The organism is Dietzia sp. oral taxon 368 (assembly GCF_002999155.1).
Classification (GTDB): domain Bacteria; phylum Actinomycetota; class Actinomycetes; order Mycobacteriales; family Mycobacteriaceae; genus Dietzia; species Dietzia cinnamea.
Map to the genome: position 1 here is coordinate 2120001 of NZ_CP027238.1, position 57671 is coordinate 2177671.

At 71.0% G+C, this 57671-nt stretch carries 46 protein-coding genes, 1 tRNA gene, 2 rRNA genes and 1 riboswitch (2 of these 50 cut by a window edge); of the genes, 28 read left to right on the top strand and 21 right to left on the bottom strand.

Annotated elements, in window-relative coordinates:
• Both C3V38_RS09935 and rrf read left to right on the top strand, forming a co-directional pair.
• Positions 1 to 2186, top strand: a 23S ribosomal RNA gene (locus tag C3V38_RS09935); it begins 914 nt to the left of the window's first position.
• A gap of 107 nt (positions 2187 to 2293) precedes the next feature.
• Positions 2294 to 2410 (top strand): 5S ribosomal RNA (gene rrf, locus C3V38_RS09940).
• Positions 2411 to 2466: 56 nt separating this feature from the next.
• On the opposite strand, the gene malQ is transcribed toward rrf, so the two are convergent.
• Positions 2467 to 4620: a 4-alpha-glucanotransferase gene (malQ, locus tag C3V38_RS09945; RefSeq protein WP_254425949.1), complete on the bottom strand. Its 2154-nt coding sequence runs from the start codon at positions 4618 to 4620 to the stop codon at positions 2467 to 2469.
• Positions 4621 to 4756: 136 nt separating this feature from the next.
• Here malQ and C3V38_RS09950 point away from each other — a divergent pair, with 136 nt between their 5' ends.
• The 4 genes from C3V38_RS09950 to C3V38_RS18095 all read left to right on the top strand — a co-directional run bounded on the left by C3V38_RS09950 (position 4757) and on the right by C3V38_RS18095 (position 10332).
• Positions 4757 to 5968: an acetyl-CoA C-acetyltransferase gene (locus tag C3V38_RS09950; RefSeq protein ID WP_061916736.1), complete on the top strand. Its 1212-nt coding sequence runs from the start codon at positions 4757 to 4759 to the stop codon at positions 5966 to 5968.
• Positions 5969 to 6015: 47 nt separating this feature from the next.
• Positions 6016 to 8193, top strand: a complete 2178-nt coding sequence (locus C3V38_RS09955; RefSeq protein WP_106385706.1) for a 3-hydroxyacyl-CoA dehydrogenase NAD-binding domain-containing protein — start codon at positions 6016 to 6018, stop codon at positions 8191 to 8193.
• A 236-nt stretch (positions 8194 to 8429) separates the two neighbouring features.
• The gene (locus C3V38_RS18090; RefSeq protein ID WP_254425950.1) at positions 8430 to 9260 is read left to right on the top strand and encodes a metallophosphoesterase N-terminal domain-containing protein; all 831 of its coding nucleotides are present in this window, start codon (positions 8430 to 8432) and stop codon (positions 9258 to 9260) included.
• Positions 9196 to 10332: a calcineurin-like phosphoesterase C-terminal domain-containing protein gene (locus tag C3V38_RS18095; RefSeq protein ID WP_254426155.1), complete on the top strand. Its 1137-nt coding sequence runs from the start codon at positions 9196 to 9198 to the stop codon at positions 10330 to 10332. The genes C3V38_RS18090 and C3V38_RS18095 overlap by 65 nt, the downstream gene beginning before the upstream one ends.
• 87 nt (positions 10333 to 10419) lie before the next feature.
• On the opposite strand, the gene C3V38_RS09965 is transcribed toward C3V38_RS18095, so the two are convergent.
• Both C3V38_RS09965 and C3V38_RS09970 read right to left on the bottom strand, forming a co-directional pair.
• Positions 10420 to 11571, bottom strand: a complete 1152-nt coding sequence (locus C3V38_RS09965) for a MalY/PatB family protein (protein ID WP_061229333.1) — start codon at positions 11569 to 11571, stop codon at positions 10420 to 10422.
• Positions 11572 to 11639: 68 nt separating this feature from the next.
• Entirely contained in the window at positions 11640 to 12227 is a 588-nt protein-coding gene (locus C3V38_RS09970) for a hypothetical protein (RefSeq protein WP_106385707.1), read from the bottom strand.
• 168 nt (positions 12228 to 12395) lie between these two features.
• Here C3V38_RS09970 and C3V38_RS09975 point away from each other — a divergent pair, with 168 nt between their 5' ends.
• The 4 genes from C3V38_RS09975 (at position 12396) to C3V38_RS09990 (ending at position 19034) form a co-directional block, all read left to right on the top strand.
• The gene (locus C3V38_RS09975; protein WP_083961817.1) at positions 12396 to 13862 is read left to right on the top strand and encodes a NarK/NasA family nitrate transporter; all 1467 of its coding nucleotides are present in this window, start codon (positions 12396 to 12398) and stop codon (positions 13860 to 13862) included.
• Between the two features lie 66 nt (positions 13863 to 13928).
• Positions 13929 to 16172, top strand: coding sequence for a molybdopterin oxidoreductase family protein (locus C3V38_RS09980; RefSeq protein WP_371412116.1), 2244 nt, complete (start codon positions 13929 to 13931; stop codon positions 16170 to 16172).
• Positions 16169 to 17776: an FAD-dependent oxidoreductase gene (locus C3V38_RS09985; protein ID WP_254425951.1), complete on the top strand. Its 1608-nt coding sequence runs from the start codon at positions 16169 to 16171 to the stop codon at positions 17774 to 17776. Before C3V38_RS09980 ends, C3V38_RS09985 begins: the two co-directional genes overlap by 4 nt.
• Before the next feature lie 118 nt (positions 17777 to 17894).
• Complete coding sequence (locus C3V38_RS09990; RefSeq protein ID WP_254425952.1) at positions 17895 to 19034, top strand: uroporphyrinogen-III synthase; 1140 nt, start codon at positions 17895 to 17897, stop codon at positions 19032 to 19034.
• 47 nt (positions 19035 to 19081) lie between these two features.
• Here C3V38_RS09990 and nirD read toward each other — a convergent pair whose 3' ends face one another.
• The 5 genes from nirD to C3V38_RS10015 form a co-directional block, all read right to left on the bottom strand.
• Entirely contained in the window at positions 19082 to 19483 is a 402-nt protein-coding gene (nirD, locus tag C3V38_RS09995) for a nitrite reductase small subunit NirD (RefSeq protein ID WP_106385708.1), read from the bottom strand.
• Positions 19484 to 19562: 79 nt separating this feature from the next.
• Positions 19563 to 22100: a nitrite reductase large subunit NirB gene (nirB, locus tag C3V38_RS10000; RefSeq protein WP_106385709.1), complete on the bottom strand. Its 2538-nt coding sequence runs from the start codon at positions 22098 to 22100 to the stop codon at positions 19563 to 19565.
• Positions 22101 to 22294: 194 nt separating this feature from the next.
• On the bottom strand, positions 22295 to 22981 hold the full coding sequence (locus C3V38_RS10005) for a DUF3239 domain-containing protein (protein ID WP_061229320.1): 687 nt from the start codon (positions 22979 to 22981) through the stop codon (positions 22295 to 22297).
• Between the two features lie 57 nt (positions 22982 to 23038).
• Positions 23039 to 24706 carry a DNA repair helicase XPB gene (locus tag C3V38_RS10010; protein ID WP_007628622.1) on the bottom strand — a complete coding sequence of 556 codons (1668 nt, stop codon included), beginning with the start codon at positions 24704 to 24706 and terminating at the stop codon, positions 23039 to 23041.
• Between the two features lie 67 nt (positions 24707 to 24773).
• Positions 24774 to 27173: a helicase-associated domain-containing protein gene (locus tag C3V38_RS10015; RefSeq protein WP_061229322.1), complete on the bottom strand. Its 2400-nt coding sequence runs from the start codon at positions 27171 to 27173 to the stop codon at positions 24774 to 24776.
• Positions 27174 to 27276: 103 nt separating this feature from the next.
• Here C3V38_RS10015 and C3V38_RS10020 point away from each other — a divergent pair, with 103 nt between their 5' ends.
• Positions 27277 to 27477 (top strand): hypothetical protein, encoded by a 201-nt coding sequence (locus tag C3V38_RS10020; protein WP_007626822.1) that lies wholly within the window; start codon positions 27277 to 27279, stop codon positions 27475 to 27477.
• Positions 27478 to 27587: 110 nt separating this feature from the next.
• Here the strand turns inward: C3V38_RS10020 and C3V38_RS10025 are convergent, their stop codons facing one another.
• Both C3V38_RS10025 and C3V38_RS10030 read right to left on the bottom strand, forming a co-directional pair.
• Positions 27588 to 28226, bottom strand: a complete 639-nt coding sequence (locus C3V38_RS10025) for a transglycosylase family protein (protein WP_007626820.1) — start codon at positions 28224 to 28226, stop codon at positions 27588 to 27590.
• Positions 28227 to 28237: 11 nt separating this feature from the next.
• Positions 28238 to 28397, bottom strand: a riboswitch (cyclic di-AMP (ydaO/yuaA leader).
• Between the two features lie 181 nt (positions 28398 to 28578).
• A complete protein-coding gene (locus C3V38_RS10030) occupies positions 28579 to 28866 on the bottom strand; it encodes a hypothetical protein (RefSeq protein ID WP_007626818.1) in 288 nt (95 codons plus the stop codon).
• A 117-nt stretch (positions 28867 to 28983) separates the two neighbouring features.
• Between C3V38_RS10030 and C3V38_RS18235 the strand changes: the two genes are divergently transcribed.
• Positions 28984 to 29385, top strand: coding sequence for a cold-shock protein (locus tag C3V38_RS18235; protein ID WP_061229338.1), 402 nt, complete (start codon positions 28984 to 28986; stop codon positions 29383 to 29385).
• Between the two features lie 54 nt (positions 29386 to 29439).
• Here C3V38_RS18235 and C3V38_RS10040 read toward each other — a convergent pair whose 3' ends face one another.
• Genes C3V38_RS10040 through C3V38_RS10050 form a run of 3 tightly spaced genes read right to left on the bottom strand, consistent with a single transcriptional unit; the run spans position 29440 to position 32223 of the window.
• Positions 29440 to 29949: a DUF2771 family protein gene (locus tag C3V38_RS10040; protein WP_061916720.1), complete on the bottom strand. Its 510-nt coding sequence runs from the start codon at positions 29947 to 29949 to the stop codon at positions 29440 to 29442.
• Entirely contained in the window at positions 29946 to 31337 is a 1392-nt protein-coding gene (locus tag C3V38_RS10045; protein ID WP_239550357.1) for an MFS transporter, read from the bottom strand. Before C3V38_RS10045 ends, C3V38_RS10040 begins: the two co-directional genes overlap by 4 nt.
• Complete coding sequence (locus C3V38_RS10050) at positions 31330 to 32223, bottom strand: glutaminyl-peptide cyclotransferase (protein WP_106386453.1); 894 nt, start codon at positions 32221 to 32223, stop codon at positions 31330 to 31332. Before C3V38_RS10050 ends, C3V38_RS10045 begins: the two co-directional genes overlap by 8 nt.
• 58 nt (positions 32224 to 32281) lie before the next feature.
• On the opposite strand from C3V38_RS10050, the gene C3V38_RS10055 reads away from it, so the two are divergent.
• Positions 32282 to 33247: a DUF3027 domain-containing protein gene (locus C3V38_RS10055; protein ID WP_106385711.1), complete on the top strand. Its 966-nt coding sequence runs from the start codon at positions 32282 to 32284 to the stop codon at positions 33245 to 33247.
• 7 nt (positions 33248 to 33254) lie between these two features.
• On the opposite strand, the gene C3V38_RS10060 is transcribed toward C3V38_RS10055, so the two are convergent.
• Complete coding sequence (locus tag C3V38_RS10060) at positions 33255 to 33524, bottom strand: DUF2530 domain-containing protein (protein WP_106385712.1); 270 nt, start codon at positions 33522 to 33524, stop codon at positions 33255 to 33257.
• A 75-nt stretch (positions 33525 to 33599) separates the two neighbouring features.
• Between C3V38_RS10060 and C3V38_RS10065 the strand changes: the two genes are divergently transcribed.
• Positions 33600 to 35069, top strand: a complete 1470-nt coding sequence (locus C3V38_RS10065) for an NCS2 family permease (protein ID WP_061916707.1) — start codon at positions 33600 to 33602, stop codon at positions 35067 to 35069.
• 27 nt (positions 35070 to 35096) lie between these two features.
• Complete coding sequence (locus tag C3V38_RS10070) at positions 35097 to 35933, top strand: RNA methyltransferase (RefSeq protein ID WP_061229329.1); 837 nt, start codon at positions 35097 to 35099, stop codon at positions 35931 to 35933.
• Positions 35934 to 35965: 32 nt separating this feature from the next.
• Here C3V38_RS10070 and C3V38_RS10075 read toward each other — a convergent pair whose 3' ends face one another.
• From C3V38_RS10075 to serC, 3 genes are all read right to left on the bottom strand, one after another.
• Positions 35966 to 36898, bottom strand: a complete 933-nt coding sequence (locus C3V38_RS10075; protein WP_106385713.1) for a hypothetical protein — start codon at positions 36896 to 36898, stop codon at positions 35966 to 35968.
• Between the two features lie 9 nt (positions 36899 to 36907).
• Positions 36908 to 37846 (bottom strand): septation protein SepH, encoded by a 939-nt coding sequence (sepH, locus tag C3V38_RS10080; protein WP_063935682.1) that lies wholly within the window; start codon positions 37844 to 37846, stop codon positions 36908 to 36910.
• 175 nt (positions 37847 to 38021) lie between these two features.
• Entirely contained in the window at positions 38022 to 39146 is a 1125-nt protein-coding gene (gene serC, locus C3V38_RS10085; RefSeq protein ID WP_106385714.1) for a phosphoserine transaminase, read from the bottom strand.
• A gap of 89 nt (positions 39147 to 39235) precedes the next feature.
• Here serC and pdxH point away from each other — a divergent pair, with 89 nt between their 5' ends.
• From pdxH to C3V38_RS10100, 3 genes are all read left to right on the top strand, one after another.
• The gene (gene pdxH / locus C3V38_RS10090) at positions 39236 to 39901 is read left to right on the top strand and encodes a pyridoxamine 5'-phosphate oxidase (RefSeq protein ID WP_106385715.1); all 666 of its coding nucleotides are present in this window, start codon (positions 39236 to 39238) and stop codon (positions 39899 to 39901) included.
• A gap of 196 nt (positions 39902 to 40097) precedes the next feature.
• Positions 40098 to 41387 (top strand): citrate synthase, encoded by a 1290-nt coding sequence (locus tag C3V38_RS10095; RefSeq protein WP_007628877.1) that lies wholly within the window; start codon positions 40098 to 40100, stop codon positions 41385 to 41387.
• 29 nt (positions 41388 to 41416) lie between these two features.
• Positions 41417 to 41773 carry an FKBP-type peptidyl-prolyl cis-trans isomerase gene (locus C3V38_RS10100; protein WP_061229990.1) on the top strand — a complete coding sequence of 119 codons (357 nt, stop codon included), beginning with the start codon at positions 41417 to 41419 and terminating at the stop codon, positions 41771 to 41773.
• Between the two features lie 462 nt (positions 41774 to 42235).
• Here C3V38_RS10100 and C3V38_RS10105 read toward each other — a convergent pair whose 3' ends face one another.
• Both C3V38_RS10105 and C3V38_RS10110 read right to left on the bottom strand, forming a co-directional pair.
• Positions 42236 to 44152: an AMP-binding protein gene (locus tag C3V38_RS10105; protein ID WP_106385716.1), complete on the bottom strand. Its 1917-nt coding sequence runs from the start codon at positions 44150 to 44152 to the stop codon at positions 42236 to 42238.
• A gap of 63 nt (positions 44153 to 44215) precedes the next feature.
• A complete protein-coding gene (locus C3V38_RS10110; protein WP_070720177.1) occupies positions 44216 to 45742 on the bottom strand; it encodes a carboxyl transferase domain-containing protein in 1527 nt (508 codons plus the stop codon).
• A gap of 94 nt (positions 45743 to 45836) precedes the next feature.
• Here C3V38_RS10110 and C3V38_RS10115 point away from each other — a divergent pair, with 94 nt between their 5' ends.
• The 5 genes from C3V38_RS10115 to C3V38_RS10135 all read left to right on the top strand — a co-directional run bounded on the left by C3V38_RS10115 (position 45837) and on the right by C3V38_RS10135 (position 51234).
• Positions 45837 to 46583, top strand: coding sequence for an enoyl-CoA hydratase (locus C3V38_RS10115; RefSeq protein WP_061229987.1), 747 nt, complete (start codon positions 45837 to 45839; stop codon positions 46581 to 46583).
• Between the two features lie 218 nt (positions 46584 to 46801).
• Positions 46802 to 48385 (top strand): substrate-binding domain-containing protein, encoded by a 1584-nt coding sequence (locus C3V38_RS10120; protein ID WP_106385717.1) that lies wholly within the window; start codon positions 46802 to 46804, stop codon positions 48383 to 48385.
• Between the two features lie 258 nt (positions 48386 to 48643).
• Entirely contained in the window at positions 48644 to 48934 is a 291-nt protein-coding gene (locus C3V38_RS10125; RefSeq protein WP_070720176.1) for a DUF485 domain-containing protein, read from the top strand.
• Positions 48934 to 50553, top strand: coding sequence for a cation acetate symporter (locus C3V38_RS10130; RefSeq protein ID WP_106385718.1), 1620 nt, complete (start codon positions 48934 to 48936; stop codon positions 50551 to 50553). The genes C3V38_RS10125 and C3V38_RS10130 overlap by 1 nt, the downstream gene beginning before the upstream one ends.
• Before the next feature lie 111 nt (positions 50554 to 50664).
• Complete coding sequence (locus tag C3V38_RS10135; RefSeq protein ID WP_061230063.1) at positions 50665 to 51234, top strand: hypothetical protein; 570 nt, start codon at positions 50665 to 50667, stop codon at positions 51232 to 51234.
• 43 nt (positions 51235 to 51277) lie between these two features.
• Here C3V38_RS10135 and C3V38_RS10140 read toward each other — a convergent pair.
• Positions 51278 to 51353 (bottom strand) — tRNA-Arg (locus tag C3V38_RS10140).
• 212 nt (positions 51354 to 51565) lie between these two features.
• On the opposite strand from C3V38_RS10140, the gene rplM reads away from it, so the two are divergent.
• From rplM to glmM, 3 genes are all read left to right on the top strand, one after another.
• Positions 51566 to 52009: a 50S ribosomal protein L13 gene (rplM, locus tag C3V38_RS10145; RefSeq protein WP_007627425.1), complete on the top strand. Its 444-nt coding sequence runs from the start codon at positions 51566 to 51568 to the stop codon at positions 52007 to 52009.
• A gap of 41 nt (positions 52010 to 52050) precedes the next feature.
• Positions 52051 to 52548, top strand: coding sequence for a 30S ribosomal protein S9 (rpsI, locus tag C3V38_RS10150; protein WP_232302988.1), 498 nt, complete (start codon positions 52051 to 52053; stop codon positions 52546 to 52548).
• 153 nt (positions 52549 to 52701) lie between these two features.
• Positions 52702 to 54060, top strand: coding sequence for a phosphoglucosamine mutase (glmM, locus tag C3V38_RS10155; protein ID WP_106385719.1), 1359 nt, complete (start codon positions 52702 to 52704; stop codon positions 54058 to 54060).
• Between the two features lie 54 nt (positions 54061 to 54114).
• Here the strand turns inward: glmM and C3V38_RS10160 are convergent, their stop codons facing one another.
• On the bottom strand, positions 54115 to 54987 hold the full coding sequence (locus C3V38_RS10160) for a dienelactone hydrolase family protein (protein ID WP_254425953.1): 873 nt from the start codon (positions 54985 to 54987) through the stop codon (positions 54115 to 54117).
• Between the two features lie 73 nt (positions 54988 to 55060).
• Between C3V38_RS10160 and glmS the strand changes: the two genes are divergently transcribed.
• The gene (gene glmS, locus C3V38_RS10165; RefSeq protein ID WP_106385721.1) at positions 55061 to 56917 is read left to right on the top strand and encodes a glutamine--fructose-6-phosphate transaminase (isomerizing); all 1857 of its coding nucleotides are present in this window, start codon (positions 55061 to 55063) and stop codon (positions 56915 to 56917) included.
• A gap of 21 nt (positions 56918 to 56938) precedes the next feature.
• Positions 56939 to 57671, top strand: partial view of a bifunctional ADP-dependent NAD(P)H-hydrate dehydratase/NAD(P)H-hydrate epimerase gene (locus C3V38_RS10170; RefSeq protein WP_106385722.1) — the start only. It continues 821 nt past the right edge of the window; only the first 733 of its 1554 coding nucleotides appear in the window; its start codon is at positions 56939 to 56941; its stop codon lies beyond the right edge, outside the window.

Here is a 57671-nt window from a genome sequence, read left to right on the forward strand (position 1 = left end):
GGTGCAGCGTCGCATGTTTCACCTCGGAGGTAGAGCTACTGGATGGCCGATGGGCCCTACAAGGTTACTGACGTCAGCCAAACTCCGAATGCCGAGGTGTGAGAGTGCGGCAGTGAGACTGTGGGGGATAAGCTTCATAGTCGAGAGGGAAACAGCCCAGATCGCCGGCTAAGGCCCCTAAGCGTGTACTAAGTGGAAAAGGATGTGGGATCGCTGAGACAGCCAGGAGGTTGGCTTAGAAGCAGCCACCCTTGAAAGAGTGCGTAATAGCTCACTGGTCAAGTGGTCCTGCGCCGACAATGTAGCGGGGCTCAAGTACACCGCCGAAGCCGCGGCACTCACACGTTGAACCTCCTCCGGGCAGGTGTGTGGGTGGGTAGGGGAGCGTCGTGTGGCCATAGAAGCGCCGGAGTGATCCAGGTGTGGAGGCCACACGAGTGAGAATGCAGGCATGAGTAGCGAATGACGAGTGGGAAACTCGTCCGCCGGATGACCAAGGGTTCCTGGGTCAAGCTAATCTGCCCAGGGTGAGTCGGGACCTAAGGCGAGGCCGACAGGCGTAGTCGATGGACAACGGGTTGATATTCCCGTACCCGTGTATGCGCGCCCATGGTGAATCAGTGATACTAACCGCCCAGAACCACCTAGACGGTCTTCGGACCGCGTGGTGGGGATGCGCGGGACCTGATCTGGTAGTAGCCAAGCGATGGGGTGACGCAGGAAGGTAGCTGGGCCAGTCAGTGGTTGTACTGGTGTAAGAGTGTAGGCCGTGACAACAGGCAAATCCGTGTCACACATAAGGCTGAGACTTGATGCGTACCCGTTGTGGGGAATTCAGTGATCCTATGCTGCCGAGAAAAGCCTCTAGTGAGTTCATACACGGCCCGTACCCCAAACCAACACAGGTGGTCAGGTAGAGAATACCAAGGCGATCGAGAGAACTGTGGTTAAGGAACTCGGCAAAATGCCCCCGTAACTTCGGGAGAAGGGGGACCACGCCCGGTGACCGGACTTGCTCCGTGAGCTGGGGGTGGTCGCAGAGACCAGAGAGAAGCGACTGTTTACTAAAAACACAGGTCCGTGCGAAGACGTAAGTCGATGTATACGGACTGACGCCTGCCCGGTGCTGGAAGGTTAAGAGGACCGGTTAGCCGCAAGGCGAAGCTGAGAATTTAAGCCCCAGTAAACGGCGGTGGTAACTATAACCATCCTAAGGTAGCGAAATTCCTTGTCGGGTAAGTTCCGACCTGCACGAATGGCGTAACGACTTCTCTGCTGTCTCGACCACAGACTCGGCGAAATTGCATTACGAGTAAAGATGCTCGTTACGCGCGGCAGGACGAAAAGACCCCGGGACCTTTACTATAGCTTGGTATTGGCGTTCGATTCGGTTTGTGTAGGATAGGTGGGAGACTGTGAAGCATGCACGCCAGTGTGTGTGGAGTCGTTGTTGAAATACCACTCTGATCGTATTGGACGTCTAACCTCGGCCCATGATCTGGGTTAGGGACAGTGCCTGGTGGGTAGTTTAACTGGGGCGGTTGCCTCCCAAAGAGTAACGGAGGCGCCCAAAGGTTCCCTCAGCCTGGATGGCAATCAGGTGTTGAGTGCAAGTGCACAAGGGAGCTTGACTGTGAGACTGACACGTCGAGCAGGGACGAAAGTCGGGACTAGTGATCCGGCACCGGCAAGTGGAAGCGGTGTCGCTCAACGGATAAAAGGTACCCCGGGGATAACAGGCTGATCTTCCCCAAGAGTCCATATCGACGGGATGGTTTGGCACCTCGATGTCGGCTCGTCGCATCCTGGGGCTGGAGTAGGTCCCAAGGGTTGGGCTGTTCGCCCATTAAAGCGGCACGCGAGCTGGGTTTAGAACGTCGTGAGACAGTTCGGTCTCTATCCGCCGCGCGCGTAAGAAACTTGCGGAAGGCTGTCCCTAGTACGAGAGGACCGGGACGGACGAACCTCTGGTGTGCCAGTTGTTCCACCAGGAGCATCGCTGGTTAGCTACGTTCGGAAGGGATAACCGCTGAAAGCATCTAAGCGGGAAGCCTGTTCCAAGATGAGGTTTCTCACCACCTTCGCGTGGTTAAGGCCCCCCACAGACCATGGGGTTGATAGGCCGGAACTGGAAGCGCAGCAATGCGTGCAGGTGACCGGTACTAATCGGCCGAGGACTTACACACAAACACCTTTTTCAAAGATCGACCCGCGTCCACTGTGCAGTATCTGAAACAACACACCCGTGTCTCGACGACCAGTCACGAGACACGAGGACCTTGTTTCATAGAGTTACGGCGGCCATAGCGGCAGGGAAACGCCCGGTCCCATTCCGAACCCGGAAGCTAAGCCTGCCAGCGCCGATGGTACTGCACTCGCGAGGGTGTGGGAGAGTAGGACACCGCCGAACACAACTTCACAAAGCCGGAACCCCCGACCCCACCAGGGCCGGGGGTTCCCGCCATCTCACCCACCTGACGCCGCGCGCATCACCCGACGCGCCAACGCTGACTCCACGAGCCCCTCGAGGCTGACCAAGCGGCCATCGGCGTCCGTCAACGGCACCCGCCAATTGGGATACTCATCCGACGTACCCGGCATGTTCACCGGCCGACGATCACCCACGAGATCCGCCACAGACACCGCCACGAGCAACGACGGCGCGGCCGCGACGAAGCGGTGCAGACCCACCACCAGATCATCCAGGGAATCACCCGCGAGAAGATCCCGATCGCGGACCTCCTCTCGGAACGCCTCGATCTCGGCCGCGGCGGACCGACGCTCCTCCTTGACGTCACCGGTGAGCTGCCCGAGCTCCTCGCGAACATCCACGTGGACGAGATCGGCATAGCCGGCCGTCGGGGGGAGGTCATGCGTGGTCACCGACGCCATACACAGGCGGCGATACTCCTCCGGCGGAACCGGTGCGTCGTCACGCTTTTCGAACCACATCACCGACGTCCCCAGGACACCGAGTTCGGACAACGTCGCCCGCACCCCCGGTTCCACCGTCCCCAGGTCCTCACCCACGATCACGGCCCCCGCGCGGGACGCCTCCAGAGCGAGGACGCCGAGCATGGCCTCATGGTCGTACCGGACATACGTGCCCCCCGTGGGCGAGGAGCCCCGGGGAATCCACCACAACCGGAAGAGTCCGAGAATGTGGTCGATGCGCACGCCACCGGAATCCTGAAGCGCGGCGCGGACGATGTCCCTAAGCGGCGCGAACCCCTGCTCCGCCAGAGCATCCGGCCGGAGGGGCGGCTGCGACCAGTCCTGGCCCCTCTGGTTGTAGACGTCCGGCGGGGCACCCACCGAGACGCCGCGGGCCAACGCGCGGTTCAGTGACCACGCGTCGGCCCCGGTCGGATGTACGCCGACTGCCAGGTCGTGCAGGACGCCCAGCCGCATCCCGGCGTCTATCGCCTCCTGCTGCGCACGCGCCCGCTGCTGCGAGACATGCCACTGCAACCACTCGTGGAAACGCACCTCATCCGCGTGCTCAGAGGCATATAGGGCGGTGGCCTCCGAATCCGGATCCTGCAGCGCCTCCGGCCAATCAGTCCAGTCCAGCCCGTGCTCGCCGGCCATCGCGCACCAGGTGGCGAACCCCGTCAACCCCGGCTGCCCGGCCACGAACCGCTCGAACGACTCCGAGCGTCGGGCGGAGAGAGGAACGGCGAAGAGCAGACGCAACGCCTCGAGTTTCGCGGACCACGACGCGTCCCTGTCGATGGTGTCCTCGCCGTTGGCCTTCGCGGCGTCCCGTGCGAGCTCGTCCACCCGCTCGCGGTCGGTGTCGGGCAGCTCCGCGTACTCGGGGACGAGTTCCGGACGCAGATACAAGGGAGAGGCGAAGCGGCGGGTCGTCGGTAGATAGGGCGACGGGCCGACCGGCGGGTACGGTTCGCCCGCATGCATCGGATTGACCAACACGAAGTCCGCACCCGTTTCGCGGCCGGCCCAGGCGGACAGGGTCCCGAGGTCGGCGAGATCCCCGACGCCCCACGACGCTGCGGAACGCACCTGGTAGATCTGCGCGGCCAGGCCGACTGCCCGGTGTTCTCCTAGACTATGAGGGATCGGGATCGTCGGCGGGTACACCAGCAGGGTGCACTCGGACGACTCCGGTTCGCGATCCGGTACCTCCACGACGGCGGCGACGCGGTGCCACCCGGCCGGCAGTGCGTCCGGGACCCGGAGCGTCACCCGTTCGACCGTCACGCCGTCGATCTCGCGGGCCGCGCGTGGCTCATCGAGAGGGAGCAGCGTCACCGGGACATCGGTGCCCTCGAGCAGGACTGAGACCCTCACCTTCGCGCCGTGCGGGACATGAACCGGGCACTCCGTGGCGGTGCCCTGACGAGCCACCAGGGACGGGGGCAGAACACGCCGCCAGGGGCGCGCCCGAATGTCCTCGAGGGCCTCGTGATCCGAGACTCCGAGCTCGTCGTCGTCGCCGCCGGGCCTGACCGGAACGCCCATCGCGGCGAGCACCGCCCGCACCGTACGGGCGGAGACCTGTTGATGGACGCCGTGGGCGTCCTGGTAACTCGTGGCGACCCCGCACGCGTCGGCGAGCTCGGCCAGGACAGGGGAGACGATGTCATTCGCAGTCACGCGATCCACTGTGCCACCGGCCGCGCCGACGACGCGCCGGTCGACGGAAACGGACCACACTCCGCGACGTGGGACCGCACCACGTAACCTGACGGGACATGAACCTGTTCGCCCAGAGAAAGAGCGTGGCCCACCCATGACCGAGGCATTCATCTACGACGCCATCCGGACACCGCGAGGTAAGGGCAAGCCCAGTGGTGCCCTACACGGGGTCAAGCCGATCGACCTGGTGGTCGGCCTCATCGAGGAGACGCGGCGTCGGTTCCCCGAGCTCGACGAGAACCGCATCTCGGACATCATCCTCGGCATCGTCAGCCCGCTCGGCGACCAGGGCATGGACCTGCCGCGCATCGCGGCCCTCGCGGCCAAGATGCCCGACACGGTCGCCGGCGTGCAGATCAACCGATTCTGCGCCTCCGGCCTGACCTCCATCAACATGGCCGCGCAGAAGGTCCGCTCCGGGTGGGACGAGGTCGTCCTGGCCGGTGGCGTCGAATCCATGTCGCGCGTGCCGATGGGCAGCGACGGGGGCGCCTGGGCCATGGATCCGGCCACCAACTACGACACGTACTTCTCGCCGCAGGGCATCGGCGCCGACCTCATCGCGACCATCGAGGGCTTCAGCCGAGAGGACGTCGACCGCTACGCCGAGCGTTCGCAGCGCCTGGCCGCGCGGGCCTGGGAAGAGGGCCGGTTCGCCAAGTCGGTCGTCCCCGTCAAGGATATCAACGGCGTCACCATCCTCGACCACGACGAGCACATGCGTCCCGGCACCACCGTCGAGTCACTCGCAGGACTCAAGCCCTCGTTCGCCATGGTCGGCGACATGGGTGGCTTCGACGCGGTCGCGCTGCAGAAGTACCACTGGATCGAAGAGATCGACCACGTCCACCACGGCGGCAACTCGTCCGGCATCGTCGACGGCGCCGCCCTGGTCGTCGTGGGCTCGGAGAAGGCCGGGCAGGAGATGGGCATGACCCCCCGCGCCCGCGTCGTGGCCGCCGCCACCTCCGGCGCCGACACCACCATCATGCTCACCGGCCCCACCCCGGCCGCGAAGAAGGCGCTCGCCACCGCGGGGCTCACCCCCGACGACATCGACCTGTGGGAGCTCAACGAGGCCTTCGCCTCCGTCGTGCTGCGCTTCCAGAAGGACATGGACATCCCCGACGAGAAGCTCAACGTCAACGGCGGGGCGATCGCGATGGGGCACCCCCTCGGTGCGACCGGCGCGATGATCACCGGCACCGTGCTCGACGAGCTCGAGCGCACCGGCGGCAAGCGCGCCCTCATCACGCTCTGTGTGGGCGGCGGCATGGGTGTCGCCACCATCATCGAGCGCGTCTGACCCATCGACACCACAGGCATAGGAGTAGAGATCAAGTGAGCGAGAATATGTTCCGGTGGGAGCAGGACGGCGACGGCATCGTCATCCTCACCATGGACGACCCCGACCACGGCGCCAACACGATGAACGCCCGGTTCATCGAGGACTTCGCCGCCACAGTCGACCGCATCGTGGCCGAGAAGGACTCCATCAAGGGCGTCGTGCTGACGTCCGCCAAGAAGAGCTTCTTCGGCGGCGGCGACCTCAAGTCGATGATCAAAGCCGGCCCCGACCAGGCCGAAGAGCTCTACGAGCGGTCCATGGGGATCAAGGAGCGCATGCGCGCTCTCGAGACCTGCGGCGTGCCGGTCGTGGCCGCCATCAACGGCGCCGCCCTCGGCGGCGGCCTCGAACTCGCGCTCGCCACCCATCACCGCGTCATGGCCGACGCTCGCGGCGCCAAGGTCGGCCTGCCCGAGGTCACCCTCGGACTGCTGCCCGGCGGCGGCGGCATCGTCCGCACCGTCCGAATGTTCGGCCTGGCCCAGGCCGTGCCCAACGTCCTCATGTCCGGCCGCTCGTTCGCGCCCGACAAGGCGCTCAAGGCCGGCCTGGTCGACGAGGTCGTGGCGCCGGAGAAGCTCATCGACGCAGCCACGGCGTGGCTGAAGACCGAACCCGAGGCCACCCAGCCGTGGGACCGCAAGGGCTGGACGCTGCCCGGCGGCACCGTCGACGACCCGGAGCTGTCCGGCGTCCTGCCGTCCTTCCCGGCCAACATGCGCAAGCAGACCAAGGGCGCGCCCTCCCCGGCGCCCCGCGCGATCATGGCCGCCGCCGTCGAGGGCTCCCAGGTCGACTTCGCGACCGCCGAGAAGATCGAGGCCCGCTACTTCGTCTCGCTGGTCACCGGTCCCATCGCGAAGAACATGATCCAGGCGTTCTTCTTCGACATGCAGCACTGCGCCTCCGGCGGAGCCCGCCCGAAGGCGGCCGACGGCTCCGAGATCCCCAGGACCGAGTTCACGAAGGTCGGCGTCCTGGGCGCGGGCATGATGGGCGCGGGCATCGCGTACGTCTGCGCCAAGGCCGGAATGGAGGTCGTGCTCAAGGACGTCGAGCTGGCCGGAGCCGAGAAGGGCAAGGCCTACTCGGAGAAGATCGAAGCCAAGGCGCTCGAGCGCGGACGCACCACCAAGGAGAAGTCCGACGCCCTCCTGGCCCGCATCACGCCGACAGCGGACCCACAGGACCTGGCCGGCTGCGACACGGTGATCGAGGCCGTGTTCGAGTCGCCCGAGCTCAAGAAGAAGGTCTTCCAGGAGATCGAGGGCATCGTGGCCCCCGACGCCCTGCTCGGGTCCAACACCTCGACCCTGCCGATCACCGACCTGGCCACGGGCGTCCAGCGCCCCGAGGACTTCATCGGCATCCACTTCTTCTCGCCCGTCGACAAGATGCAGCTGGTCGAGATCATCAAGGGGGACAAGACCACCCCGGAGACCCTGGCCAAGGCCATCGACCTGACCCTGGCGATCCGCAAGGTACCGATCGTCGTCAACGACTCGCGTGGTTTCTACACCTCGCGCGTCATCGGCACCTTCGTCAACGAGGCGATCGGCATGCTCGACGAGGGCATCGAGCCCGCCACCATCGAGCAGGCCGGCCGGATCGCCGGCTACCCGGCCGCGCCGCTGCAGCTGTCCGACGAGCTGAACCTCAACCTCATGGTCAAGATCCGTCAGGCCACCCGCGAGGCTGAGGAGGCGGCGGGCAAGGAGTACGTGCCCAATTCCTCCGACCGCGTCGTCCTGAAGATGGTCGAGGAGATCAAGCGGTCCGGGCGCGCCGCCGGCGCGGGGTTCTACGAGTACGCCGACGGCAAGCGCGGCGGACTCTGGCCGGGCTTGCGGGAGGCGTTCAACACCTCTCCCGATAACGCCCCGCCGCTGCAGGACCTGATCGACCGCATGATCTTCGCCGAGGTGCTCGAGACGCAGAAGTGCGTTGACGAGGGCGTGATCGTGGACGACGCCGACGCCAACATCGGTTCGATCATCGGCATCGGGTTCCCGGCGTGGACCGGCGGCACCCGCCAGTACGCCAAGAACTACTCGGAGCCGGGCGCCAAGGAGGCCTCGGGCTACAAGGGTTTCGTCGCTCGCGCGGAGGAGCTGGCCGCGAAGTACGGCGAGCGCTTCGCCCCGACCGAGTCGCTCAAGAAGCTGGCGGCCGAGCAGGCCTGACGCCCGCGACCCGCGTCCCGTCCGCCCACGCCCCGGCGGCCCGCGCCCCCATCTGTTGTCCCGGACAACGGATGGGGGCGTTCGGGTATGAGCACAGTGCGCGGGGATTCGTGAAAGGAGAATACTCCGATAAGTTCGTCCGAATAGACCCTGGCCCGTCACGTCGATGTCGACCGGCGACCCTACCGTTCGCCGGGCGTACGAGCAGGTCGTACGCAACCCGACGAGGAGAGACGATGCCGTCAGTGCAGACACCGCATCCGCACCGACACCGACGTCGCGCCACAGGCCTGGCGCTCGTCGCCACGATCATCGTGAGCGCAGCACCCGCACACGCACTGCCCACCGGTTTCCTGGGTAGCGGCTCCGTCGACCAGGGTGGCTCGCTCGGCGCCGACGAGGGTGGGTCGCTCGGCGCCGCGCCCGGTAGCTCCGCGCCCGGAACCGACGAGGGCCTCTACACGGGATCCGTCGAGGTGGTCGAGGGCGCCGCCGCGGACCCGTCCGTCCTGACCGGGCGCGTGTTCGACGACGCCAACCGCAACTCGGTGTACGACGACGGGGAAGTCGGCGTACCCGATGTGCGGGTCTCCAACGGTCGAGACGTCGTCACCACCGACGACGAGGGCCGTTACGAGCTGCCGGCCTCCGACAACTTCACCGCGTTCGTCACCCAGTCCGCCGGCTGGCAGGTGCCGGTCGACGAGCAGAACTTCGCCCAGTTCAGCTACAACCACCTGCCCGAGAGCTCGCAGGAGCTGCGCTTCGGCGGGCTGGAGCCCACCGGCGATCTACCCGCGGCGGTGAACTTCCCGCTCGCGAAGTCGACCGCGACCGCCGATCCGCGGCAGTCCTGCCCCATCGCCTCCGACACCCAGACCTACGACATGGAGGAGGTCGGGTACGCGAGCCGCGGCGTGCCCGCCGACCTCGCTGCCCGTGACGACTACGCGGGCTGCGGCATCCTGCCTCCTGGGCGACAACGTCGGCGACGACCTGAGCCTGAACCAGCCCGTCAAGGACCTCTACGCCGACGCGAACGGTCCCGTGCGTGCCATCCCCGGTAACCACGACATGGACTTCGACGCGGCCGACGCCACCCACTCCGTCGACACCTATCGCCGCGACTTCGGCGCGCCGTACTACTCCTACGAAGTGGGCGACACCCACTTCGTGGGTCTGTTCAACATCGTCTACAACGGTCAGAAGGCCGACGGGTCCAACGGCGGCTACGCCGAGGCCCTCACGCAGGAGCAGCTCGACTGGCTGCGTAACGACCTGCAGCACGTGGAGCGTGAAAAGAACATCGTCGTGGCCGCGCACGCGCCGATCGTGGACTACCGCGGCGTCACGACCGACAACGCGAGTGCGCTGTACGAGATCCTGGCCGATTATCCCAACGCGGTGACGGTGGGCGGTCACACCCACACGCTGGAGCATCTGTTGGCGGGTGACTCCAGGCAGGAGTGGATCGATGCCGGGATCCCCGAGTTGACCCACGACCAGCTCGTGGCCGGCGCGGTCTCCGGCTCGTGGTACTCCGGCGAGCTCAACGAGAACGGCGTGCCCCACGCCTACACCTCTGACGCCGCCGAGCCCGGTGTCTTGACCATCGAGTTCGACGGACACGAGCGCTCCGAGTACTACACCGTGCGTAACGAGTCGACCGACCGTCAGTTCCTGACAGGGATCAACAGCCCCGCGTGGCGGGAGTGGGCCGAGGCCTACCAGCAGTGGAAGGACGACGGGGAGCAGGGTGAGGCTCCGGCTCCCGTGGCGACCGACTCCGTCAGCACCGCGGACGTGAGCACGGGCGCGGCGTGGCTGGCGGCCAGCTTCTTCGGCGGATCCACGGACGCCAGCGTCCGGGTGTCCGTCGACGGGGGCGAGCCCGTCGCCGCCGAGCACACCCAGCCGGCGGCCGGCGAGGCCCTCAACGTGGGCTGGGAGTACACCGAGACCGTCTCGGGGACCCACAACCTCATCGCCGACGCCGCACTGGGCCGGTCGAGCTCGCACCTGTGGCGGATCGCGCTGCCCTCCGATCTCGAGCCGGGCGAGCACACCGCCCGGGTCTCGGCGACGGACCGGTACGGACGTGAGCACAGGACGTCGTTCGCCTTCACGGTGACGGGCTGAACGTTCGGTGGAGTTCTCCTCTGGCGGCGAGGCCACGGCCCCGCCGCCGAGGGGTGCGGATCCGCTGACACCGCGCCTGGGCGGACCTCAGCCGCGCTCGGACGCGATCCGCCCCATCCGTGAGAATGCCTCGGAGAGAAGTTCGTCGGAGCAGGCGAAGTTCACGCGGGCGAAGCCCTTGCCCTGAGGTCCGAACGCCGGGCCCGGGCTCAGCGCGACCCGACCCTCGTCCAGGAACGCGGCGGCAGGGTCGTCGCCGAGGCCCGGGTACCCGCGCAGATCGATCCACGCGACGAACCCCGCGTCAGGCCGCCGCCACCGCGCGCGGGGCAGATGCTCGGCCAGCAACCGCTCCATGAGGTCGAGATTCGACGCGAGGGCGGCCCGCATGTGGTCGAGCCAGTCGAGTGACTCGGTGAGCGCGGCCTCGGCGGCGAGGGCGCCGAAGTGCCCCACCGCGCCGGACAGCGCCGAACGGGGAACCGCGAACTTCTCCGGATTGCCGTTGACCACGAACGCGCACTTCAACCCGGCGAGGTTGAACGCCTTGGACGCCGATGAGATCGCCAGCCCCACCTCGCGCGCGGTCTGCGAGACCGCCAGGAACGAGACGAAGTCCACGCCGGGCATGGCCAGGGGCGCCCAGATCTCGTCCGAGACCACCACCGCGTCGTGCCGGGCGGCGATCCGGGCTAGCTCGGCCAACTCCGCACGCGAGTGGAGGACGCCCGTGGGATTGTGCGGGTGACTGAGCAGAACGGCCCGGGCTCCACCCGCCAACGCCTGCTCGATTCCCGCCAGATCCAGTTGCGGGTCCTCGCCGTCGTGACCGATCAACGGCACCGCGACCGGTGACATCCCCACGCGCCGAATCCACGGCCCGAACGGCATGTACACCGGCGGCGTGTACACGACACCGCTCCCGGCCGGCAGGATGCGCGCCAGCGACTCGCGAACGCCGACCCCCACATCGTTGACCGGGATCACGGCGTCCTCCGGCACGTCGTACCCGAAACGCGAGTAGTACCGGGCGCACACCCCGGCCAGCCGCTCGATCTCCGTGAAGTACCCGGTGTCCCCGTCGGCGACGGCGGCCGCGAGTCGATCCCGGATCGCGGGGGCCAGCAGGACGTCGGTCTCGGCGACGAACAGCGGCAGCACGTCCTCCGGGTACGCCTGCCACTTCTGGCTGCGGCGCCTGCGCAGGACGGACTCGGGGACATCCAGAGGGAACGGCACGTGGGGCATCCTTCTCATCCGGGGGCACGCGGAACCACCAGGCTACTCAGCCGTCGCGGCCGCGATCGTCAGCTCCCGGGAAGGATCCCCGGCGCCACCCATACGTCGGCATCCGGGGACTGCCTGCCGAGCGGCATCATCGTGGAGTAGGCGGTCCCGGATCCGGTGGGGATGACGATGCCGCCGGAGGTGTAGTCCCAGCCCATCTCGTAGGCGACGCGGTAGCCGGCCTGATAGGCGGCCCCGGCCCAGGGGTCCGACGAGCCGTGCCACATGTCGGTGAGGAGGGAGAACCGGCGAAGTTCGGCGACGGATCCATCCGGGGCCACCTGCCAACACCGCACACCCGCCAGGTTCCAGTAACCGTCGCACCAGGTGGGGGAGTCCGCCGGGGCCCGCGAGACCACACGTATGACATTCGGTCCCGGCTCCCAGAACCCCGGCTGGTCCGGGCCGGTCGTGGACTGGGTGTCAACGTACCGCGCGTCGGCCGGGATCGGCGCGGGCGGCGGAAAGGGCGCCCGCCATGTGTCCAGGGGATGGGCCCCGGTCTGCTGCGCCGAGGCTGCGGGCACCAGACCCGTCATGAGGGCGAGCGCGGCGGTCATCACCGCGATGAGGCGGGCGGTGACGCGGAATGTGACGCGGCAGGACATGCGCACAGTCCATCACGGCCGAGGCGCCCTCACAGGTCGAACGCCTGCACGTGAGTACACCGTGACGGGACCGTCACCGCGAATAGCACAGGGGAAACAGCCCGTTCCTACGGTTGCCGTCACGGGGCTCCGAACGAGGGAGCCCACCGGCGGGGAGGGGCCACGCACATGACGCGCTCACGCACGATCGAGAACTGGGATCCGGAGGACCGGCACCAGTGGGAGTCCGGCGGTCGCCGCATCGCCGTGCGCAACCTGTACTGGTCGGTGTTCGCCGAGCACGTGGGGTTCTCGGTGTGGACCCTCTTCGCGGTGATGGTGCTGTTCATGCCGGAGGACGTCTATGGACTCGACGCCCCGGACAAGTTCCTCGTCTCCGCGGTCGTGACCCTCACCGGCGCGTTCCTGCGCATCCCCTACACGCTGGCCACGGCCACGTTCGGCGGTCGCAACTGGACGATGTTCTCCGCGTTCGTCCTGCTCATCCCGGCGGGCGCGATGCTATGGATCATGGCCAACCCGGGCCAGCCGCTGTGGCTGTACCTGGTGGTAGGCGCGCTCGCCGGCCTGGGCGGGGCCAACTTCGCCTCCTCCATGACCAACATCAACGCCTTCTTCCCGCAGCGGATGAAGGGCTGGGCCCTGGGCCTCAACGCGGGCGGCGGCAACCTCGGTGTGGCCACCATTCAGGTGGTGGGCCTGGTCGTGATCGCGCTGGCCGGTAACCGCTCGCCGCACTGGGTGATCGCGGTGTACCTGGTGCTGCTGGTGATCGCCGGCATCGGTGCGGCGCTGAAGATGGACAACCTCGCTCACCAGACCGTCGACGTGGCCAGCATGAAGGATGTGGTCCGCGACAAGGACGGCTGGGTGCTGTCCCTGCTCTACATCGGTACCTTCGGCTCGTTCATCGGCTTCAGCTTCGCCTTTGGCCAGATGCTCACCATGACCTTCACCGGCAACGGACAGTCGCCGGGTGAGGCCGCGCTCCACGCCGCGCAGATCACCTTCCTCGGCCCGCTGCTCGGTTCGCTGACCCGCATGCTCGGTGGCCGCCTGGCCGACCGGTTCGGCGGTGCGCGGGTGACGCTGGTGACGTTCCTCGGCATGGCCCTCACCACGGTGGCGCTTATCGTCACCTCGAGCATGCAGGCCTCGAACGGCGGCAGGCTCTCCGGCGGCGCGCTCGTCCTGTTCTTCGCCGCCTTCCTCACCCTGTTCGCGCTCACGGGGATGGGCAACGCGTCGGTCTACAAGATGATCCCCACCGTCTACGAGGCCCGCAGCAGGGGCCTGGACCTGCCGGAGGCGGCGCGGGCGGCGTGGTCGCGGGCCCACTCGGGGGCGTTGATCGGAGTGGCCGGCGCCGTCGGGGCCTTCGGCGGCTTCCTCATCAACATGACCCTGCGCAGCTCATACCAGTCATCGGGATCGGCGACGGCGGCGTTCGTGGTGTTCACCGTCTTCTACGTGGTGGCGGCCGTGATCACCCGGGCCGTGTACCTGCGCCGCCCGGCCGCCGCGCCCGCGCCGGTGGCCACCGGGACGTCGCCTGTCGGGGCGGCCGGGTCGTCGCGGGTTGGCACGGCCGGCGCCGCGCCGGGTGGGGCTGAGCCGGTGCCCGCCGCGCGCTGATCGCCGCGCCTGTGTCCCCGCCCCCGCCGGGGCGCGGCGAGTGGTCACAAGTGCCGGTCTGCGCGTGTGCCGACCTGGGACGACGTGGTCGGGTTCGACCACTCGCCGGCAGGCCGCGGGGGCGGGGCGACGAGAAACGACGAGGACGACGACGAGGAGAACACCATGACGAGCGTCGACACCGCCCGGGTGACGCCGGACCGGCCCCGGGTGCAGGATGCCGAGGGGCCCGGTCACACGCACTGCCCGTACTGCGCGCTGCAGTGCGCGATGAGCGTCACGCCCACCGCGGGCAGGGCCGCCGAGGTGACGCCCGAGTGGTTCCCCACCAACCGGGGCGGACTGTGCCGCAAAGGCTGGACCGCCGGCGAGCTCCTCGACCACCCGGACCGGCTCACCACGCCGCTCATCCGTCGCGACGGCCGCCTCGAGCCCTGCGACTGGGACACCGCACTGGACCGGGTCGTCGACGGCATCCGACGCGCGCAGGCCGCAGGCGGGCCGGACGGCGTAGCGGTTTTCGGTGGCGGCGGACTCACCAACGAGAAGGCCTACCAGTTGGGCAAGTTCACCAGACTCGCGCTGGGCAGCAGGCTCATCGACTACAACGGCCGCTGGTGCATGTCCTCGGCCGCCGCGGCCGCCAACCGCAGCTTCGGCCTCGACCGCGGCCTGCCGTTCCCCGTCACCGACCTCTCGGGCGCCCGGGCCGTCCTGCTCATCGGCGCCAACCCCGCCGACACCATGCCCCCGTTCCTCCAGCACCTCGACACCGCGGCCGCGGCGGGCGGGCTCATCGTGGCCGACCCCCGGCTCAGCGCGACCGCGCGGCACGCCCTCGACGGGGGCGGTGTGCACCTGCGCCTGCGCCCCGGCACGGACGCGGCCCTCGCGCTGGGGCTGCTGCACCTCGTCGTCGTCACCGGGGCCGCCGACACGCGGTATCTCGCCGCCCGCACCACCGGATTCGAGGACGCGTGGGCGCACGCCGCCGCATGGCTGCCGGAGCGCACCGAGCGCGTCACGGGGGTCTCCGTCGCCCTCCTCGAGCGGGCGGTGCGGCTCCTCGCCGACGCCCGCGACGCCGGAGCCGGCAGCTACATCCTCACCGCCCGGGGCGCCGAACAGCACGCCGACGGCACCTCCGTAGTGGGAGCGGTGATCGCGCTGGCACTCGCGTTGGGCCTGCCCGGTCGGCCCGGCACCGGCTACGGCACGCTCACCGGGCAGGGCAACGGGCAGGGCGGCCGGGAACACGGCCAGAAGGCCGACCAACTCCCCGGGTACAGGATGATCACCGACCCCGACGCCCGCGCCCATGTCGCCGCCGTGTGGGGCGTGGACCCTGAACAGATCCCCGGCCCCGGGGTGTCGGCGTTCGAACTGCTCGACTCGCTCGGACAACCCGGCGGACCCACCGCCATGCTCCTGCACGCCTCCAATCCGGTGGTCTCCGCGCCGGACGCCGACCGCGTCGCCGAGCGGCTACGCGCACTGGACACGCTGGTCGTGGCCGATTTCGTCCTGTCGGAGACCGCGGCGCTGGCGGACGTCGTCCTGCCCGTGTCGCAGTGGGCCGAGGAGGAGGGCACGCTCACCAATCTCGAGGGTCGCGTCCTGCGGCGCCGCCGGTCGATCACCCCGCCGGACGGCGCGCGCGACGAATTGTGGATCTGGCACGAGCTCGCCCGCCGCCTGGACCGCGGGCCCGAAAATTTCCCGACCGACCCACGCGTGGTGTTCGACGAACTCGCCCGCGCCTCGGCCGGCGGCAAGGCCGACTACTCGGCCATCGACTGGGACCGCCTCGACGCGGGGGAGGTGCTGCACTGGCCGTGCGGCTCCGACTCCCCGGACGGCACCCCGCGGCTGTTCCTGGACGGCTTCGCCACCGCCGACGGCCGGGCCCGCTTCGTGGTCGACGCCCCGCGGACGCCGGCAGAGCCGACCGACGCCGCGTTCCCGCTGCTCGCGACCACCGGGCGGCTGCTCGCGCACTACCAGTCCGGCGCCCAGACCCGCCGGGTGGGCGAGCTCGCCGCGGCCGAGCCGCGGATGTGGGTACAGGTCCACCCCGTCGTCGCCCGCGCGGTCGGGCTGGCCGACGGCGACGCCGCGCGCGTGGTCTCCCGGCGCGGCGCGGTCGAGGCCGAGGTCCGCTGCGACGAGGACATGCGCTCCGACACCCTCTTCCTGCCGTTCCACTTCGCCGGCAGCGGGCGGGCCAACCTGCTCACCCTGCCCGAGCTCGACCCGCACAGCCGGATGCCCGAGTTCAAGGTGTGCGCGGTGCGGCTGGAGGCGGCGTGAGCGCGGAGGTGGGGCCGGGACGCACGGTGCCGGGCACGCCGCCCGGTCCGACGGGGCCGCAGGTGCGGCGCCACGTGGTGATCGTCGGCGCGGGGATGGCCGCCGCGCGCCTCGCCGAGGAACTGCGCGCGGGCGAGCCCGACCCGACGCGCCTGTCGATCACCGTGCTCGGCGCCGAGGCGGAGGAGCCGTACAACCGCATCATGCTCTCCCACGCCGCCGCGGCGTCCGGGGCTGCCGGGGCGTCCGGGGCTGCCGCGGCGTCCGCGGCGTCCGGGGCTGCCGGGGCGTCCGGGGCTGCCGGGGCGTCCGGGGCTGCCGGTGGCGCGACCCCGGTCGCGCGGCTCAAGCCCGCCGGGTGGTGGGAACGCCACCACATCGCCCTGCACACCTCCACACATGTCACGGCGATCGACCGCGTCACGTGCGAGGTCGAGCTCGCGGGCGGTGCGAGGACCGGCTACGACCACCTCGTCCTGGCCACCGGCGCCGCGCCCCGCATCCCGCCCGTCGACGGCATCCGCTCATCGGACGGCGGTCTCGCGCCCGGTGTGTTCACTCTCCGGGACGCCGCGGGTCAGAGAAAGCTGACTGCCCATCTCGCCGCCCACCCGGGGCCCGTCGCGATCGTCGGTGCGGGCTTCATCGGCCTCGAGGTCGCCTGCGCACTGGCCGCGGCCGGGCACGACGTCGTCGTCGTCCACCCCCGCGCCTGGCCCATGAACGGCTGCCTCGACGCCGGCGCCGGCGCCGTCCTGGTCCGTGCCCTCGCCGCGCTCGGCGTGCGGACGGTGACCGGCGCGCGCGCCACGAGCTGGGACGGGTCGACGTTACGACTCGACGACGGCGAGGTGCACTGCCGCACCGTCGTCCTCACCGCCGGGTCCGCGCCCCGGACGGACCTCGCGCGCGACGCCGGCCTGGAGGTGGGCCACGGCGTGGTCGTCGACGACGAGCTCGCGACCAGCGATCCCGCCATCAGCGCAATCGGCGACTGCGCCCAGCACCGGGGCGTCGTCAGCGGCCTGGTGGCCCCGGCGTGGGACCAGGCCGTCGTGCTGGCCGCGCGGCTCGCCGGCACCGATCCGCACGCCCGGTACGTCGGCGGTACGCAGGTCACCAGACTCAAGGCGCACGGGCTCGACGTGGTCGCGCTGGGCGAGCTCGCGGAGGACGTGTACGGCTCGGCGGGCGGCGACGACGAGCCCACCGAGGTCACGACGCTGAGCGAACCCGCGCGCGGCCGCTACGCCCGCGTCGACGTGGTGGCCGGCCGCGTGGTGGGAGCCGCACTGATCGGCCACCCGGAACCGGTCGGCACTCTCACACAGTTGTACGAGAACGCCCTACCCGTGCCGGACGACGTCGTGTCGGTGATCCTGGGGCGCGCGGAGGCGGTGGCCGCGCAGACGCCGTCCACCATGCCCGCCGCCGCGGTGGTGTGCCGGTGCAACGGCGTCAGCAAGGGCGACCTCGTCGCGGCATGGACCGACGGCGCCCGTGACCGCGACGCGCTGGCCGAGAGCACCCGCGCCGGGACGGGCTGCGGCGGGTGTTCGGCCGCGGTCGAGGGGATCTGCGGATGGCTCGCGGCGGCCGGGTAGGGCGCGGCGGAAGACGTGAGGAACAGAGGAGAAGCGGGCAGTGGAGGAGACGAGGATGAGCGGAGCGACCGGCGGGCGGCGAAACACCCCGGCAACAGAGATCGGCCATGATGGGGGAGTGACCGATTCCGACGTGACCACCGCCGGCACCGATCTCCCGCTCCTCGGGCGCACGGTCGCCGTCACCGCCGCCCGGCGGGCCTCTGAGCAGCGCACCCTGCTCGAGCGCCGCGGCGCGACCGTCCTGCACGCGCCGGCGATGCACATGATCCCCATCGCCGAGGACACCGTGGTCCGCGAGGCCACCGAGCGGCTGCTCGCCACGCCCGCCGACCTGATGGTCCTCACCACCGCCGCGGGCGTGCGCTGGTGGATGCAGGTGTGCGAGGAGTGGGGCCTGGCCGGGCAGCTGCTCGAGCTGATGGGTCGGATCCCGCTGTACTCGCGCGGTCCCAAGACGACCGGGGCGATCCGGGCCGCCGGCCTGCGGGAGCACGCCTCCGCGGTCAGCGAGGCCAGCCCGGAACTGCTGGAGATGCTGGTCGAGCGGGGCGTCGACGGGCTGACGATCGGCGTGCAGGTTCAGGGCGCGGGTTCCGGCTGGAACCCCATGGCCCCCCTGCTCGACGGCCTGCGGGACGCGGGCGCCGACGTGATCGAGGTGCCCGTCTACCGCTGGGAACTCCCGGAGGATCTCGCCGCGCTCGACGAGCTCGTGACCACGATCGCCCGTCACGGCGTCGACGGCGTGACGTTCACCGCGGCGCCGGCGGTTGTGGCCGTGCTCGCGCGGGCGGACGCGCTCGGGCTGTTCGACGACCTGCTCGACGCGCTGCGCGGCCCCGTCGCCGCCCTGTGCGTGGGCCCGGTGACCGCGGCCCCGCTCGCAGACCTGGACGTGCCGTTCACCTGCCCCGACCGGATGCGCCTGGGTTCGCTCATGAGGCACACCACCGACGAGCTCGCCGCCCGGACGGCGCCGATCGACGTGGCCGGACACGAGCTGACCGTGTGCGCGGCGGCGGTGCTGGTCGACGGCCGACCGGTCGAGGTGACGCCGGCCCAGCTCGCGCTGTTGCGGGTGCTCGCGCGGCGCCCGGGGGCGTGCGTGAGCAGGGACGAGCTGCTCGCGGCCCTGCCTGGCGAGGGCACGGACCCGCACGCGGTGGAGACCGCGATGGGTCGCCTCCGCCGGGCGCTCGGCGTGCCGGACCTGGTGACGACCGTCGTCAAGCGCGGCTACCGGCTCACCATCTGAACAGGCGGGGCGCGCGGCCCGACAGCCGCGCGCCCCGCGGGCTCGCCCTACGCAGCGGTGGCGCGCGCGTGGCGGACCGCGGGCTCTGTCGCCACGTAGACCGTGCCGTCGTCGGCGACCCGGGCGGGGAACACGGAGATCCCGCGGGACGGGTCGTCGAGACCGCGACCGTCCTCGAGCGCGTACGCCTGCTTGCCGATGGGCGAGATCACGGCGGGGACGCCGCCGCGGTCGCCCACGAGCCCGCGGCTCATCACGGCCGCCCGGGCGACGGGATCGATGTTGCAGACGGCGTGCACCTCGCCGTCGTCGAGCGTGTACACCGCCACCTGCCGCCCGTCGGGGAGAAGGGCGGCGACCCCGCGGCCGGGGATGAGGCGGTCGATCGCGCAGACGGCGATCTCGGGGGCGGCGCCGGTGCGGGCGGGGCGGGACAGGGTTGCGGTCATGGCGGACTCCTCGGGTGTGGGCGGGTGGATCTCGGGTAAGAGGTCTGGGACGGGGGCTCGGCGCGTCGGGCGCGCGAGCTCAGCTGCGGACGGGCATGGCGGGGGAGCCGAGCAGCACCGGCACCTTGCGGCCGTCGCGCTGCTCGAACTGCACGGTGGGGTCCGGCGCCTCGGGGGCGTTGACGAACGAGACGAACCGGGCGAGCTTGTCGGGATCGTCGAGCACGGCCGCCCACTCGTCCACGTAGCCGGCGACGTGCGCCTCCATGCGTTCCTCGAGCTCGGCGGCCAGGCCGAGCGAGTCGTCGCACACGACCTCCCGCAGGTGGTCGAGCCCGCCCTCGAGCGCCTCGAGCCACGGCGCCATGCGCTGCAACCGTTCGGCCGTCCGGACGTAGAACATCACCGTGCGGTCGATGTAGCGGATGAGCTGGTCGTCGGTGAGGTCGCCGGCCAGCAGCTGGGCGTGCCGCGGGGTCGCGCCGCCGTTGCCGCCCACGTAGAGGTTCCAGCCGTTCTCGGTGGCGATCACGCCGACGTCCTTGCCCCGGGCCTCCGCGCACTCGCGCGCACACCCGGACACGGCCATCTTGATCTTGTGCGGCGCCCGCAGTCCGCGGTAGCGGGTCTCCAGCAGCACCGCCATCGCGACCGAGTCCTGCTGTCCGTACCGGCACCAGGAGGTGCCCACGCAGCTCTTGACCGTGCGCAGCGACTTGCCGTACGCGTGGCCGGACTCCATGCCCGCGTCCACCAGCCGCCGCCAGATGGCGGGGAGTTCCTCGACGCGCGCGCCGAACATGTCGATGCGCTGACCGCCGGTGACCTTGACGTACAGGTCGTGGTCGCGGGCGATCTCGCCGATCACGATGAGCTGGTCGGCCGTCACCTCGCCGCCGGGCATCCGCGGCACCACCGAGTAGGTGCCGTTCTTCTGGATGTTGGCCAGGAAGTGGTCGTTGGTGTCCTGCAGCGCCGCCTGCTCGCCGTCGAGGACATGGTCCGAGCTGGTCGAGGCGAGGATCGACGCGACCGTCGGCTTGCAGATGTCACAGCCGATCCCGCGCCCGAAGCGCCCGATCAGGCCGGAGAACGTGCGGATGCCGGTGACGGTGACGATCTCGAACAGTTCCGAGCGGGACTGGTCGAAGTGTTCGCACAGCGCGGTGGACTGCTCGACGCCCTCGGCCTCGAGGACCTGACGCATGAGCGGAAGGCACGAGCCGCACGAGGTGCCGGCCCGGGTGCACGCCTTGAGGGCGGGCACGTCGCACGCGCCGCCGCAGATGGCCTCGCGCAGGTCGCCCTTGGTGACGGCGTTGCACGAGCAGATCTGCGCGTCGTCGGGAAGTGAGTCCACGCCGACGCCGGAGTCGGCCGCCGCGCCCGGGGTGATGAGGGACAGGGGATTGGACGACGGCAAGGTGCGGCCCAGCAGCGGCTTGAGCAGTTGGTAGGGGCCCGCGTCGCCGACGAACACGCCGCCGAGCAGGGTCAGGGCGTCGTCGCTGAGGACGAGTTTGCTGTAGGTGCGGGCGACCGGGTCATCCACCACCACCTCGAGGCAGTCGGGCGTACGCCCGTGGGCGTCGCCGAAGCTGGCCACGTCGACCCCCATGAGCTTGAGCTTGGTGGCGAGGTCGGCCCCGGTGAACTCGATGCCGGCGTCGCCGGTGATCTGCCCGGCCGCGACCTCGGCGGAGGTGTATCCGGGCCCGACCAGGCCGTAGCAGGTGCCCTCGATGGCCGCGCACTCGCCGATCGCGTAGACGTGCGGGTCCGAGGTGCGGCAGGCTCTGTCGGTCAGCACGCCGCCACGCTCGGCCACGGCGATTCCCGCCGCGCGGGCGAGTTCGTCGCGGGGCCGGACACCGACGGAGAACACGACGAGGGCCGCGTCGACGACATCCGTCTCGCCGTCGTCGGAGGTCAGGGCGACCCGGAGTCCGGCGCCGCCGGCGGCACTCTCCTCGATGACCGTGTCGGTCACGCTGAGGTGCACGTCGATGCCGCGGTCGCGGATGAGGTCCCCCAGCAGGGCGCCGCCGCGGCCGTCGACCTGCACGGGCATGAGCCGGTCGTTGCGTTCCACGACGTGCGGGACCAGGCCGAGCAGGCTCAGCGCGTTGGCGGCCTCGATGCCCAGCAGCCCGCCGCCGATCACCACGCCGTGCGCGCCCGCCCCGGCCCGCTCGGCGGCCGCGCGGATCGCGTCGAGGTCGTCGAGCGTGCGGTATACATGGCAGCCGGGCAGGTCGTGGCCGGGGACGGGCGGGACGAACGCGCGCGAACCGGTCGCCAACACCAGCGTGTCGTAGTCGACGTACTCGCCCGAGTCGAGTTCCACGCGTCGGGCGCCGGTGTCGATCGCGGTGACGAGCCGGCCGGAACGCACGGTGACGCGGGGGTCGGCGGAGTGCCGCGCATCGTCGAGGTGCAGGGCGTCGCGCTCCCACGCGCCGACGTAGGCGGACAGTCCGACGCGGTCGTAGGCGGGATCGGCTTCCTCGCCGATCACCGTGACGGCCACGTCGGCGTCGGCGTAGCGCGTGCCGAGGGTGGAGACGAAACGGTGGGATACCATCCCGTGCCCGACGACGACGATGTGCTCAGTCATTCCTGGACCTCCTTGGCGTGCCTGTGGGGGACAGCCTAGGAAGGCGGTGTTGCGGTGCTGTGGCGTCGGATCACGGTCCCGTGACGCTTACTTCACATCGGTCCGGGGGCCGGGTGAGGGACCGGTCCGCGGGCGTGTGGCGGCGGGATGCGGGCGCCGGAGCGGCGGCGGGATGCGGGCGCCGGAGCGGCGGCTCAGTCCAGGGGTAGCAGGCTCGTCGGCACGGCCTGGACCTCGGCCACGCGGTCGATGTTCTGGCGCAGCCGCTCCCACTCGCCCGAGGGGATCTCCTTCTCCAGCCGGCGCAGCGCAGCCTTGTCGGAGGTGGCCCATGCGACGGGCATCGGGGAGATGAACTGGTAGAGGTTGTCGCGGCCGCGGGCGCTCCGGTTGCCCACCACGGCGACGCAGGGCACGCGCTCGCCGACCTTCGACTCGTGGCCCGCGACAGGTCCGCAGTTGCGGGCCACGAGGGCGGGCAGCTTCCCGGCGGAGCGGTCGACGGCGCGGTCGACCAGCGCCAACAGGGTCACGCCGCGCGGGCGGACCTCGGCGATGACGGCCGGGACGAGCTCGGAGGTCGAGTAGGTGTGCTGCATCGACCCCATCTTGCGGGGGATATAGCCGATCATGGCGAGGCAGCCGATCGCGAACGCGCCGGCCACCACCGCGATGATCCAGCCCCACGCCGCGAACTCCGCGAAGACGAGCATGCCGATGCCGGCGGCGAGCACGATGACGCCGAGGATGCCCGCCGACCACTGCAGGCGGCGCACCTCGGCGAGGCTCTCGTTGTTCTTGCGGACCCAGGCATCGTCGACGGGGATGTCGGCGAGTCGGTACTGCTCGTGCGGGTTGCGTGGGGAGCGATCGGCGGCCATGGCGCCCAGTATCCCAGCACCGGCGACGGCCGGGCCCGCGGGTGACCGCCGCGGGCGTCAGCCGACCTCGGGGATGGGCGGGCCGAGCAGGTCGTCGGCGTCGACGATCCGGTACGCGTACCCCTGCTCGGCGAGGAACCGCTGGCGGTGCGCGGCGTACTCGGCGTCGAGGGTGTCGCGGGCGACGACCGAGTAGAAGTGCGCCTGCCCGCCGTCGTGCTTGGGCCGCAGCAGTCGACCGAGCCGCTGCGCCTCCTCCTGACGCGAGCCGAACGTGCCCGACACCTGCACCGCGACGCTGGCCTCGGGCAGGTCGATCGAGAAGTTGGCGACCTTGGACACCACGAGCGTGGAGATCTCACCGTTGCGGAACTGGTCGAACAGTTTCTCGCGCTCCTTGTTGGAGGTCGACCCCTGGATGACGGGCGCGTCGAGCTCGGCGCCGAGCTCCTCGAGCTGGTCGAGGTAGGCGCCGATCACCAGGGTGGGGGCGCCGGCATGGCGCGCGAGGATCTTCCTGACCACCGGGATCTTGGTGCGGGCGGTCGAGCACAGCTTGTACTTGTCCTCGGCCTCGGCGGTCGCGTACAGCATCCGCTCGTTCTCGGTGAGCGTCACGCGCACCTCGATGCAGTCGGCGGGCGCGATCCACCCCTGCGCCTCGATGTCCTTCCACGGGGCGTCGTAGCGCTTGGGCCCGATGAGGGAGAACACGTCGCCCTCGCGGCCGTCCTCGCGCACGAGCGTCGCGGTCAGGCCGAGGCGGCGGCGCGACTGCAGGTCGGCGGTCATGCGGAACACGGGCGCGGGCAGCAGGTGGACCTCGTCGTAGATCATCAGGCCCCAGTCGCGGGAGTCGAACAGCTCCAGCGCCCGGTGCACGCCCTTGGTCTTGCGCGTGACCACCTGGTATGTGGCGATGGTGACTGGCCGGATCTCCTTGCGCTCACCGGAGTACTCGCCGATCTCGTCCTCGGTGAGGGTGGTGCGGGCCAGCAGTTCCCGCTTCCACTGGCGCCCGGCGACGGTGTTGGTCACCAGGATGAGCGTGGTGGCCTTGGCCTTGGCCATCGCGGCCGCGCCGACCATCGTCTTGCCGGCGCCGCAGGGCAGCACGACCACGCCGGAGCCGCCCGCCCAGAACGAGTCGGCGGCCATCTGCTGGTAGTCGCGCAGCTCCCACTGCTCCTCCTCGGTGGACAGCGCGATCTCGTGGGCCTCGCCGTCCACGTAGCCGGCGAGGTCCTCGGCGGGCCAGCCCACCTTGAGCAGCTCCTGCTTGAGCCGACCGCGCTCGGAGGGGTGCACGATCACCGTGTCCGCGTCGATGTCGGCGCCGAGCATGGGGGCGATCTTCTTGTGCCGCTTGACCTCGGCGAGCACGGCGGAGTCGAGGGAGACGAGCGTCAGGCCGTGCACCGGGCTCTTGACCAGCTGCAGCCGGCCGTAGCGCGCCATGGTCTCCGCGATGTCCACGAGCAGCGGTTGCGGCACGGGGAAGCGCGAGTAGGAGACCAGGACGTCGACCACCTGCTCGGCGTCGTGCCCGGCGGCCCGGGCGTTCCACAGGGCCAGCGGCGTGATCCGGTAGGTGTGGACGTGCTCGGGCGCGCGCTCGAGCTCGGCGAAGGGGGCCAGCGCCTGTCGGGCGTCGGCGGCCTGCTCGTGGTCGATCTCCAGCAGCACTGTCTTGTCCGACTGGACGATCAGCGGTCCACCGCTCACTTCGGGCCTCCTCGGGTCTCTCGCCGGGCCCGCGTAGGCCCGACCCTCCATTGTCCAGAAATCCGCGTCAGCGCGTGGGTTCGACGTCGGAGACGGAGATCACCCGGTGCAGCGGCAGGACGACGGGCTCGGCCGAGTCCGGCTCGATGCCCTCGATCCTGCCGCCGCCGACGGAGGCGGGGACGACCAGCCGGGCGGAGGAGCGGCCCGCGGCGTCGACCACGGAGACGGTGACGGCGGTGCCGGTGCCCGCGGCCTCATGCAGTCGGGCGATGGCGGCCTCGCCCGTGTACGCGCCCGAGGAGGCACCGCGCGCCGAGCGCACGCGGTCTGCGGAGCGCATCGCCGCGACCGCCGCCCGCAGTTCGGAGGTCGTGGGCGCGCGGGTCGGGACGCGGGGCGCCCGGGTGGTGCGGGACTCGCGGACGCGGGCGGCCGGCCGGGAAAGCGCGACGACCGCGCCGGACGTGTCCTCGACGACGGGAGCGAACCCGTGAGCGCGCAGCGCCTCGACCAGGTCGAGCGGTCGGGCCTGGGAGACCAGGACGGTGGGCGCCACCGAGCGCAGCGCGGCGCTCTCCGCCACCGGCGAGCCGAGGACCTGCGCGACGAGGGACGGATCGTCGCAGCGGATGAACGACAGGGCGGTGCCCACCCGCAGGCGCCCGTGGCGGCGGGCGACGTCCTCGATCAGGTAGTCCAGCGACTGCGGGACAGGGGTGACGGACGTGCGGGCGAGCATCTCGCGGATGCCTGCGGCCGTGCGTCCTGCGTCGAGCGCGCGGCGCAGGGACGTCTCGGTGACGCGGTAGGTGGTGGCGGCGCCGGCGGACTCGACGTCGGCGAGGAGGGCGAACTCCGCCGCCAGCTCCGGGGTGAGGGGGCCGGGGGCGAGGATCGTCAGGTCAGCCTGGACGATGACCTCCGACACCGGGTCGGGCAACGCGGCGGTGAGGATCGGTTCGAGGTCCTCGACGACCGCGCCGCCGGAACCGCCGGAGACACCCGCGCCGGAGCCCCCCGCGCCGGAGCCCCCCGCGCCGTGGGACGCGCCGTGGGTGGCGTCGACCAGGTGGCGGGCGGCCGAGGTCGCCACGGTCCCGACGACGAGTCCCATCCGTCGTGCCTCGGCCACGGTCTCCGAGACGGGCCGCGCACCCGCGCGTGAGAACCACACCGGCGCCGACCAGCGCACCACCTCGGGCAGCAGGGCGTCGGCGGGTTCGGCCGCGGGGTCCAGGGCGGCCAGCGCCTTCAGGACGCGACCGCGTTCCGTCGGTCCGGGCGGGCCGACGGGCTCGCCCAGTGCGGGCAGGGTCCCGCCGCCCTCGAGCTCGGAGCCGACGCGCCACGGGGTGCGCGGCATCGACCACCACGCCACGACCAGCTCGGCCCAGCGGCGGGCGGGCTCGCGCGCCGACCACACGTCCGCGGCCTCGGTGGGCGCCCACACCGAGTCGTAGTCGACGTCCCCGACCTCGGCGTCGCCGACCGCGATGAGGCCGGCGGCCGCGAGGACCTCGAGCAACAGGGGCAGCTCGGACTCCTCGAGCGCGGCCGCCCGCGCCACCCGGCGCAACTCGCGGACCCCCACGCCGCCGGCCTTGAGGGTGGCCGCCGGGGCGGTCGAGAGCGCCGCCAGCACCGAGTCGCAGCGGTGGAGCAGGTCGAGGGCCGCCACGCCGCCGGAGGCGTCCACCTCGCGGGCCCGCCCGGCACCCGCCCCGACGCGGGGCGTCGCCCAGGCCGGGGGGTGGAGCAGGGACGAGCCGTCCGCGCGGGCCCCGTGGCGAGCCCGGTCGAGGGCGTGGGCGCGGGGCACCACCCGCTCGGCGTCGTCGTCGCCGGTGAGCTCCGCCAACCCCGCCTGGGCGAGTTCGACCGCGGCCGCGCGCACGGACTCCGACGCCCCGGCCCCGAGCGCACCGGCCGGGATGCGCCCGCGGGCGATGGCCTCGAGGACCCCCGCCGCAGCCGAGGACAGGCCGCCCCACGCCGCCTCGAGATCGGCCCCGGCGGGCTCGCCCGGATGAGGGGCCACCACGGGAGCCGACCGGATCGCCACCGCCGTGACGGGCACCATCCGCGCCGAGTCCTCCTCGCCCCAGATCAACGCGAGTTCGCGGAGACGGGCCACGGCGGCGTGGAAGACGGGCTCGTCGTCGTCGACACCCAGTCTCCCCGACACCGCGCCGAGCGGTACGGCCCCGGAATCGGCACCGACCGCGGCGGCTGCGGCCGCCACGAGCAGCTCCGGCCACGACAACGTCCCCACCGCCCGCGCGGTGGACGCCGGCAGGCGCAGGCGCGAGGCCAACACGTCCAGCGAGGCGGGCGGGGGAGTGGCCACGTCCGGGCGCAGCTCGCACACGCGCACGAGGGCGTCGTCGGACAACCCGGCGAGCCAGGCGGGGAAGTCCGGCGCGTCGGCGGTGGCGCCGCGGGAGGTGGCTCGGGAGCTCGGCATGATCCGTCCCAGCCTAGTGAGACCGCGGCGGCCGTGAGAACCGGTCCGCGTGGGAATCGACCCACCTGCTGCCGAATCGGGTCGGAGGTGAGAGACTACAGGGGTGGCTGCCAAGAAGAATCTGACCTATGACAACCCGGGTTGGCCCGACGCCTCGTACGGCGAGCACCCGGTCACCGAGCTCGCCGCGCTGGTCGCGGGAGGCCTGTCGCCGTTCGGGCAGGAGACCTTCCCGCTCCCGCAGGAGCGACTCGGTTACATCCACCCGTACACCAAGATCAACGGCGCGCCCTGGGTCGCCTGAGATCCGACCTCCGGCGCGGCGCCGGGGAACGCGAGAAGGGCCGCCACTCCCTGTAGGGGGTGGCGGCCCTTCCTCGTGGCCCGGGTACCGCTCGGCGGGTGTCGCCGGTGTCAGTTGGCCAGGTAGGTGGCGACGAAGCCGTCCACCAGGTCCTGGTTGCCGGCGTAGGCGGCGTCGACGGCGGCCTTGTTGGCCTCGTAACCCTCGGTGATCGGGAGGAAGACACCGCGGCTCTCGGCGAACGCCTTGAGAGTGGCCACGTGATCGGCGGCGCTGACCTCGGCCGGGGCGGCCGGGGCGGCCGTATCAGCGTGCGGGCGCGGGGCCGGAGCCGGCTTCGGGGCCGACAGGTCACGCGGGGTGGGCGCCGAGTTGAGGCCCAGTTTGGCCGAGCAGGCGGGCCATGCGCCCCAGCCCTGGCCGGCGAGGGTCTTCTCGGCGATCGCGATCTGCTGCTCGCGCGTGGCCTGGTTGGCCGTCGGCGCGTACTGCGTGCCGCCGTAGGCGGCCCAGGTGCTCGGCGAGAACTGCAGGCCGCCCTGGTAGCCGTTGCCGGTGTTGATGGCCCAGTTGCCGCCGGACTCACACTGGGCCAGACGGTCCCAGTCGGAGTCGGGCGCGGCGTTGGCGGCCGGCGCGAGGGCCAGGCCCGCGGCGGAGAAGGCGGTGCCGGCGAGCACGACCTTGACGGCGGTCTTGGGCGCGGAGGAGGGGGTGGCGGCGCGGTGGCGTCCGGTGTACGAGGTCATGTACGCGTCAGTCCTTTTCACTCTGTGCCTACGAGGTGAGCTGTCGGGTTCGGAAACGAGTGCGTCCGGCCGCCGGCGGCGGCTTCACCCCAAGGCGACCTGCGGTCGCCGGGCCCGTCGTGGGCCCTGTCGGGTCCCCCGTCCCCGCCCGGGTAATGGTCACAGTGGCGTCGGCCGCAGGGCGGGGTTCGGTGGGTGCGGCCGATGCCGACTCGCTGACGAGTCTGCTACGGAACAGTAGCGGTTCGATGCCGGATCGTCACCATTCTGAAATAAAAAGAGCTCGCCCGGGCGGAGATAGCGCGCTGTTATCCGCTCGTTACCTGGGTCGTTACCACGAGGGTGGAGTTGGTCACACCCTGGGCGGGCGCGAGCCGAGAATGGCGTACGCGAGGCCCAGCAGGAAGCCCACCGGAGTGAAGAACATCGCGCCGAGGTACAGGATCGTCGGCGCGTCGCGGTCGAGCACGAACGGCGTCAGCGCGGCGACGATCGTGAAGACGACCCCGATCGCGAAGATGATCAGCGCGGCCACGAACAGCCCGCGGCGACGTGGCCTCGCGGGCGCGTGCGCGTCACCGGAGGCGGACGCGTCGGGTGTCCAGGGGTCGTCGGCCGGGCGTCGATCGTCGGAGGTCACACAGGGGAGGGTACCGCTCGCCTCGCGGCCGTCACCAACGCGCACGAGGGTAGTCTCTGATCGTAAGTGGAGTTGTCGGTCGCGCCCGTGCGCGCCCGGGACGGAAGGTGGTTCGCGGTGCCCAGCGGCAAGGTCAAGTGGTACGACGCGGAGAAGGGGTTCGGCTTCCTGTCCCAGGAGGGCGGCGAGGACGTCTACGTACGCGCGGACGCGCTCCCCGCCGGCGTGGAGACCCTGCGCCCCCGTCAGCGTGTGGAGTTCGACATGGTCTCCGGCCGCCGCGGTCCGCAGGCGCTGCGCGTGGTGGTCCACGACGAGCCGACCGTCGCCGAGGAGCGCGCCCCGCGCGGCGGGCCCAGGCGCTCGCCCGATGAGCTGCACGGGATGGTCGAGGACATGATCAAGGTGCTCGAGTCGACCGTCCAGCCGGAGTTGCGGCGCGGTCACCGACCGGACCACAAGATCTCGAGCCGGGTTGCCTCGGTCCTGCGCGCGGTAGCGCGCGAGCTGGACGCCTGATCCCGTCACGGCGCAGGGCCGGGGCGAGGGCCCGGCTCCAGTGCGTTCGGTGGGTCAGTCCTCGTAGGTGAAGCCGACCGACCACTCGCCGTTGAGGATCGACTCCGAGCCGTCCGCCGCGTAGACGATCGCCACTGCCCGGATGGCCAGGCCCTCGATCCGGCCCTCCTCCGGGGTGGTCACGGGCACGAGGAGCTGGCCGGGTCCGTCCGCCTCGACCGTGTAGTCGCGCACCCCGTCGGCGCGGACCTCGTAGACGTCCATCGTCGCGGACCGCAGCTCGCCGGGTAGCCGGACCGTCAACGTGTGCTCGTCCTGCACGTGGAATTCGCCGACCGGGTTGGTGTACGTGTTGCCGTCCAGGTCGGTCGCGGTGAACGGCAGGACCCTCTCCTCCCCGCGGTCGGTGGCGACGGTGATCTCGGGCAGCGCCCCGTAGCGGGACTCCGACCCCTGCCACGCGCCGACGATCGCCGCGATCATGATGATCATCCACGCCAGGATCGCCCAGGTGACGGGGCGGACGCGGGGGCCGGTCGACGGGGTATCGCTGAGGGAACTCACCCCTTCATTCTGCCGAGCAGGTGGCCGTCGAGCGCACCCGGGTCACGTCGCCCACCCGGGAACCGCGGCCGGTTGCCGCCCAATCCGGGTACGAGGGTGGAGCCGCGGGCGGTGAGTAGTGACTGCGCGAACAGCAGGGCGCCGACCGAGGCGATCACCGAGAACCCGATCGTGAAGTCCGGGGGCAACAGCACGCCCAACGCCCCGCCCGCGACCCACGCCAGCTGCAACGCGGTCTCGGACCGGCCGAACGCCGACGAGCGGGCGGCGTCGGGGATGTCGGTCTGGATGGACGCGTCCAGCGCCACCTTGCCCAGTGCGCTGCACACCGCGGCCACCAGCGCCAGGACGGCCGCGCCCCAGAGCGTGCCCAGGAATGCCGCGACGACGGCCGTGGCCAGCGCGGCACCTGCCGCCGTGCTCGTGATCCGGCCCGGGCGCCCCAGCGGCAGGCGGGCGCCGACCGCGTTGCCGGCGAAAGTGCCCAGCCCGCCGGCCGCGCCGGCGATCGCGAGCAGGCCCGCCTGTTCGAGGGCGGACGCGTCCTCCTGCGCCTTGGCGACGAACGCCAGATAGAGGGTGAGGAACCCCGTCATGAACCGCACCAGCGCGACCGCCCAGAGATTCGCCAGGACGTTCCTGCCGAGCGGCCGGGTGAGCACGGCGCGCAGCCCACTTCTCACCGACCCTCCGTGTCCCGACCACAGGGAGGCGGATTCGTCGTCCTCCGACGCCTCGGCGTGCGCGGGGATCGTCATGGACACGTAGGCGGCCACCAGGGCGACCGCGGCGAGCAGCCACAGCGCGGTGGAGGAGTCCCAGATCCACGCCACGGCGCCGGCGGCGGCCCCGGCTACCACGCTGCCGCCGACATGCCCCAGCACCGTCAGGCGGGAGTTGGTCCGGACAAGGTCCAGCGCCGGCGGCAACACGTGCGGGGTGATGGAGGCCTTGACCACGCCGAACGTCTTGGACAGCACGAGCATGCCCAGTGCGAGCGGGTAGAGCAGCCACGTGTCGAAGTTCAGGCCGAGGACCACCGCGAGCACCGCGCGCAGGGTGAACGTCAGCGAGACGGTGAGCCGACGGCCACTGCGCAGGCGGTCGAGGGCCGGGCCGATGACAGGCGCGATCAGCGCGAACGGGGCGACCGTCACCAAGAGGTACAACGCGACGTTGCCGCGCGACTCCGCGGTCGCCGCCGAGAAGAACAGGGTGTTGGCGAGGGCGACCGCGAGGATGGCGTCACACGCGAAGTTCGCCACGGTGACGTAGCTCAGCGGTGCCAGCCCCGAGCGGGCCGCGCCGTCGGCGTGGAAGACCCGGCGCATCCCCCGCCCGGCGGAGGCGGCGGCCCGCCTGGCTGCTCCCCGGGGGCGCTCACCCAACGAGTCGCACCTCGTACATCTGCGGCCACAGCTTGCCGGTGACCAGGAGGTTCTCCGAGCCCGGCAACGACGCGATCCCGTTGAGCACGGCGTCCGGGTCAGCGGGCCGGGGCCGGCCGAGCTGCGCGGCGTCGTAGATAGCCGTGACCTCGCCGGTGCCGGGATCGATCCGGACGATCTCGTCGGTCATCCACACGTTCGCCAGGACGGCGCCGTCCACACACTCCAACTCGTTGAGCTGTCGCACCGGCGTGCCGCCCGAGGTGACGGCGACGGTGCCGGTCGGTTCGAACGTGGCCGGGTCCCGGAAGGTCAAGGTGTCCGAGCCGTCGGTCATCACCAGACCGGAGCCGTCGAAGCACAAGCCCCAGCCCTCGCCCTGGTACTGGGCCTCCGACCGGATCTCGAGGGTCTGCGGGTCACGGTTGTGGGCGACCCCCTTCCTCCACGTCAGCGTCCACAGGGTGTCGGGGGTGACGGCCAGGCCCTCGCCGAATTCGTCGTCCGCCATCTCCACGGTCACCGCGTCCCCGCCCTCGAGCGGCCGACGTTGCACCACCGACTCGCCGTACCGGCCCGTCGACTCGTAGATCTGGTCGCCGACCACCTGCAGGCCCTGGGTGAACAGGGTGGGATCGTGCTCCAGCGTGCGCACCACCTCGACCGAACCGCGGACCGGCTGCGGCTCCGACGGGCCGACCGGGACGCGCGGGGCGGTGGACCCGGTGGACGACGAACCGGCGGGCGCGCTGGAGGACGCCAGCGAGGTCCCGGCCGCGGTGGTGGGGCTCGGTTCGCTCCCGTCCCCGGTCGAGCACGCCGTCAGCGCGGCGATCAGGCTCAGGGACACGACGAGGGGGCCGACCGGGCGGCGGACACTGCTCATGCCCCCAAGGATGCCGCACGACGGGCCGGACCGCGCCCTCCCCGCGATGATGCGCATAATGGGGGACGTGAACACCGAGGTAGGCACGGATCAGGGGGCGACCGTCGCGGGCACCGATGAGGAATCGGGCTTCGACTCCGAGCTGCGTGAGCGGCTGGCCTCGGCCGTGGACGTGGCGCGGGCGGCGACCGAGGAGTTCGCCATCACCGGCGTGGGCGAGCACCTCGGGACCACCGTCGAGGCCGCGTACACCACCACGCACCGTTTCGCCTCCGAATTGCCCGGGTACCGCGGGTGGTACTGGGCCTGCGTGCTCGCCCTCGTCCCGGGCGGTGAGGTGACGGTCGACGAGATCGCGCTGCTGCCAGGGGACGACGCGCTGGTCGCGCCCGAGTGGGTGCCGTGGGAGAAGCGGATCCGGCCCGGGGACCTCGGCGCGGGCGATCTGTTGCCACCCGCGGAGGACGACGAGCGGCTCGTCCCCGGGTACGTCTCCAGTGGAGACGAGGCGCTCGACGAGGCCGCCGGTCCCATCGGGCTCGGACGTCCCCGTCATCTCAGCCGGCAGGGCCGGTCGGCCGCCGCCGAACGTTGGACCGCCGAGCGGGGGCCCGAGACCGAGAGCGCCCGCAGTGTCAGACACAACTGCGGAACGTGCGGGTTCCTGGTCCCGGTCGCCGGCTCCCTCGGCACGATGTTCGGGATCTGCGCCAACGAATACTCCGCGGACGGTCAGACCGTGCACCTCGAATACGGCTGTGGTGCGCACAGCGAGATCGAGGTGCCCAGGGACACGACCCCGCCGGTCCCCGAGGCCTACGACGATGCCGCCGTCGACGTGGTGGTGCTGCCGCAACAGCTCGCCGCCTCGGCCCGCGCCCGGTCGGCGGGGGCCGACGCGGCCCCCGACACGGCCGCCGACGCCGGAGCGGAGCCGACAGCGGGTCAGACCACGGGCGAGGAGGCCGGGGCCGGGGAGACCGCGTCAGGAGCCGATGGGTCGGCGCACGCGGACGAGGCCTGAGCGCCCCTCAGTCGCGGTCGAAGTCCAGACCCTGCTGGGCGCCCGCGCTGCCCCGCAGGACCGCGCGGCGCTGCAGCGCATAGACGATCGAGCCGACAGCTCCGACACCGATCCCCACCGCGCACAACACCACGGTGCGCATGTCGACGTCCGTCATGAGCACGTGGGCCAACAGGGCCAGCGTCCACGCCAGCGTCCCGAGGATCACCATCGGACGCGGGTCCAACAAGTAGGTCGGGATCGGCGGTACCCGCGTGTCCGTCGCCTGACCCGTCATGCCCGCGACGCTACCGCAGGTGCGTGGCCGGTTACTCTATGACGGTTCCCCACTCAAAGCCAGGAAGGTCGCCAGATGTCGCAGAGCACCGGGGCCGCGTCGCAGCCCCCCGCCGAGATCGGGGCGGTCGACCGCTACTTCAAGATCAGCGAGCGGGGCTCCACCGTCGCGCGTGAGGTCCGCGGCGGGCTCGTCAGCTTCTTCGCGATGGCCTACATCATCATTCTCAACCCGCTGATCCTCGGCTCGGGTGTGGACGTCGAGGGCAACCAACTCTCGATCGTCGAGATCGCCGCCGTCACCGCCTTCACGGCCGGCGTGATGACAATCGCGTTCGGCACCATCGCGCGGTACCCGTTCGCGTTCGCGACCGGTCTGGGCATCAACTCGCTCGTCGCGGTGACGATCGCCCAGCAGGTGACCTGGGCCGAGGCCATGGGCCTCATCGTCATCGAGGGCGTCATCATCGTGATCCTCGCGATCACCGGGTTCCGCACCGCCGTGTTCAACGCGGTCCCCGCCGATCTCAAGGCCGCGATCGCGGTCGGTATCGGCCTGTTCATCGCCATGGTCGGCGTGGTCGACTCCGGGTTCGTGCGCCGCCTGCCGGACGCCGCCAACACCACCGTCCCGGTCGGCCTCGGTATCGGCGGCTCGATCGCATCCTGGCCGACCTTCGTCTTCGTCGTCGGCCTCCTGCTCTGCGGCGTGCTCGTCGCGCGGAGGATCCGCGGCGGTCTGTTCATCGGCATCGTCGTCACCGCTGTGTTCGCGGTCATCGTCGAGGGCTTCGCGAACGCCGGCCCGTCCGTCGTGAACGGCGAGCCCAACCCCACCGGGTGGAGTCTCGCGGTGCCGGTCATCCCGGACTCCCTGGGCGGCATCCCCAACCTGTCGCTCATCGGCAACGTCGACCTCATCGGCGCGTTCACCCGCATCGGCCCGCTGGCCGCCGGACTGTTCGTCTTCACCCTGCTGCTCGCCAACTTCTTCGACGCCATGGGCACGTTCACCGGCCTGGGCAAGGAGGCCGAGCTGATGGACGACAAGGGAAACCTGCCCAACATGAAGGCCGCGCTGGTCGTCGAGGGATTCGGTGCCGTCGCCGGCGGTCTGACCTCGTCGTCGTCGAACACGGTGTTCCTCGAGTCCGCCTCCGGCATCGCGGAGGGCGCCCGGACGGGCCTGGCCAACATCGTCACGGGCGGGTTGTTCCTGCTGGCGATGTTCTTCACCCCGCTGTACGAGGTCGTCCCGGTCGAGGCCGCCGCGCCCGCGCTGGTGATCGTGGGTGCGCTGATGATCGCCCAGATCAAGCAGATCGACCTCAGCGACTTCTCCATCGCCCTGCCCGCGTTCCTCACGATCGTGGCGATGCCGTTCACCTACTCGATCGCCAACGGTATCGGCATCGGCTTCATCGCGTGGGTCGTCATGGCGACCGCGACCGGCAAGGCCCGCACCGTGCACCCGATCCTGTGGATCGTCGCGGCCGCGTTCGTCCTCTACTTCGCCATCGGCCCCATCACCGACGCGCTGGCCTGACCGGCCGGCGGGAGGAGCGACCGTACCGTGCACGTCGTCGACGTCTCCGATCCCGCCGACCCCCGGTTGGACGACCTCCGCGACCTCAACAACTCCGACCGCCGGCCCGACCTGCCCGGCGGTCGGGGACTGGTGATCGCCGAGGGCACCTACGTGGTGGGCCGCATGCTGCTGTCCCGATTCCGGCCCCACGTCCTGCTCGGCACGGACTCGCGCCTGCAGCAGCTGCGACGCGAGGCCACCGCCGAGGGGTGGGACGCCGACGAGCGGGCCGGCGACGCGGTCTACCTGCGCACCACGAAGGACGTCCTCAGCGAGGTGATCGGCTTCCGCTCGAGCCGTGACATCCTCGCCGCCGCCGACCGGCCCGAGCCGCTGGCGGTGGACGAGGTCGTCGACGGGGCCCGCACCCTCGTCGTGCTCGAGGGCGTCAACGACCCGGAGAACCTCGGCGCGATCTTCCGTAACTGCGCGGCGCTCGGCGTGGACGGGGTCCTGTTCGGCGCCGCCACCGGGGACCCGCTGTACCGGCGCGTCGTGCGCGTGTCGATGGGGCACGTGCTGCGGCTGCCGTTCGCGCACCTGCCCGGCACGCCGACCACGTGGCAGCGGAGCCTCGACGACCTCCGCGAGCGCGGTTTCCGCACCGTCGCACTGACCCCGGCCGCCGAGGCACCCCTCTCCCGCGCCGTCGACGCCGAGAAGGTCGCGTTCGTGCTGGGTGCCGAGGGACCGGGCCTGACCGAGCACGCCATGCGCGCCTGCGACGTGCGCGCCGCCATCCCCATGACCGACGGCACGGACTCGCTCAACGTGGCCACCGCCGCCGCGGTCGCGTTCTACGAGCGGGCCCGGCGCGACTGAACCCCCCGCGCGACCGATCCCCGGCGCGACGACTACCGCGAGCGGCGGCGCGCTCGGCGGGACACCTCGTCGACGCCCCGGCGGACCGCGTCCCCGACCAGCCCGGCGAGCCCGCGGATGCGCTCGACGCCCGCGGCCCGACGCGGGCCGGCGCCGGAGGGCAGGCGTTCGTAGTCGTCGTCCTCGTACGGGGACGAGGCACCCGCCGCGCGACCGCCGTCGGCGCCGGTCCCGTCGTCGCCGTCCTCCGCGGCCGCGCGCGACGAGGCGCGACGCGAGGCGGCGTGGAGCTCCGCGCGCCCCGGCATCCCCACCACGTGCAGTGCTGGACCGGCCGGTGGGGTGTGCTGCCGGACCTCGCGGCGGCCGTCGGTGGCGAAACCGTGGACCGGCACGTCCAGGCCGCCCGGCTCGAGGTCGAAGCCGAGCCAGTCACGGTGCGCGGCGTGGAGGAGTGACGACGGCGAGAACGGCAACGCCAGGGGGTTGTCGGCCGCCCCGTCGGGCGGGAACTCGCCGGCCCAGTACGGGCGCTCGAACGGCAGGGGCATCCCCTCGTCCTCGACGATGCGGTCGTCCGCGCCGGCGAACGCCCGGATCAGGCGCCCGGACTCCCAGCGGGCGAACCCGCTGACCCCGTCCTCGGAATCCTGCGCGAACAACAGGACGACCGGTGCCTCGACCAGCCGGAGCCACGCGTCCGCCGCGGCCGACGGCACGACCGGGCCCTCGACGGGGGTCTGCACTACCGTCAGGCCGGGGTAGGAACCCACGTAGATCTCACCCTGGCCGGCCGACGCCGACCGGTTGAGCGGGAACGCGCCCAGCGACGCAACGGTCACGGTGGGGAACAGCCGGGACAGCAGGCGGCGGGCGAAGCCGGGGTCCGACGGATGCCCCGCCCGGATGGGGGCGGCGGGATCGTCGGTCGCCAGGTACCAGAAGGTCGCGACGTGGTGGCCCATGTCCGTGACTCAGTCGTCCTTACCGCGGACCCCGAGGAGGACGTCCTCCCACGACGGCATCGTGGGATGACGGCGTGAGGGGCGTCGTTCGGGTTCGGTCGGCGTCGGCTGGAGGAAGTCCTCGTCGTCGTCGCCACCACCCGCGCCACCACCGCCACCGGCCGCGGCACCGGCACCACGGCCGGCCGGCGCGGCGGACGGGGGCGCGTCAGGGGCCGACGGCGGCTCGGCGGCGGGGCGCGTCGGGTCGGCCGAAGGCGTCGGGCCGGCGGGGGGCGTCACCGACGCGGGCGGCGGCACCGCCCGGATCGGCGGGGGGCCGGGCGGCAGCGGGGGAGGGGCCGACACCGACCGCAGCTCCGTGGCGCGCGACGGGTCGAGGATCCGCTCGGCCTCCTCGTCGAGGGCGCGCGCGGAACCCCCGTGCGAATCCGGGACGAACGACCACGTGGCGCTCGCGTCGTCCGACAGGCCGGCCGGCCACGACGTGCGGACCACCCACCCGCCCGAGCGGTCCTTCCACGCGTCCCACGTCACCAGGTCCGGATCCACGCCGCGGCGGTCCAGGGCGGCGCCCACGCGGTCGGCCAGTGTGTTGAGCGCGGGCCCGTCCGGCAGAACCGGGTGCGCGGCCCGCGCGAGCTCGGCCGCGTTGGCCCGCTCCAGCAGCACGGGCACGGCGAAACCCTCGATGCGGGACAGCGGCACCCCCGCGTCGGCGGCGACCTCCTCCGGGGACGCCCCGTGCCGGATGCGGTCCTGGATCTCGCGGGGACGCAGCGTGCCGGTCACCGGCGCCCGGTCCGATCCGCCGGCCACGAACTCACCGCGAGCGGCGGCACGGAAACGGTCGTCCAGGGGCAGGGTGAACTTCTCACCGGAGTCCGGGACCTCGCATTCGACGACCGACGACTCGGTGTCCACACCGATGATCCTCAGCTTCCGCATGCCGCCTCCTCGACTCCTCGCGGCCCCGTCGGCGGCCTGAGCTGCTCCGCTGCCCGGGGGCCTGGGCGCGTTCCCACATGGTAGGGCAGCGCAGCCCACCCGGCGCGCGGACGGGCCGGGTGGGCTGCGGAAAAGTGCGGGTCCGGCCGGAGGGGGCCGGCGTGCCCGGGGCGGCTCAGGAGAGCTGGCCGACCACGTGGTCGATGCAGCGGGTCAGCTGCGTGACGTCCTCCGGCTCGATCGCCGGGAACATGCCGATGCGCAGCTGGTTGCGGCCCAGCTTGCGGTACGGCTCGGTGTCGACGATGCCGTTGGCGCGCAAGGTCTTGGCGACCTTCGCGGCGTCGATCTCCTCGGCCAGGTCGATGGTGCCCACGACCTGCGAACGGTGCGCCGGCTCGGCGACGAACGGGGTGGCGAAGTCGCTGGCCTCGGCCCAGTCGTACAGACGCGAGGACGAGTCCTTGGTCCGCGCCACGGCCCAGTCCAGCCCGCCCTGGTCGTTCATCCACTCGATCTGCGAGGCGAACATCAGCAGCGTCGCCACGGCCGGGGTGTTGTACGTCTGGTTCTTGCGCGAGTTGTCCACCGCGGTGGGCAGCGACAGGAAGTCGGGGCACCAGCGGTCGGTGGCCGCGATCTCGTCGACCCGCGCGAGGGCGGCCGGGCTCATGATCGACACCCACAGGCCGCCGTCGGAGGCGAAGGACTTCTGCGGGGCGAAGTAGTAGACGTCGGCGTCCGCGATGTCGACGGGCAGGCCGCCGGCGCCGGAGGTGGCGTCGATCGCGACGAGCGCGTTCTCCGAGCCCGCCGGGCGGCTGACGGACAGCATGACGCCGGTCGAGGTCTCGTTGTGCGCCCAGCCGACGAGGTCGACGGACGGGTCGGACGTGGGCTCCGGCGCCGAGCCGGGATCGGCGGACACGACGATCGGGTCGGCCAGGAACGGCGCCGCGCCGGTGACCTTGGCGAACTTGGAGGAGAACTCGCCGTAGGTCAGGTGCAGCGACTTCTCCCGCACCAGGCCGAACGCGGCGGCGTCCCAGAACGCGGTGGTGCCGCCGTTGCCCAGCACGACCTCGTAGCCCTCGGGGAGGGAGAAGAGCGAGGCCAGGCCGTCGCGCACACGGCCCACGACGTCCTTGACCGGGGCCTGACGGTGGCTGGTGCCCATCACCGTGGTGGCGGCGTCGGCCACGGCCGAGATCTGCTCGGGGCGGACCTTGGACGGACCGCAGCCGAAGCGGCCGTCGGCGGGCTTGAGGTCGGCGGGGATGGTGGGCAGCTGATCGCTCATGCTCTTGGGATGCCGTTTCGGTGTCGTCGGGTAGGTCGTGCTCCATGGTAGTCCGGCCGGACCCCGGGCCCGGAGTACCGTCTGGGGTCATGGAGGAACCGGTCCTGGAACCCACCGACTTCGACACCATGCGCGTCGGGTACGGCCTGCACCCGCGGCTGGACGTGGCCGACCTGGAGGACGGGTGGTTGCCCCTGTTCACCGAGTGGTTGGACGAGGCCGGCCGGCGCGGCGTCCGCGAACCCAACGCCATGGTGCTCGGCACCGTCGGCGCCGAGGGGCGGCCGTCGACCAGGACCGTCCTGTGTAAGGGCGTCGACGAGGGCGGGGTGACGTTCTTCACGACGACGACGTCGCGCAAGGGCGTCCAGCTGGCGCAGACCGGGTACGCGTCGGTGACCTTCCCCTGGTTGATCGCCGAGCGTCAGGTGCACATCGAGGGTGCCTGCCATCCGATCGACCGGGCGGACAGTCTCGCGTACTGGCGCACCCGGCCGCGGGGATCGCAGGTCGCCGCCTGGGCGTCCGAGCAGTCGCGCCCGGCGGAGTCGGTGGCCGAGCTCGAATCGCTGTTTACGATGGCGGAGCGGCGCCTGGCCGACGTCGACGAGATCCCCATGCCCGACCGGTGGGGCGGGTACCGGGTGGTCCCGGACCGTGTGGAGTTCTGGCAGGGCGGGCCGGACCGGTTCCACGACCGTGTCGAGTGCCTGCGGGACGGCGACCGGTGGACCGCCCGGCGGCTCCAGCCCTGACGCCGGGCCGCGTGCCGGGGGCCGCCCGGGCAACGGTCGGGGCGCCGCCCGGCTAGCGGTCACGGCGCCGCCCGGGCCGCGGGGGGACCTGTGGCGAACTCCCTTCGAACCACGAACGGCGGTCACGGTAGGGTGTGGCACAGCACATTCGTGGCGGAACTCGACCGCCGGGACCAGTCGTCGGAGAGGGAATCGCGTGACCGCAGGCTCGAACGGTTCGGACCGCAAAGCAACACTGTCCTACCCCGGCGGTGAGCTCGAACTCGACGTGGTGGAGGCGAGCTGCGGTAGCGACGCGATGCAGCTGGGTTCCCTGCTGGCCGACACGGGGATGACCACGCTGGACGTGGGGTTCGTCAACACCTCCGCGTGCACCTCCTCGATCACCTACATCGACGGAAACGAGGGCATACTCCGGCACCGCGGGTACCCGATCGACCAGCTCGCCGAGAACGCGTCGTTCCTCGAGGTCTCCTACCTGTTGATCTACGGCGAGGATCCGACCGAGGCCCAGCTCGCCGAGTTCACCGACAAGGTGCTCGGGGAGACCGCGCTGCCCGGCCAGATGATGCCGCTGCTGCAGGCCTTCCCCCGCGACACCCACCCGATGCCCGTCCTGTCCGCCGGCGTGAGCCTCTTCGGCACTCACGGCGACGACCTGGACATCGACGACCCCAAGGCCGTCGACCTGGCGACCGCGCGCCTGCTGGGCCGCGGCCCGACGCTGGCCGCCGCGATCGAGCGCATCCGCAACGGCCACGAGGCCATCGACCCGGACCCGTCGCTCGGGTACGTCCGCAATTTCCTGCGGATGACGTTCGGCCCGGACTACGAGATCACCGACGAGGTCGCCAAGGCCCTCGACATGCTCCTCGTCCTGCACGCGGACCACGAGCAGAACTGCTCCACCTCCACGGTGCGGATGGTCGGCTCCTCCGAGGCACCGCTGTACTCCTCGATCACCGGCGGCATCAACGCGCTGTACGGCCCGCTTCACGGCGGCGCCAACCAGGCCGTGCTCGAGATGCTCGAGCGCATCGAGTCGGAGGGCGGCGACGCCACCGATTACATGGACCGCGTCAAGAACAAGGTCGACGGCGTCAAGCTGATGGGCTTCGGTCACCGCGTCTACAAGAGCTACGACCCGCGCGCCCAGATCGCCAAGAAGCACGCCCACGCGCTGCTGTCCCAGAGTAACGACCCTCTGCTCGAGATCGCGCTCAAGCTCGAGGAGACCGCGCTGGCCGATGACTACTTCGTCGAGCGCAAGCTCTACCCGAACGTCGACTTCTACACCGGCCTCATCTACCGTGCGATGGGCTTTCCGACCGACATGTTCACCGTGCTGTTCGCGCTCGGTCGCATGCCCGGCTGGATCGCCCACTGGCGCGAGATGCGCGAGGATCCCTCCACCAAGATCAACCGCCCGCGCCAGGTCTACACCGGCCCGGCCGAGCGGAGCTTCACCCCGATCAGCCAGCGCTGAACCCGGGATTCCCACCCCAGGAGAACATCATGGACAAGCCCGAGATCGACATGCCGACGGGCCCCGCGCCCACCGACCTCGTCAGCGAGGACCTCACGGTGGGCGACGGCGCGGAGGCGGTCGCCGGCGGTAACGTCACCGTGCACTACGTGGGGGTGGACTACGAGACCGGTGAGCAGTTCGACTCCTCCTGGGATCGGGGTGAGTCCATCACCTTCCCGCTGAACGGCCTCATCCAGGGCTGGCAGGAGGGGATCCCGGGGATGAAGGTGGGCGGACGCCGCCAGCTGGTGATCCCGCCGGACAAGGCCTACGGCACCTCCGCGGCCCTGCACCCGCTCGGTGGCAAGACCCTGGTCTTCGTGATCGACCTGCTCGACGCCTGACCGGGCGGTCCCGGAAGGCGACAGCGGCGCCCCGTCCTCCATTCACGGGAGGGCGGGGCGCCGTCGTCTGTCGGGCCGGAACCCCGCGACGCGCCCACCGCCCGGTACGCATACGCACCCGGCCGGTACGCACAAGTCCGGCCGACGGCTGCTGGCCCGGCCCAGCCGCAGCCCCGAGGGCCCGACCGCCACAGCCGCCCCTCGCCATGGCGTCTCGCCCGGCCCTGCCGCAGCCCAGGGTGCCCGACCGCCACCGCCACAGCCGCCCCTCGCCATGGCGTCTCGCCTGCCCCGCGGTTCGCGCCAGGCGCCATGGCGAGGGGCGGCTGCGATGCGCAGCGTCATCGACGGGAGCGAGACGCCATCGACGGGAGCGGGAAGCCGGGAGCGAGACGCCATCGACGGGAGCGAGACGCCAGGCGCGGGCGCGGATGCGGGTGCCCTGCTGGCGCAGGCTCGGGCTTACCCCTGCTGCCGAAGGAAAGGCGCGAGGGCTTCGAGGACGGCTGGGTCCTCGATCGTCGACGGCACCGCCACATCCTGCTGACCGTCGGCGATCTGCCGCATCGTCTTGCGGAGGATCTTGCCCGAGCGGGTCTTGGGCAGTCCCTGCACGACCGTGCAGTCGCGGAAGGTGGCAACCGCCCCGATCTCGTCACGCACCATCGCCACCAGCTCCGACCGCAGCTCGTCGGGGTCGCGGACCTGGCCGGACTTGAGCACCACGTAGCCGACGGGGCGCTGGCCCTTGAGAGGGTCCTTCACGCCGATCACCGCGACCTCCGCGACGGCGGGATGCCGAGCGATGACGGCTTCCATCGACCCCGTGGACAGCCGGTGGCCGGCGACGTTGATGACGTCGTCTGTCCGACCCATCACGAAGACGTAGCCGACCTCATCGATGTACCCGCCGTCACCCGTGGAGTAGTACCCCTCGAAGACTGTCATGTACGAGGAGACGAACCTCTCGTCGTCCTCCCAGAGACCCGCCAGCGTGCCCGGGGCCATGGGCAACTTTATGGCCAGGTTCCCCTCCTCGCCGGGCGGAAGTGGCTTGCCGTCTCCGTCGAGCACATGCAGGTCGTAACCGGGGACCGCGACGGTCGGGGAGCCGGGCTTGATCGGCATCGGTTCCAGGCCGCGCAGGTTGGAGGCGATGGGCCAGCCGGTCTCGGTCTGCCACCAGTTGTCCACGACGGGCTTGTCGAGATTGTCGGTGGCCCACTGGTAGGTGTCCGGATCGAGACGCTCGCCAGCGCAGAAGAAGGTGCGCATGGCCGACAGGTCGTACTTGCCGATCTCGAGGCCCTCGGGATCCTCTTTGCGAATCGCCCGCACGGCGGTCGGAGCCGTGAACAGCGCGACCGCGCGGTGCTCGGAGGCCACCCGCCAGAACGACCCGGCGTCAGGGGTGCCGACGGGCTTGCCCTCGTAGATCACCGAGGTCGCGCCGACCAGCAGGGGCGCGTAGACGATGTAGGAATGGCCGACCACCCAGCCCACGTCCGAGGCGGTCCACCACACGTCGCCCGGGCGGATGCCGTAGACGTTCCACATCGACCACGCGAGCGCGACGGCATGTCCGCCGTTGTCGCGGACCACGCCCTTGGGTAGCCCGGTCGTACCGGAGGTGTAGAGGATGTACAGCGGATCGGTGGCCTTCACCGGGATCGGTGCCGCCGGATCGGAGCCGGCGACGGCGTCTTCCCAATAGCTCCAGGTGGTCCCCGGGGTGTCGGGGAACGCCATGTCGGGGAACTGGTCGTGACGCGGGGCCACGATCACAGCCCCCGGGTTGTGGCGGGTCAGCCCGAGCGCCTTGGCGACCATGGGGAAGTAGGGCACCTTGCGCGTCGGCTCGATGCCGCCGTGGGACGTGACGATCACCTTGGGGCGGGCGTCGTCGATCCGGATCGCCAACTCGGGCGCGGCGAAGCCGCCGAAGACAACGGAGTGGACGGCACCGAGCCGGGCGCACGCGAGCATCGCCACGGCGGCGCGGGGGACCATCGGCATGTAGATGACGACCCGGTCGCCGCGACCCACGCCCTCCGCGGCGAGCGCGCCCGCGAACTCCTCGACCTGCTGTAGCAACTGGGCGTAGGTGATGGTCTGCTTGACGCCGGTGACCGCCGAGTCGTAGATGAACGCGGCCTGCTCGCCCCGCCCGGCGGCGACGTGCCGGTCGACGCAGTTGTACGACGTGTTCAGCTCACCGTCGGGAAACCACCGGTAGAAGGGCGGACGGGATCCGTCGACCGCCGTCGTGGGGGTCGTGGTCCAATCGATGCCCCCGGCGACGTCCAACCAGAAGGCATCGGGATCGTTGATCGAGAGCCGGTGGGCGGCGTCGTAGGTCGAGGTCGTCGAGTCCGACATCGGGTACTTCCCCTCACGTACGGGAGCGGGCCCGCCGACCGCGCCGACGGGAAGTGACTGGTTTCACTCTAATCCGAGGCCCAGTTCGCGATACCGCATCATCCGCTCGGCGTACCTCCGCTCAGGGGGGCGTCGGCGGACCTCGAGCAGCGCGGACGCGACCGCGCCGGCCATCCGGTCACAGAACGCCTCGGGCTCGTCCGCGGCGTCGGGACGTTCGGGCACGACCACGTCCACGATCCCGGCCTCCAGCAGGTCCGCGGAGGTGATGCCCTGCGACCGTGCGACCTCAGGGGCTCGGCTCGTCTCGTGGTGGAGGATCGCACTGGCGCCCTCCGGCGGCAGGGGGGCGAGCCACCCGTGACGCGCGCACAGGACCCTGTCGGCGGGGAGCAGGGCGAGAGCGGCGCCGCCGGTGCCCTGCCCCAGGATCACGGAGACGGTCGGGGTCGGCAGGGTGACGAGGTCGGCCAGACTCCTGGCGATCTCACCCGCCAGTCCGCCCTCCTCCGCCTCCCGCGACAGAGCGGCGCCGCGGGTGTCGATGAACAGGACCAGAGGGACCCCCATCTCCGCGGCTATGCGCATACCGCGGCGTGCCGACCGCAACGCGGACGGGCCGAGCGGGCTCTTCTCGTTCTCCGCGTCCCGGTCCTGCGCGAGCACGACTGCGGACTGGCCTCGGAACCGGACCAGCGATAACAGGAGTGATCCGCTGTCCTCGCCCTGACCGGTGCCGGACAGGAGCACCCGGTCGGGCGCCACGCGGTCGAGGAAGGCACGCGCTCCGGGGCGGTCCGGGCGCCGCGACCGGGTGATGGCGTCCCAGGCATCGGGGGGACGTCCGTCGTCGGACTCCGGTTCGGGGACCGGCCCGTGGGGCGGCACCGGCTCGTCGTCCGACGGCGGGTCCTGGCACAGCACCCTCAGGGCTCGGGCGGTGAGGTCGCGGAGCCCCTCCGGTGGGAGCACGCCGTCGATCATCCCGCGTCGCGCGAGGTTCTCGGAGACCTGGACCCCGTCCGGGAACGGCGCGTCGTAGAGCGCCTCGTAGACGCGGGGCCCGAGGAAGCCGATGAGTGCTCCGGGTTCGGCCACCGACACGTGACCGAGCGACCCCCACGACGCGAACACGCCGCCGGTCGTCGGATGCCGCAGATACACGAGGTAGGGCAGCCCCGCGCTCTTATGACCGGCCACGGCGGCGGAGATCTTGACCATCTGGAGGAACGCGAGCGTCCCCTCCTGCATCCGCGTACCGCCCGAGGTGGGAGAGGCGAGGATCGGAAGCCCTTCGGCCGTCGCCCGTTCTATCGCCGAGACGATCCGCTCGGCGGCGGCGATCCCGATCGACCCGGCGAGGAAGTCGAACTCGCACGCGATGATCACGACCCGGCGGCCCAGTAGGGTCCCCTCACCGGTGATGACCGACTCGTCCACGCCTGACTTCTCGGTCGCCCGCTGGAGCGCCTCCTCGTACCCCGGCGCCGCGTCGACCTGTGGCGGGCGGACCGGGGCGTCGTCCCAGGACCGGAAGGAGCCGTCGTCGAGGACCATGTCGAGGATCTGCAGAGCTCCGGTGCGCGCCATGACCGCATCGTACGGTGGGGTGCCTACCAGCGGGTATCGTGAGGGTGAGGGTGCACTGCCGTACCCCCGTCACCCAGAGGAGCCCTCCGTCGCCATGATCGTCAGCCGCAGGGACGGCGCAGTCGTCGTCGTCACCATTGACCGTCACGAGACCCGCAACGCGCTCGACGCCGAGGTGTGCATCGCCCTGCGCGACGCCATCGAGGCCGCCGGCGCGGAGGCCGACGCCGAAGACCCCGTCCGCGCAATCGTCATCACCGGAGCGGGAACCGCTTTCTGCGCGGGTGCCGATCTGTCCGGCGGGGTGTACAACTCGGATTTCTACGACGCACACGCCGGGATGCTCCGCGCAGTCGAGTCGGTCCCGGTTCCCGTCATCGCCGCCGTCAACGGCCCGGCTGTCGGTGCGGGCGTGCAGCTGGCACTGGCCGCGGATCTGCGGGTGGTGGCGCCCGGTGCCGTCTTCACCGTGCCCGTCGTGAAGGTGGGGCTGGCACTGGACAACTGGACCATCAAGCGGTTGGCCAACGTCGTGGGCGGCGGCCACGCCCGGTCGGTGCTCATGACCGCCCGCCCCGTCGGTGCGGAGGAGGCTGCCAGGATCGGACTGGCCAGCGAGATCGGGGACGTCGAGGCGGCCATGGAGCTGGCTGCCGAGCTCTCGCGGTTCGCACCGCTGAGCCTGCGGCACATCAAGACCGTGATCAACGATGACGACGCCCGGCTGCTCCCGCGCGAGGAGCACACCGAACTCCAGTTGCGCGCGTGGAGCAGCGAGGACATGGCCGAGGCCCGGGCCGCCCGCGCCGAGAAGCGGCCACCCGTCTTCCGCGGGCGCTGAACCGCCCCACCGCAGGACGCACGGTCGCCGTGGCGCCCCACGTACGGACACCGCGGGTCGCCCGGCCGGGATAAGATTCACCGCGCCCGACCCGGACCCGCGTGTCGCGGGCGTCTGGCACGACCCCGGGTATCGCATGACCGGGGGGAGCGTCACCGACGGCCAGGCACAGCGCATCGCCGCAGCACAACAATCCGACGGCCCGGCGGGTCGTCCTCGTGGGGGCGGCGATCCTCGCGGCCGTGCTCGTGGTGGGACTGGTGATCTCCGGGCTGTCGAGGGCGGGCGTCGCCGGCTTCTGCGGGGCTGAGCCGCGGATCAGCGTGGCAGCCGAGCCCGACATCGTCGAGCACGTCCGAGTCCTGGCGGTGCATGCCGACGGTTGTCACGCCTTCGACGTGGAATCGGTCTCCTCCGCGGACATGTCCACCCGCACGGTCTCGCGGGAGGCGTTGCCGGACATCTGGGTGCCGGACTCCGCCGTACGTCTCGCTCAGGTGTCCCAGGACGTGCAGATCCCGTTCGAGACGGTCCTCAACTCCCTCGCGTCGACCCCGGTGGTCATCGCTTCCCGTGACGCCGGGGTCGACAAGTCGACGTGGGCCTCGGCGCTCGCCACGCCGGGGCTGATGATGGGTGATCCGGTCCGGTCCGGGGTAGCGGACGCGCCGATCCTCGCGGCGACCTCGGAGGTCGAGATGCTGCGGTCGGCTCCGGAGGCGCTGGGGGCCTCGATGGCGATGTTGGCCCAGGGGCAGATGAGTCGGATGGAGGTCCCGCCGACCTCTCGAGAGATGCTCGACAGGGTGATCGCCGGCGGCGGCGCGGCGATCGTGACGGAGCGAGACGCGGTGCTCGCGCAGCGGGCGGCACCCGACTCGGGGATGGAGCTGTACGCGCCCGCCACCGGGGCGGTATTCCTCACCTATCCGGTGGCCGTGACGACCCAGGATTCGACGCGCCGCGTCGACGTGGTCGAGGCCGCTGAGGCGCTCCGGGACGCCACCGCGGCGACCGCTGTCGCCGACGGGCTCTCCCGGGACGGTTTCCGGACCGCCTTCCGGGCGCCGCTCGCCGGGGGAGCGGGGGTGGGCGAGATCGAAGCGCTCGTGGTCCGGGATGCGAACCGGGTCCACAGTGCTCTGCGGCATTGGCGGCTCCTGTCGATGCCGGGCCGGTCCCTGGTCTTGGTGGACACATCGGGTTCGATGGGCTTCGGGGTGCCCGGCACGGACCGCACCCGCATCCAGGCGCTCGTCGAGACGGCGGGCGCAGGGCTCGGCCAGTTCCCCGACGACGCGGAGCTCGGACTGTGGGCGTTCGGCGGTGCCGCCGGGAGCGACGGGCTGCCGTACGCGGAGGTCGCGGCGCTGCAGCGCCTCGACGCGGCAGCCCCCGGGGGAACGCACCGTGCCGCACTGGGCGGTGCGTTGGCCTCTCTGCCCGGGATGGTGGGTGGCGGCACCGACCTCTATCGTTCCGTGCTCGACGCCTACGCCATGGTGCGCTCGGGGTACGACCCGAACATGGTCAACTCGATCATCGTCATCTCCGACGGCGCGGACGACGCGACCTCGGACATCGGAGCAGGAGAGTTCTTCGCCCGGCTCGACGAGATGGTGGACCCGTCCCGCCCCGTGATCGTGGTGTCGGTGAGCCTTCTGGACGACAGCAGTTCGGGCACCCTCGCGCAGATCGCGCAGGCCACCGGCGGCAGCAGCTATGTCGCCCGCACGCAGGAGGAGATCGTCCGGGTGTTCGCGGATGCGGTGGGGAGCCGCGGCGCCTCGGCCCGGCCGTAGCCCCGTGGTGAGGTAAGTGGTACCCACCGACGGGGGTGCCGTCACCCGCGGTTTCGGCTCGACATGAGAGTTCGCCGAAGGCCTCTCCGCAATCAGCTGTGCTACGTGTCACACTTCTCCAGTCAGTGTTTGTGAAGCGCATCACTACAGGGGTGTGCTGACGAGAACCCGAAACGGAGGACCTCCGTGTCCCAACCAACCGATCCGCCGGCGGGGGGAGCATCGCGACGAACCCCGGAAGCGGCGGAATTCACGGCGATGCAGGCCAGCCCCGCCTTCCAGGATCTGCGCAGCAAGTTCAGGGCGTTCGTGTTCCCCATGACGATCGCCTTCCTCGTCTGGTACTTCCTCTACGTGATCCTGGCCGTCTACGCGACGGACTTCATGGCGACCAAGGTGTTCGGGAACATCACCTGGGGTCTGATCATCGGCCTGGGGCAGTTCGTGACGACCTTCCTCATCACCTTCCTGTACATCCGCTTCGCCAACCGTGAGATCGATCCGCGCGCGGAGTCCATCCGCCTCGAGCTGGAAGGTGGGATCGCCTGATGGACTGGCTGATCAACATCAACGAACTCGCGCCGGGGGAGCAGGTGGGCAGCACCCTCCTCAACATGGCGGTATTCGCCGTCTTCATCGTCGTCACGATGACCCTCGTGCTGAGGGCGTCGAAGTCGACCAAGTCGACCAAGGACTTCTACACGGGCGGCTCGAGCTTCACCGGCCCGCAGAACGGTTTCGCGATCGCCGGTGACTACCTCTCGGCGGCCTCCTTCCTCGGTATCGCCGGCGCCATCGCGATCAACGGATACGACGGCTTCCTGTACTCGATCGGCTTCCTCGTCGCCTGGCTCGTGGCGTTGATGCTCGTGGCCGAGCTGATGCGCAACACGGGCCGGTTCACGATGGCCGACGTGCTCAGCTTCCGGCTCAACCAGCGGCCCGTCCGCATGGCGGCCGCGCTGGCAACGCTCGCGGTGTGTTTGTTCTATCTGATCGCCCAGATGGCCGGCGCTGGCGGGCTCGTCGCCCTGCTCCTGAACATCGACGACTCCGCGGGGCAGTCGATCGTCGTGGCCGTCGTCGGCATCCTGATGATCGTCTACGTCCTCGTCGGCGGTATGAAGGGCACCACCTACGTCCAGATGGTCAAGGCCGTCCTGCTCGTCGGCGGTGTACTGATCATGTGCCTCCTGGTCCTCGTTGCCGCCCGCGGTAACTTCTCCGCGCTCCTCGGCGAGGCCGTCGCCAACTCCGGCAAGGATCTTCTACAGCCGGGACTGCAGTACGGCGCCACCGAGACCAGCAAGCTCGATTTCGTCTCGCTGTCGATCGCCCTGGTCTTCGGCACCGCGGGTCTGCCGCACGTCCTCATGCGCTTCTACACCGTCCCGACCGCGAAGGAGGCCCGTCGGTCGGTGACCTGGGCCATCGCGCTCATCGGCGGGTTCTACCTGTTCACCCTCGTCCTGGGCTTCGGTGCCGCGGCGATGGTCGGACCCGAGGTCATCGAGAACGCCCCCGGCGGTGTGAACTCGGCGGCGCCGCTGCTCGCCTTCGCGCTCGGAGGTGAGATCTTCCTCGGGATCATCTCGGCCGTCGCCTTCGCGACAATCCTCGCCGTGGTGGCCGGACTAGCCATCACCGCCTCCGCTTCCTTCGCGCACGACATCTACAACGGCGTGATCAAGCACGGGCAGGCCACCGAGCAGTCGCAGCTGCGAGTTTCCCGGATCACGGTCGTCGTGATCGGCCTCGTGTCGATCGTCATGGGCATCGGCGCGATGGGGCAGAACATCGCCTTCCTCGTGGCCCTCGCCTTCGCGATCGCGGCCTCGGCGAACCTGCCGACGATCCTCTACTCGCTGTTCTGGAAGCGGTTCAACACCACCGGCGCGCTGTTCTCCATGTACGGCGGCCTGATCAGCACCCTGGTGCTCATCGCGCTCTCGCCGGCGGTCTCCGGCAGCGAGAAGTCGATGATCTCGAGCGTCGACTTCTCCCTGTTCCCGCTCTCCAACCCGGGCATCGTGTCGATCCCCCTCGCGTTCCTGCTGGGCATCATCGGGACGTTCATCGGCAAGAAGGACGAGTTCCCGGAGAAGCGCGTGGAGATGGAGGTCCGCTCGCTCACCGGAGTCGGTGTGGAGAAGACCATCGCGCACTGACCCTGACCCCCATTGGCCCGCCCGACCGTCGCCAGACGGTCGGGCGGGCGTCGTCGTGGCCACCGAGGGACTACCCTCGGTGGGCACCACACCGATTCGGAGGCGGTAAAGATGTATCCCGGACAGGACGACCACACCCGACGCATGGGTCAGCAACCCGACTCGCGTGCCTACTCGAGGATGAGCGGCGACCGGGCGTACGACCCCGCCCATGACGACGGCTACGGCGCCGAGGGCGGCTACGACGACGGCTATGTGGAACCCCGCCAATCCCGCCGCGGGCCCGCGATCGACGTGGGGAAATTCGTCGGCAGCGTGGCCGCCACCGCACTGGTAGCAGCCATCGCGGGGTGGCTGATCGCCTGGGTGGTGGACGCCGTGTTCTCCCGTTTCGGCCACCAGTGGGCCAACGGCGGGAACACCCCGACGATGTACGCCGTCTACGGCGCCGTCGCGGCGATCCTCGCCGGGTTACTCTGGTACCTGCTGCTGATCGGTACCGCCAACCCCCAGCAGTTCTACTCCTGGACGGTGGGGCTGCTCATCGTGGCGGCTGTGGCGCTGCCGTTGCTGGTGACGGTGCCGTTCCTCGACGGGCTCGCGGCCGCGATCGTGCACCTGTTCATCGGTCTGCCGATCCTCGCGCTGACGAGCGCCTTCTCGGCCACGCTCAGGCGCTGACGCCCCGCCGGGTCCGCGACGCCGACGCGGCCCGGGCGACCAGTGGTGCCCCCGAGAGGAATCGAACCTCCGACACCGGCTTTAGGAGAGCCGTGCTCTATCCACTGAGCTACGAGGGCGGGAACCGGGGAGAGTCTAACCGATGGGCCGCCCTGTCGTGATCGGCGACTTGGAGTGGGCGCCTGCCGGACGGTATCGTCGACTGTCGGCGTCCATGTCGTCTCCTTTAACGGAGACGGTGGACCGCCTCGCACGGGTCACCACCGGCCGCCGTTCGAGGGGGAGGGCGCCTGCCGGCCGGCAGCCCACTAGACAGACAGAGGTATTGCCTGTGTCCACGTACACCCCCAAGCCCGGGGACGTGACGCGCGCCTGGTATGTCATCGACGCCACCGACGTGGTGCTCGGTCGACTCGCCGTCCAGGTCGCCAACATCCTCCGTGGCAAGCACAAGCCGCAGTTCGCCCCGAACGCCGATACCGGCGACTTCGTCATCATCATCAACGCCGACAAGGTCGCGATCTCGTCCAACAAGCGTGACCGCGTGGTGCAGCACCGCCACTCCGGTTTCCCCGGTGGGCTGAAGTCGCAGACCCTGGGCAAGGCCATGGACACGCGCCCCGACCGCGTCGTCGAGAAGGCCGTCAAGGGCATGCTGCCGAGCAACAAGCTCGGTCGTGCCGTCGCCTCCAAGCTCAAGGTGTACGCGGGTCCGGATCACCCGCACGCCGCCCAGCAGCCCGTGCCCTTCGAGATCAAGCAGGTGGCCCAGTGACCGACGAGAACATCACCCCCGAGGCCGAGGTCGCCGACGACATGGTGGCGGATCTCGCCGCCGAGGTCGCCGAGGATTACAGCGAGGCCGACTACGCCGGTGGCAGCGACTTCGTCGCCGACGCCGATGCCCAGTTCGCGCCCGTCGTCTCCTCCGGCCCGGCCCAGGCCGTCGGCCGCCGCAAGGAGGCCGTCGCCCGCGTCCGCCTGCTGCCCGGCTCCGGCCAGTTCACCCTCAACGGCCGGTCCCTGGAGGACTACTTCCCGAACAAGGTGCACCAGCAGCTCGTCAAGTCGCCGCTGGTGCTGGTCGAGCGCGAGGAGCAGTTCGACATCGTGGCGCTGCTCCACGGTGGCGGCCCCTCGGGTCAGGCCGGCGCGCTGCGTCTGGCCATTGCCCGCGCGCTGACCCAGTACTCGCCGGACGATCGCCCGGCGCTCAAGAAGGCGGGCTTCCTCACGCGTGACGCCCGCGCGGTCGAGCGCAAGAAGGCCGGCCTCAAGAAGGCCCGTAAGGCCCCGCAGTACTCGAAGCGCTGATCCGCCAGGATCACGACACCAGAGCAGGTTCCCGCGACGCGGGGCCTGCTCTGGTCCATTTGCCGAGTGCGCGACCGGGCGGGGTTATCCTGACCCGGGCATTCCCGATCCGCCCCGCGGCGGCGACCACAAGACCTCGGAGGACTACACGACATGACGCGACTGTTCGGCACCGATGGGGTCCGTGGGCTCGCCAACCGGACCCTCACCGTCGACCTCGCGGTCCGGCTCGGTGCGGCGGCCGCCGTTGTCCTCGCCACTGAGACCGGCCCCGTGTCCGACCGTGCGGGCGCGCGCCCACTGGCGGTCGTGGGTCGCGACCCGCGCGTCTCAGGGGAGATGCTCGAGGCCGCGCTCGCGGCGGGGCTGGCCAGTCAGGGCGTCGACGTTCTGCTGGTGGGCGAGGTGCCGACCCCGGCCGTGGCCCACCTGACGGACCGCCACGACGCCGCGCTCGGCGCCGTCATCTCCGCCTCGCACAACGCCATGCCGGACAACGGCATCAAGTTCTTCGCCGCGGGCGGTCACAAGCTCGGCGACGAGGTCGAGGACCGGATCGAGGCCGCGCTCACCGAAGGTGCCATCACCGGGCCGACCGGGTCGGCGATCGGCAGGATCTCACGTGCGACCCCCGAGGATGCCCTGGACAGTTATGTCGGTCATCTGCTCAGCGCGACGCCGGCCCGGCTGGACGGACTCCGCGTCGTCGTCGACTGTGCCAACGGCGCCGCCAGCGTGGCCGGACCGCGCGCCTACCGCGAGGCGGGCGCGACGGTGATCGAGATCCACGCCAGTCCCGATGGCTACAACATCAACGACAACTGCGGCTCCACCCACCTCGACGACGTCCGTGCCGCGGTCCTCGAGCACGGCGCGGACCTCGGGCTCGCCCACGACGGGGACGCCGACCGCTGCCTCGCGGTGGACTCGAGCGGCGAGGTCGTCGACGGTGACCAGATCATGGCGATCCTGGCCCTGGCCATGCGCGACGCCGGCGAGCTCGCGGGCAACGCGCTGGTCGCCACCATCATGAGCAACCTCGGTCTCAAGGTGGCGATGCGGGAAGCCGGGATCGAGGTCACCGAGACCAAGGTCGGCGACCGGTACGTCCTCGAGCGCCTCCGCGAGGGCGGATACAGTCTCGGCGGCGAGCAGTCCGGCCACCTCGTCCTGCCCGCGCACGCGACCACCGGGGACGGGGTCCTCACCGGACTACGCATCATGGCGCGGATGGCCGAGACGGGCAGGTCGCTCGCCGAGTTGGCCTCCGTGATGCCGGTGCTGCCCCAGATCCTCATCAACGTGCCGGTGGAGGACAAGGCTGCGGTCGTGGCGTCCCCGGCGGTCGGCGACGCGGTCGCCGCCGAGGAGATGCGGCTCGGCGCCGCCGGCCGCGTTCTGCTGCGCCCCTCGGGGACCGAGCACCTGGTCCGCGTCATGGTCGAGGCCCAAGATGCGGAGCTGGCCCGCGAGGTCGCCGAGCGGCTCGCGAGCGTCGTCGTCGCCGTCTGACCCGTACCCGCCGACGGCAGCCGGGCCCGGGGCGTCCGGCCGCGGGCGGCGCCCTCAGCCGCCGGTGACAGACTTGAACAGCTTGAGCAACGGCGGCGTGGTGGCCAACGGGTCGTCCCCCGACTCCTCCAGCATCTCGTCCGTTACGGGGACCGCGTCCTTGAACCCGGCCTCGGGATCCGCGAACGCCGCATAGGCGTCGTCACCGGCGAGCGTGGCCAGCAGGTAGCCGGCCAGTAACGGACGCACGTTCCGATGCGTGCGGCGGTCCGGGTCGGCCAGACCGATCCGTTCGATCAACGCGTTGCGCTCGACCAACCCGCCCTCGATCGCCTTGTCCAGACGCCGGTGCACGAGGTCGCCCCGCCACGCGAGGTGCAGCGCTCGCGCGTCCTCCGCGTGGACACCGCCGGCGGCGGACAGCAGCAGAGCGGGGGAGTCGATGGTCATCGCCCGGTCCGCGGCCGACGGGACCGTCTCGGTGGGGAACACCATCGCGACGGCGTCGATGTCGGTGCGCTGTGAGGCCAGCAGTGCGGACACGCCGGCGCCGAGGCCGTGACCGGCCAGGCCGATGCGCCGCGGATCCGCACGGACCGACCCGCGGCCGAGGGCCGCCCGGAGGGTGTCCTCGAGAGCCGCGGACAGGTGGTCCGCGTAGTGCTGGTGGTTCGGGCGCACCCCGAGATCGGTGGCCGGTGCCACCACCACGAAACCCCACGACGCGAGGTGCTTGAGAGTGTCGACGTAGTGCCGCGGCCCCCGGGTCCAGTCGTGGGCCCATCCCACGACGGGCGCGGGCGTCGGGGCGTCGCGCGGGACGTAGACGACGCCGGGGGTGCCGGTGAACCCGAGGTCACCCCTGTCGACGCCGTAGGGTCCGCGTCGACTCACCCTGGCGTGCAGTTCCTTGGTCTTCTTGGCCACGATGGCCACAGTATCGCCTCGCGGGCGCTGAGGGTGCCGGGGCTGTCAGACCTCGTGGCTACACTTAGCGCCCATGTGCGGAATCGTCGGTTATGTCGGGCATCGCCCCGCCCTCCCAGTCGTCGTCGAGGCCCTGCGGCGGATGGAATACCGCGGCTATGACTCAGCGGGCGTCGCCGTCCTCGACGGGTCGGGAGCCTCCCGGGTCGAGAAGAAGGAGGGCAAGCTCGCCAATCTCGAGGCCGCGCTCGCGGCCGCGGGAGAGGGTGGCTTCCCGGGCGCGACCGGCATCGGTCACACCCGGTGGGCGACGCACGGCCGTCCGAGTGACCGCAACGCGCACCCCCACGTCTCCGGCGATGTCGCGATCGTGCACAACGGGATCATCGAGAACTTCGCCCCGCTGCGTGCCGAGCTCGAGGCCGTGGGCGTCGAGCTCGAGTCGGACACCGACTCGGAGGTCGCGGCCCACCTGTTGCGCCGGGAGATGGAGTCGGGTGGCAGCGGCGGGGACTTCGTGGCCGCGTGTCGCACGGTGCTCCGTCGCCTCGAGGGCGCTTTCACACTGGTGTTCAGCCACGCCGCCCACCCGGACGTCCTGGTGGCCGCGCGGCGCTCGACCCCGCTCGTGCTGGGTGTCGGTGAGGGCGAGATGTTCCTCGGTTCCGACGTCGCGGCGTTCATCGAGCACACCCGCGACGCCATCGAGCTGGGGCAGGACAACGTCGTGGTCCTGCGCGCGGACTCGTACGAGATCACCGACTTCGCCGGCGAGCCCTCCGAGGGCCGTCCCTTCTACATCGACTGGGACCTGGCGGCGGCCGAAAAGGGCGGCTACGACTACTTCATGCTCAAGGAGATCGCCGAGCAGCCCGGGGCTGTCGCCGATACCCTGCTCGGTCACTTCCAGGACGGTCGCATCGTGCTGGACGAGCAGCGGATGAGCGACCAGGACCTACGTGACATCGACAAGGTGTTCATCGTGGCCTGCGGCAGTGCGTACCACTCGGGCATGGTCGCCAAGTACGCGATCGAGCACTGGACCCGGCTCCCGTGTGAGGTCGAGATCGCGTCGGAGTTCCGCTACCGCGACCCGGTGCTGGACCGATCCACGCTCGTGGTGGCCATCTCCCAGTCCGGCGAGACCGCGGACACCCTCGAGGCGGTCCGCCACGCCAAGGCCCAGAAGGCCCGCGTCCTGGCGGTGTGCAACACCAACGGTTCGCAGATCCCGCGCGAGGCCGACGCCGTCCTGTACACGCACGCCGGCCCGGAGATCGGCGTCGCCTCCACCAAGGCGTACCTCGCGCAGATCACGGCAAACTACCTGGTGGGTCTCGCGCTCGCGCAGGCCCGAGGCACCAAGTACCCGGACGAGGTGGCGGCCGAGTTCCGCCAGCTCGAGCGCATGCCCGAGGACATCCAGAAGGTCGTCGACTCCCTGGACCCGGTCCGGGGGATCGCGCGCGAGCTCGCCGGTTCCAAGTCGGTGCTGTTCCTCGGTCGCCACGTGGGGTACCCCACGGCGCTGGAGGGCGCGCTCAAGCTCAAGGAACTGGCGTACATGCACGCCGAGGGCTTCCCGGCGGGGGAGCTCAAGCACGGCCCGATCGCCCTCATCGAGGAGGGCATGCCGGTCTTCATCGTGATGCCGCCGGTCGAGGGGCGCGGGGTGCTCCACTCCAAACTGGTGAGCAACATCCAGGAGATCCGGGCCCGTGGTGCGCGGACCATCGTGATCGCCGAGGAGGGCGACGAGGTGGTCCGGCCGCTCTCGGACTACTTCATCCCGATCCCGGCCTCGACCACGCTGCTGCAGCCCCTGCTGGCCACCATCCCGTACCAGGCCTTCGCCGCCGAGGTCGCCGCCGCGCGCGGGTACGACGTGGACAAGCCCCGCAATCTCGCCAAGTCCGTCACGGTGGAGTGACCCGCCCGCGGTAGTCAGATCATGAGGCGCGCCCATCCCGTCGAGGTCATCCGCGCCGCGGAGCGTCCGCTCGTCGAGGCGGCCGCCGCGGCGGGGGACCCCGACGCGGTGATGCGGCGCGCCGCGGCGGGCGTCGCCCACCACACGGCCGCACTGCTGCGCGAGCGCACCGGCGGCGTGTACGGCCGCTCCGTGCTGCTCCTGGTGGGGAGCGGCGACAACGGCGGGGACGCCCTGTACGCGGGCTCGATCCTCCGGGGCCGCGGGTGTCGCGTGGAGGCCGTTCTGCTGAGCCCGGACCGGGTGCACGAACGCGGTCTCGCCGCCCTGCGTCGCGCCGGCGGGCGGGTGCGCGGCGCGGAGGCCGGGGGCTCCGACGTACCCGTTCCCGATGTCGCCGTCGACGGCGTGGTGGGTCTGAACGGCAGGGGACCGCTGCGCGACCAGGCGGCGCGGATCGTCGAGGGCATGGTCGCGGCCGGCGTGCCGTGGGTGGCGGTGGACCTGCCCAGCGGGATCGACGCCGACGCGGGAACCGTCCACGAGCCGCACGTGCGGGCGACGCTCACCGTCACCTTCGGGATGCTGCGCCGCGCGCACCTGCTCGCCTCGCCGGAGTGCGGCCGCGTCGAGCTGGTGGACATCGGCCTGACCGAACCGCCGGCCGGGCCGGCGGCCGTGCGGTGCCCGGACCCCGCCGAGGTGGGGCGCCACTGGCCGGTGCCAGGGCCCGACGACGACAAGTACACGCAGG

What these genes read in the sequence shown, in the direction of transcription:
- C3V38_RS10075 (WP_106385713.1), bottom strand. Translation starts at nt 36,898, where the DNA reads ATGGGCCACCACGTCGCGACCTTCTGGTACCTGGCGACCGACGATCCC.
- C3V38_RS10100 (WP_061229990.1), top strand. Translation starts at nt 41,417, where the DNA reads ATGGACAAGCCCGAGATCGACATGCCGACGGGCCCCGCGCCCACCGAC.
- glmM (WP_106385719.1), top strand. Translation starts at nt 52,702, where the DNA reads ATGACGCGACTGTTCGGCACCGATGGGGTCCGTGGGCTCGCCAACCGG.
- C3V38_RS09950 (WP_061916736.1), top strand. Translation starts at nt 4,757, where the DNA reads ATGACCGAGGCATTCATCTACGACGCCATCCGGACACCGCGAGGTAAG.
- serC (WP_106385714.1), bottom strand. Translation starts at nt 39,146, where the DNA reads ATGAGCGATCAGCTGCCCACCATCCCCGCCGACCTCAAGCCCGCCGAC.
- C3V38_RS18090 (WP_254425950.1), top strand. Translation starts at nt 8,430, where the DNA reads ATGCCGTCAGTGCAGACACCGCATCCGCACCGACACCGACGTCGCGCC.
- rpsI (WP_232302988.1), top strand. Translation starts at nt 52,051, where the DNA reads ATGGTGGCGGATCTCGCCGCCGAGGTCGCCGAGGATTACAGCGAGGCC.
- C3V38_RS10110 (WP_070720177.1), bottom strand. Translation starts at nt 45,742, where the DNA reads ATGGCGCGCACCGGAGCTCTGCAGATCCTCGACATGGTCCTCGACGAC.
- nirD (WP_106385708.1), bottom strand. Translation starts at nt 19,483, where the DNA reads ATGACCGCAACCCTGTCCCGCCCCGCCCGCACCGGCGCCGCCCCCGAG.
- C3V38_RS10015 (WP_061229322.1), bottom strand. Translation starts at nt 27,173, where the DNA reads ATGCCGAGCTCCCGAGCCACCTCCCGCGGCGCCACCGCCGACGCGCCG.
- C3V38_RS10135 (WP_061230063.1), top strand. Translation starts at nt 50,665, where the DNA reads ATGTATCCCGGACAGGACGACCACACCCGACGCATGGGTCAGCAACCC.
- C3V38_RS10130 (WP_106385718.1), top strand. Translation starts at nt 48,934, where the DNA reads ATGGACTGGCTGATCAACATCAACGAACTCGCGCCGGGGGAGCAGGTG.
- C3V38_RS09975 (WP_083961817.1), top strand. Translation starts at nt 12,396, where the DNA reads ATGACGCGCTCACGCACGATCGAGAACTGGGATCCGGAGGACCGGCAC.
- C3V38_RS10060 (WP_106385712.1), bottom strand. Translation starts at nt 33,524, where the DNA reads ATGACGGGTCAGGCGACGGACACGCGGGTACCGCCGATCCCGACCTAC.
- nirB (WP_106385709.1), bottom strand. Translation starts at nt 22,100, where the DNA reads ATGACTGAGCACATCGTCGTCGTCGGGCACGGGATGGTATCCCACCGT.
- C3V38_RS10055 (WP_106385711.1), top strand. Translation starts at nt 32,282, where the DNA reads ATGGGGGACGTGAACACCGAGGTAGGCACGGATCAGGGGGCGACCGTC.
- C3V38_RS10050 (WP_106386453.1), bottom strand. Translation starts at nt 32,223, where the DNA reads ATGAGCAGTGTCCGCCGCCCGGTCGGCCCCCTCGTCGTGTCCCTGAGC.
- C3V38_RS10115 (WP_061229987.1), top strand. Translation starts at nt 45,837, where the DNA reads ATGATCGTCAGCCGCAGGGACGGCGCAGTCGTCGTCGTCACCATTGAC.
- pdxH (WP_106385715.1), top strand. Translation starts at nt 39,236, where the DNA reads ATGGAGGAACCGGTCCTGGAACCCACCGACTTCGACACCATGCGCGTC.
- C3V38_RS10105 (WP_106385716.1), bottom strand. Translation starts at nt 44,152, where the DNA reads ATGTCGGACTCGACGACCTCGACCTACGACGCCGCCCACCGGCTCTCG.
- C3V38_RS09970 (WP_106385707.1), bottom strand. Translation starts at nt 12,227, where the DNA reads ATGTCCTGCCGCGTCACATTCCGCGTCACCGCCCGCCTCATCGCGGTG.
- C3V38_RS10125 (WP_070720176.1), top strand. Translation starts at nt 48,644, where the DNA reads ATGCAGGCCAGCCCCGCCTTCCAGGATCTGCGCAGCAAGTTCAGGGCG.
- C3V38_RS10025 (WP_007626820.1), bottom strand. Translation starts at nt 28,226, where the DNA reads ATGACCTCGTACACCGGACGCCACCGCGCCGCCACCCCCTCCTCCGCG.
- glmS (WP_106385721.1), top strand. Translation starts at nt 55,061, where the DNA reads ATGTGCGGAATCGTCGGTTATGTCGGGCATCGCCCCGCCCTCCCAGTC.
- C3V38_RS09955 (WP_106385706.1), top strand. Translation starts at nt 6,016, where the DNA reads ATGTTCCGGTGGGAGCAGGACGGCGACGGCATCGTCATCCTCACCATG.
- sepH (WP_063935682.1), bottom strand. Translation starts at nt 37,846, where the DNA reads ATGCGGAAGCTGAGGATCATCGGTGTGGACACCGAGTCGTCGGTCGTC.
- C3V38_RS10005 (WP_061229320.1), bottom strand. Translation starts at nt 22,981, where the DNA reads ATGGCCGCCGATCGCTCCCCACGCAACCCGCACGAGCAGTACCGACTC.
- C3V38_RS10065 (WP_061916707.1), top strand. Translation starts at nt 33,600, where the DNA reads ATGTCGCAGAGCACCGGGGCCGCGTCGCAGCCCCCCGCCGAGATCGGG.